This window comes from Aeromonas sp. 604282, from assembly GCF_049170575.1.
Lineage (GTDB): Bacteria > Pseudomonadota > Gammaproteobacteria > Enterobacterales > Aeromonadaceae > Aeromonas > Aeromonas veronii_A.
In genome coordinates this window covers 57,672-115,342 of record NZ_JAAKMV010000016.1, presented here as the reverse complement: position 1 = coordinate 115,342, position 57,671 = coordinate 57,672, and the positions used below count along the sequence as shown (strand labels likewise).

At 59.2% G+C, this 57,671-nt stretch carries 53 protein-coding genes, 2 tRNA genes and 1 pseudogene (2 of these 56 cut by a window edge); 14 read left to right on the top strand and 42 right to left on the bottom strand.

The annotated features are described in order from the left end of the window. Positions 1-1,429, top strand: the 3' portion of a protein-coding gene (locus G5367_RS17505; protein WP_201944365.1) for a carboxypeptidase M32. It extends 50 nt beyond the left edge of the window; 1,429 of the gene's 1,479 nt are visible here — the last part of the coding sequence; its start codon lies beyond the left edge, outside the window; its stop codon occupies positions 1,427-1,429. 118 nt (positions 1,430-1,547) lie between these two features. On the opposite strand, the gene G5367_RS17500 is transcribed toward G5367_RS17505, so the two are convergent. The 6 genes from G5367_RS17500 to G5367_RS17475 form a co-directional block, all read right to left on the bottom strand. Next, entirely contained in the window at positions 1,548-1,949 is a 402-nt protein-coding gene (locus tag G5367_RS17500) for a VOC family protein (RefSeq protein WP_159143128.1), read from the bottom strand. Between the two features lie 94 nt (positions 1,950-2,043). Further along, a complete protein-coding gene (locus tag G5367_RS17495; RefSeq protein WP_421244648.1) occupies positions 2,044-3,675 on the bottom strand; it encodes a DUF7305 domain-containing protein in 1,632 nt (543 codons plus the stop codon). Then, positions 3,672-4,220 (bottom strand): PilW family protein, encoded by a 549-nt coding sequence (locus G5367_RS17490; RefSeq protein WP_421244649.1) that lies wholly within the window; start codon positions 4,218-4,220, stop codon positions 3,672-3,674. Before G5367_RS17490 ends, G5367_RS17495 begins: the two co-directional genes overlap by 4 nt. Further along, positions 4,214-4,606 (bottom strand): type IV pilus modification PilV family protein, encoded by a 393-nt coding sequence (locus G5367_RS17485; RefSeq protein WP_159143122.1) that lies wholly within the window; start codon positions 4,604-4,606, stop codon positions 4,214-4,216. The genes G5367_RS17490 and G5367_RS17485 overlap by 7 nt, the downstream gene beginning before the upstream one ends. Beyond that, positions 4,603-5,022, bottom strand: coding sequence for a GspH/FimT family pseudopilin (locus G5367_RS17480; RefSeq protein WP_421244650.1), 420 nt, complete (start codon positions 5,020-5,022; stop codon positions 4,603-4,605). The genes G5367_RS17485 and G5367_RS17480 overlap by 4 nt, the downstream gene beginning before the upstream one ends. 1 nt (position 5,023) lies before the next feature. Further along, positions 5,024-5,413, bottom strand: coding sequence for a type IV pilin protein (locus G5367_RS17475; RefSeq protein ID WP_005343572.1), 390 nt, complete (start codon positions 5,411-5,413; stop codon positions 5,024-5,026). A gap of 408 nt (positions 5,414-5,821) precedes the next feature. On the opposite strand from G5367_RS17475, the gene G5367_RS17470 reads away from it, so the two are divergent. Beyond that, on the top strand, positions 5,822-7,366 hold the full coding sequence (locus G5367_RS17470) for an AlkA N-terminal domain-containing protein (RefSeq protein ID WP_421244689.1): 1,545 nt from the start codon (positions 5,822-5,824) through the stop codon (positions 7,364-7,366). Beyond that, positions 7,363-7,836 carry a methylated-DNA--[protein]-cysteine S-methyltransferase gene (locus tag G5367_RS17465; protein ID WP_227341259.1) on the top strand — a complete coding sequence of 158 codons (474 nt, stop codon included), beginning with the start codon at positions 7,363-7,365 and terminating at the stop codon, positions 7,834-7,836. The genes G5367_RS17470 and G5367_RS17465 overlap by 4 nt, the downstream gene beginning before the upstream one ends. 67 nt (positions 7,837-7,903) lie before the next feature. On the opposite strand, the gene G5367_RS17460 is transcribed toward G5367_RS17465, so the two are convergent. The 3 genes from G5367_RS17460 to G5367_RS17450 all read right to left on the bottom strand — a co-directional run bounded on the left by G5367_RS17460 (position 7,904) and on the right by G5367_RS17450 (position 11,538). Continuing rightward, the gene (locus G5367_RS17460; RefSeq protein WP_421244651.1) at positions 7,904-9,763 is read right to left on the bottom strand and encodes a peptidase U32 family protein; all 1,860 of its coding nucleotides are present in this window, start codon (positions 9,761-9,763) and stop codon (positions 7,904-7,906) included. A gap of 97 nt (positions 9,764-9,860) precedes the next feature. Next, the gene (locus G5367_RS17455) at positions 9,861-10,469 is read right to left on the bottom strand and encodes a LysE family translocator (protein WP_058057313.1); all 609 of its coding nucleotides are present in this window, start codon (positions 10,467-10,469) and stop codon (positions 9,861-9,863) included. Between the two features lie 127 nt (positions 10,470-10,596). Next, on the bottom strand, positions 10,597-11,538 hold the full coding sequence (locus tag G5367_RS17450; protein WP_421244652.1) for a LysR family transcriptional regulator: 942 nt from the start codon (positions 11,536-11,538) through the stop codon (positions 10,597-10,599). A gap of 225 nt (positions 11,539-11,763) precedes the next feature. On the opposite strand from G5367_RS17450, the gene G5367_RS17445 reads away from it, so the two are divergent. Continuing rightward, the gene (locus G5367_RS17445; RefSeq protein ID WP_421244653.1) at positions 11,764-12,852 is read left to right on the top strand and encodes a ketoacyl-ACP synthase III; all 1,089 of its coding nucleotides are present in this window, start codon (positions 11,764-11,766) and stop codon (positions 12,850-12,852) included. Positions 12,853-13,078: 226 nt separating this feature from the next. On the opposite strand, the gene pnp is transcribed toward G5367_RS17445, so the two are convergent. The 15 genes from pnp to rlmE form a co-directional block, all read right to left on the bottom strand. Beyond that, positions 13,079-15,220, bottom strand: coding sequence for a polyribonucleotide nucleotidyltransferase (pnp, locus tag G5367_RS17440; protein WP_337073533.1), 2,142 nt, complete (start codon positions 15,218-15,220; stop codon positions 13,079-13,081). 167 nt (positions 15,221-15,387) lie between these two features. Continuing rightward, complete coding sequence (gene rpsO / locus G5367_RS17435; protein WP_005338797.1) at positions 15,388-15,657, bottom strand: 30S ribosomal protein S15; 270 nt, start codon at positions 15,655-15,657, stop codon at positions 15,388-15,390. A 144-nt stretch (positions 15,658-15,801) separates the two neighbouring features. Next, positions 15,802-16,752 (bottom strand): tRNA pseudouridine(55) synthase TruB, encoded by a 951-nt coding sequence (gene truB / locus G5367_RS17430; RefSeq protein ID WP_005338798.1) that lies wholly within the window; start codon positions 16,750-16,752, stop codon positions 15,802-15,804. A 1-nt stretch (position 16,753) separates the two neighbouring features. Further along, the gene (gene rbfA, locus G5367_RS17425; protein ID WP_005338799.1) at positions 16,754-17,191 is read right to left on the bottom strand and encodes a 30S ribosome-binding factor RbfA; all 438 of its coding nucleotides are present in this window, start codon (positions 17,189-17,191) and stop codon (positions 16,754-16,756) included. A 55-nt stretch (positions 17,192-17,246) separates the two neighbouring features. Then, a complete protein-coding gene (gene infB, locus G5367_RS17420) occupies positions 17,247-19,952 on the bottom strand; it encodes a translation initiation factor IF-2 (protein ID WP_005343549.1) in 2,706 nt (901 codons plus the stop codon). 24 nt (positions 19,953-19,976) lie between these two features. Beyond that, positions 19,977-21,476 (bottom strand): transcription termination factor NusA, encoded by a 1,500-nt coding sequence (gene nusA / locus G5367_RS17415; protein ID WP_005343546.1) that lies wholly within the window; start codon positions 21,474-21,476, stop codon positions 19,977-19,979. Between the two features lie 14 nt (positions 21,477-21,490). After that, positions 21,491-21,949 carry a ribosome maturation factor RimP gene (gene rimP / locus G5367_RS17410; RefSeq protein WP_005343544.1) on the bottom strand — a complete coding sequence of 153 codons (459 nt, stop codon included), beginning with the start codon at positions 21,947-21,949 and terminating at the stop codon, positions 21,491-21,493. A gap of 166 nt (positions 21,950-22,115) precedes the next feature. Then, positions 22,116-22,192: transfer RNA gene (locus tag G5367_RS17405), tRNA-Met, on the bottom strand. Between the two features lie 91 nt (positions 22,193-22,283). Further along, positions 22,284-22,368, bottom strand: a tRNA-Leu gene (locus G5367_RS17400). 7 nt (positions 22,369-22,375) lie between these two features. Continuing rightward, positions 22,376-22,702, bottom strand: coding sequence for a preprotein translocase subunit SecG (gene secG, locus G5367_RS17395; RefSeq protein WP_421244654.1), 327 nt, complete (start codon positions 22,700-22,702; stop codon positions 22,376-22,378). After that, entirely contained in the window at positions 22,703-23,467 is a 765-nt protein-coding gene (gene tpiA / locus G5367_RS17390) for a triose-phosphate isomerase (RefSeq protein ID WP_421294762.1), read from the bottom strand. A 131-nt stretch (positions 23,468-23,598) separates the two neighbouring features. Next, positions 23,599-24,933, bottom strand: coding sequence for a phosphoglucosamine mutase (gene glmM, locus G5367_RS17385; RefSeq protein ID WP_005338823.1), 1,335 nt, complete (start codon positions 24,931-24,933; stop codon positions 23,599-23,601). Between the two features lie 15 nt (positions 24,934-24,948). Continuing rightward, positions 24,949-25,794 (bottom strand): dihydropteroate synthase, encoded by an 846-nt coding sequence (folP, locus tag G5367_RS17380; RefSeq protein WP_421244656.1) that lies wholly within the window; start codon positions 25,792-25,794, stop codon positions 24,949-24,951. A 59-nt stretch (positions 25,795-25,853) separates the two neighbouring features. Then, a complete protein-coding gene (gene ftsH, locus G5367_RS17375) occupies positions 25,854-27,800 on the bottom strand; it encodes an ATP-dependent zinc metalloprotease FtsH (RefSeq protein WP_216959076.1) in 1,947 nt (648 codons plus the stop codon). A gap of 45 nt (positions 27,801-27,845) precedes the next feature. Further along, positions 27,846-28,475, bottom strand: coding sequence for a 23S rRNA (uridine(2552)-2'-O)-methyltransferase RlmE (rlmE, locus tag G5367_RS17370; protein ID WP_005338828.1), 630 nt, complete (start codon positions 28,473-28,475; stop codon positions 27,846-27,848). 97 nt (positions 28,476-28,572) lie between these two features. Here rlmE and yhbY point away from each other — a divergent pair, with 97 nt between their 5' ends. Both yhbY and G5367_RS17360 read left to right on the top strand, forming a co-directional pair. Then, entirely contained in the window at positions 28,573-28,869 is a 297-nt protein-coding gene (gene yhbY, locus G5367_RS17365) for a ribosome assembly RNA-binding protein YhbY (RefSeq protein WP_033114153.1), read from the top strand. A gap of 103 nt (positions 28,870-28,972) precedes the next feature. Continuing rightward, positions 28,973-29,554 (top strand): PilZ domain-containing protein, encoded by a 582-nt coding sequence (locus G5367_RS17360; protein ID WP_216979376.1) that lies wholly within the window; start codon positions 28,973-28,975, stop codon positions 29,552-29,554. 76 nt (positions 29,555-29,630) lie between these two features. Here the strand turns inward: G5367_RS17360 and greA are convergent, their stop codons facing one another. From greA to pomA, 3 genes are all read right to left on the bottom strand, one after another. Then, positions 29,631-30,107, bottom strand: a complete 477-nt coding sequence (gene greA / locus G5367_RS17355) for a transcription elongation factor GreA (RefSeq protein WP_005343528.1) — start codon at positions 30,105-30,107, stop codon at positions 29,631-29,633. Positions 30,108-30,263: 156 nt separating this feature from the next. Further along, positions 30,264-31,157, bottom strand: coding sequence for a flagellar motor protein MotB (locus G5367_RS17350; RefSeq protein ID WP_421244657.1), 894 nt, complete (start codon positions 31,155-31,157; stop codon positions 30,264-30,266). Positions 31,158-31,165: 8 nt separating this feature from the next. After that, on the bottom strand, positions 31,166-31,924 hold the full coding sequence (pomA, locus tag G5367_RS17345) for a flagellar motor protein PomA (protein WP_005358490.1): 759 nt from the start codon (positions 31,922-31,924) through the stop codon (positions 31,166-31,168). 211 nt (positions 31,925-32,135) lie between these two features. Here pomA and xseB point away from each other — a divergent pair, with 211 nt between their 5' ends. Genes xseB through dxs form a run of 3 tightly spaced genes read left to right on the top strand, consistent with a single transcriptional unit; the run spans position 32,136 to position 35,168 of the window. Further along, on the top strand, positions 32,136-32,387 hold the full coding sequence (xseB, locus tag G5367_RS17340; protein ID WP_421244658.1) for an exodeoxyribonuclease VII small subunit: 252 nt from the start codon (positions 32,136-32,138) through the stop codon (positions 32,385-32,387). Beyond that, positions 32,388-33,278 (top strand): (2E,6E)-farnesyl diphosphate synthase, encoded by an 891-nt coding sequence (gene ispA / locus G5367_RS17335; protein ID WP_005343523.1) that lies wholly within the window; start codon positions 32,388-32,390, stop codon positions 33,276-33,278. A 21-nt stretch (positions 33,279-33,299) separates the two neighbouring features. After that, the gene (gene dxs, locus G5367_RS17330) at positions 33,300-35,168 is read left to right on the top strand and encodes a 1-deoxy-D-xylulose-5-phosphate synthase (RefSeq protein ID WP_421244659.1); all 1,869 of its coding nucleotides are present in this window, start codon (positions 33,300-33,302) and stop codon (positions 35,166-35,168) included. A gap of 73 nt (positions 35,169-35,241) precedes the next feature. Here dxs and G5367_RS17325 read toward each other — a convergent pair whose 3' ends face one another. The 13 genes from G5367_RS17325 to glyA all read right to left on the bottom strand — a co-directional run bounded on the left by G5367_RS17325 (position 35,242) and on the right by glyA (position 48,744). Continuing rightward, positions 35,242-36,183: an ABC transporter permease gene (locus tag G5367_RS17325; RefSeq protein ID WP_019445927.1), complete on the bottom strand. Its 942-nt coding sequence runs from the start codon at positions 36,181-36,183 to the stop codon at positions 35,242-35,244. Between the two features lie 3 nt (positions 36,184-36,186). After that, positions 36,187-37,161: an ABC transporter permease gene (locus tag G5367_RS17320; RefSeq protein ID WP_005343520.1), complete on the bottom strand. Its 975-nt coding sequence runs from the start codon at positions 37,159-37,161 to the stop codon at positions 36,187-36,189. Positions 37,162-37,260: 99 nt separating this feature from the next. Then, the gene (locus G5367_RS17315) at positions 37,261-38,817 is read right to left on the bottom strand and encodes an ABC transporter substrate-binding protein (RefSeq protein WP_216949579.1); all 1,557 of its coding nucleotides are present in this window, start codon (positions 38,815-38,817) and stop codon (positions 37,261-37,263) included. Between the two features lie 70 nt (positions 38,818-38,887). Then, complete coding sequence (locus G5367_RS17310) at positions 38,888-40,612, bottom strand: dipeptide ABC transporter ATP-binding protein (RefSeq protein WP_421244660.1); 1,725 nt, start codon at positions 40,610-40,612, stop codon at positions 38,888-38,890. 487 nt (positions 40,613-41,099) lie between these two features. Beyond that, the gene (locus tag G5367_RS17305) at positions 41,100-41,594 is read right to left on the bottom strand and encodes a phosphatidylglycerophosphatase A (RefSeq protein ID WP_021230380.1); all 495 of its coding nucleotides are present in this window, start codon (positions 41,592-41,594) and stop codon (positions 41,100-41,102) included. Then, a complete protein-coding gene (gene thiL / locus G5367_RS17300; protein ID WP_323914540.1) occupies positions 41,591-42,550 on the bottom strand; it encodes a thiamine-phosphate kinase in 960 nt (319 codons plus the stop codon). The genes G5367_RS17305 and thiL overlap by 4 nt, the downstream gene beginning before the upstream one ends. Positions 42,551-42,607: 57 nt before the next feature. Then, complete coding sequence (gene nusB, locus G5367_RS17295) at positions 42,608-43,021, bottom strand: transcription antitermination factor NusB (protein WP_005343514.1); 414 nt, start codon at positions 43,019-43,021, stop codon at positions 42,608-42,610. A 14-nt stretch (positions 43,022-43,035) separates the two neighbouring features. Further along, positions 43,036-43,506, bottom strand: a complete 471-nt coding sequence (gene ribE, locus G5367_RS17290) for a 6,7-dimethyl-8-ribityllumazine synthase (protein WP_005338866.1) — start codon at positions 43,504-43,506, stop codon at positions 43,036-43,038. A 203-nt stretch (positions 43,507-43,709) separates the two neighbouring features. After that, the gene (gene ribBA / locus G5367_RS17285; RefSeq protein WP_101531049.1) at positions 43,710-44,819 is read right to left on the bottom strand and encodes a bifunctional 3,4-dihydroxy-2-butanone-4-phosphate synthase/GTP cyclohydrolase II; all 1,110 of its coding nucleotides are present in this window, start codon (positions 44,817-44,819) and stop codon (positions 43,710-43,712) included. Positions 44,820-44,966: 147 nt separating this feature from the next. Next, the gene (locus tag G5367_RS17280; RefSeq protein ID WP_203977377.1) at positions 44,967-45,620 is read right to left on the bottom strand and encodes a riboflavin synthase; all 654 of its coding nucleotides are present in this window, start codon (positions 45,618-45,620) and stop codon (positions 44,967-44,969) included. A 55-nt stretch (positions 45,621-45,675) separates the two neighbouring features. After that, complete coding sequence (gene ribD, locus G5367_RS17275) at positions 45,676-46,785, bottom strand: bifunctional diaminohydroxyphosphoribosylaminopyrimidine deaminase/5-amino-6-(5-phosphoribosylamino)uracil reductase RibD (RefSeq protein WP_421244661.1); 1,110 nt, start codon at positions 46,783-46,785, stop codon at positions 45,676-45,678. A gap of 105 nt (positions 46,786-46,890) precedes the next feature. Then, positions 46,891-47,340, bottom strand: a complete 450-nt coding sequence (gene nrdR, locus G5367_RS17270; RefSeq protein WP_005338880.1) for a transcriptional regulator NrdR — start codon at positions 47,338-47,340, stop codon at positions 46,891-46,893. A gap of 150 nt (positions 47,341-47,490) precedes the next feature. Continuing rightward, positions 47,491-48,744: a serine hydroxymethyltransferase gene (glyA, locus tag G5367_RS17265; RefSeq protein WP_005338884.1), complete on the bottom strand. Its 1,254-nt coding sequence runs from the start codon at positions 48,742-48,744 to the stop codon at positions 47,491-47,493. Positions 48,745-49,068: 324 nt separating this feature from the next. Here glyA and G5367_RS17260 point away from each other — a divergent pair, with 324 nt between their 5' ends. Further along, positions 49,069-49,353: a hypothetical protein gene (locus G5367_RS17260; RefSeq protein ID WP_118854254.1), complete on the top strand. Its 285-nt coding sequence runs from the start codon at positions 49,069-49,071 to the stop codon at positions 49,351-49,353. Between the two features lie 48 nt (positions 49,354-49,401). Here the strand turns inward: G5367_RS17260 and torS are convergent, their stop codons facing one another. Next, the gene (gene torS / locus G5367_RS17255) at positions 49,402-52,227 is read right to left on the bottom strand and encodes a TMAO reductase system sensor histidine kinase/response regulator TorS (RefSeq protein ID WP_421244662.1); all 2,826 of its coding nucleotides are present in this window, start codon (positions 52,225-52,227) and stop codon (positions 49,402-49,404) included. 70 nt (positions 52,228-52,297) lie between these two features. On the opposite strand from torS, the gene torT reads away from it, so the two are divergent. Together torT and G5367_RS17245 are read left to right on the top strand one after the other, a co-directional pair. Beyond that, positions 52,298-53,344, top strand: coding sequence for a TMAO reductase system periplasmic protein TorT (gene torT / locus G5367_RS17250; RefSeq protein WP_421244663.1), 1,047 nt, complete (start codon positions 52,298-52,300; stop codon positions 53,342-53,344). Between the two features lie 37 nt (positions 53,345-53,381). After that, a pseudogene (locus G5367_RS17245) lies at positions 53,382-53,787 on the top strand (GFA family protein). 39 nt (positions 53,788-53,826) lie between these two features. On the opposite strand, the gene torR reads toward G5367_RS17245, so the two are convergent. Further along, the gene (gene torR / locus G5367_RS17240) at positions 53,827-54,540 is read right to left on the bottom strand and encodes a two-component system response regulator TorR (RefSeq protein ID WP_421213170.1); all 714 of its coding nucleotides are present in this window, start codon (positions 54,538-54,540) and stop codon (positions 53,827-53,829) included. 145 nt (positions 54,541-54,685) lie between these two features. Between torR and torC the strand changes: the two genes are divergently transcribed. Beyond that, a complete protein-coding gene (gene torC, locus G5367_RS17235; RefSeq protein ID WP_267516931.1) occupies positions 54,686-55,852 on the top strand; it encodes a pentaheme c-type cytochrome TorC in 1,167 nt (388 codons plus the stop codon). Between the two features lie 27 nt (positions 55,853-55,879). After that, on the top strand, positions 55,880-57,671 hold the 5' portion of the coding sequence (torA, locus tag G5367_RS17230) for a trimethylamine-N-oxide reductase TorA (RefSeq protein ID WP_421244664.1). The gene runs 701 nt beyond the window's last position; only the first 1,792 of its 2,493 coding nucleotides appear in the window; it begins with the start codon at positions 55,880-55,882; its stop codon lies off the right edge, out of view.

Genomic DNA, 57,671 nt, shown 5'->3' with positions numbered 1-57,671 from the left:
CCACCTCGCCGCCATCTGCGGCTGGGATCAGGCGGCCATGATGCCGGAAGGGGGCAACGATGCCCGCGCCGAAGCGATGGCCGAACTCGGTCTGCTGATCCACCAGAAGCGCACCGCTCCCGAGCTGGGCGACTGGATTGCCAAGGCCGAGAGTGAGCCGCTCGATGAAGTGCAACGTGCCAACCTCGGCGAGATCAAGCGCCAGTGGCAAGATGCCAGCCTGCTGCCCGGTGAGCTGGTCGAAGCGCTGTCGCTCGCCGGCAGCAAGTGCGAGCACGCCTGGCGCAGCCAGCGCAAGAACAACGACTGGGCCGGTTTTGCTCCCAATCTCGAGGAGGTGGTGAAACTCTCCCGTGAAGTAGCGCAGCTGCGGGCCGATGCGCTTGGCGTGCGCCCCTACGACGCCATGCTGGCCCTCTATGAGCCGGGCATGACCAGCACACGACTTGATCAAATCTTCGGCGATCTCGCCAGCTGGTTGCCGGATCTTATCCTGACCGTGAGTGAACAACAAAAGGGCGATGCCTTGTTGCTGCCGCAAGGCCCCTTCCCCATCCCGACCCAGCAAGCGCTCGGTCAGGAGGTGATGGGACTGCTCGGCTTTGATTTCGCCCACGGCCGGCTCGATGTGAGCAGTCACCCCTTCTGTGGCGGCGTGCCGACCGACGTGCGGATCACCACCCGCTATAACGAGCAGGAGTTTGTCTCCAGCCTGATGGGCATAGTGCACGAGACCGGTCACGCCCGTTACGAGCAGGGGCTGCCGCGCCATCTGCTGGGTCAGCCGGTGGCCGAAGCGCGCTCCATGGCGATCCACGAGAGCCAGAGCCTGTTTTGCGAGATGCAGCTGGGGCATCATCCGGCCTTCCTCGCGCTGCTGGCACCACGCATTCGTCACCACTTCGGCGAGCAGGCGGCGTTTGCGCCGGACAATCTGGCAAAGCTCTACAGCCGGGTCGAGCCGGGCTTTATCCGGGTCGATGCGGACGAGGTGACCTATCCGGCCCACGTTATCCTGCGCTACGAGCTGGAGCGCGATCTGGTGGAAGGGAAGATCGAGGTGGCTGACATCCCCGAGCTGTGGGACGCCAAGATGCAGCAGTGGCTGGGGCTCTCCACCAAGGGCAACTACCGCAATGGCTGCATGCAGGATATTCACTGGACCGACGGCTCGTTCGGCTACTTCCCGAGCTACACCCTGGGCGCCATGTATGCCGCCCAGCTGCGTTTTGCCCTCGAAAAAGAGCTGGGCAGCATGGGGGAGGTGATCGCGGCGGGTCGCTTGCCGGAGATCTTCGGCTGGCTCGGGCGCCAGATCTGGTCACAGGGGAGCCTGCACAGCACCGACGAGCTGGTGCGCCGCGCCACCGGTGAAGCGCTCAACCCGCACTGGCTGCGCCAGCATCTGGAACAGCGTTATCTGAAGTGATGCTTGCTACACGGGTAACAAAAGACGGGGCCCTTTTAGTTGACCACTACAGGGCCCCGTTTTTATGGCGGTGCATGGCACAGCACGCCGCCACAACCATGCTGTAAAAAGAGAAAATTCAGAGAGGATCAGGGGAACCCAGCAACTCGCGCAGTTGCAGGATATTGCCCTCAGGGTCGAAGGCGTTGCGCACCACAAAGCCGGGCCCCGTCCACTGCTGTGGCAGCAGGCCGCCGCCGAGATCCGCCGCCTTCGCTTCTGCCCAAGCGAGGCTGGAGACGGTGAAGAACAGCTTGATGGCCCCCTCTTCCCGCAATTCCGGCGGCCGCTTGATAACAACTTGCCCGGTATAAGGCTCGGGAATGGCGTGGATCAGCAGCTGGATATCGCTGTTTTCCAGCACCACCAACTGCTCATCCTGACTGCAGACAACCATCTGCAGCAATGTACGGTAAAAGTGGGTCAGCAGGCCCGGATCCTTGGCATAGATCAGGGCACCGGCACGAGCTGGGCCTGGCATGGAGCACTCCTCAACAGTGAACGACTGGGTGGACAGATCTCCACCTTCTCACAGTTGCGCGCCCCATTCGATCCTTTTTAGCGGCTCGCCAGCCTCACTGCACAAAGTGCCACTGCCGCAGTGCCAACGTCGGAGGCGGCCCCTGATCGTCCCCCAGATCTGCCATGCCCAGCGCCTCGTCATAGTGCACACCGCCCGCACCGCTCTCGGTCAGGTGCTTGGCACGCACCGCCCCGTACAGACCGCCACTTCCGCTGATCTTCATCTCGGTGAGCGGGGCATAGAGAGCGGCATAGAGCGGCGTATTGCCCGACAGCTTGACCCCATCCTTGCCGCTATACGCGGAATAGATGGAGATAGCGGGCGTACCGCCAGCGGTCAGCCCCTGTTTGGCTGCCGTCACCTCGGCACCGGCCCCAAGATCGACCTTGCCGCTGACGATCAGGGTCAGGCTGCTCCCCTCGCTCACCGTCAACTTGTTGCTGCCTGTCATGGTGAAATCCTTGTCGATCAGCAGCACCACATCCCCCTTGATGGTGAGCTTGGCATCGGCCCCCATATTGAGGCTGTCGAGCTTGTAAATAGTCTGTTCCTTGCCAAACAGCTCCCCTTTGCCGGGGAACGGTAGCCCGGGCTTGTGCTGGTTGCTGCTGGTTACCGAGCCGGTGGAGGGATCCGTGGTCAGCACCATCTGCTGGGTGGCCCCGAGCGTCAGCGGGCCATTGATGGGCAATGTTGCAGGGGGGAACGATTTGGGCAACGCTGCCACATTGAGCGGGTCACACACCTGCCCGGCCACAGGCGGTAGCTTGGGATGAGCGCGATATTGGGGATCCAGATACTTCTGATGCTTGGCATCAAGGAATGCCCCGTTCCCACCATAGTTCAACTTGTCGCCAGCAATGCTGGTGCCATGACCCATAGAAACATCACCATTGATCGCAACAGCTCCGGCAATATGCCCCCCTTGCAAGGCAAAATTTCCACTCCCGTTTACGCTGCCCTCCACCCTGACGACTCCATCAGAGGGAGAAATGGTGATGTCGCCGCCAGCAAGTACATTACCCGCAACAGGTGAAGATCCGTTCAAGGTCACCGAGCCGGTCGCCCGCACATCACCCCAGATGGGGGAGTGCCCGGCGAGCACTACATTGGCCTTGTCGCTGACGGTCGCCACCTTGGCGTTCTGCCCCTGATTAAGGGTCCCGGAAACAGACTCCTTGTACGCTCCCTTGCGCGAGTCATAACTATCGATAAAACCGCTACCGGAGAGGCTTAGCCCTTCGCATGCCACTACCGAATCCTGAAAGATGAGATTGCCGGGCTCGCGCTTGAGGGCAAACAGCGCGTTGAGACTGGCATTGCCCTCCAGATAACGGCCATGGCTCTGCAACGCCAGTTTGCTGCCTGTAGAAGCATCCAGCTGATCGATGCGAAAGCGGCTGCCCGCCATGGCCCCTTCCCCCTTGCCTGGCACCTTCTGCACCAGTTGATCCCACTCTATCCGTGGTTCGGAGCCGAGCGCCTGATGCAGGGCGCGATAACTGTCGTTCATCCCCTGCTCGGCACTGAGCTGTGCATTGATCTTCTTGTGAAAATTGCCGCTCAGGCGGGTTTGCAGCTGGTTCTCCTGAATGCTGGTAAACACCAGCAGGCTCGACAGCAGGCTCACCACCAGCACCATCAGCAATACGGCTCCTCGCTGCCCCTGCAATCCCTTGTTCATCCTGCTCCCCCTGCACCGGATGTGGCCAGTGCTGCCGCCCAGACCGCCTTGCGGCGTGCCACCTGCACCTCTACCCCAGGCGCCAGATAGCTCGGCAGCCCTTCGGGCAAGATGCGGATATTGACCAGCGCCCCCTGCTGGCCGAATTCAAGATCCTGAAGATGGGCCAGCAACAGGCGCGGGCCATCCCCGTCATCGCAACTGAGTACCGGCGGCGTGAAGCGGTACTGCTCGGTAAAATCGGCGGTTTTCTGGTTGCCAAGGCAGGAGAGCACCGGACTGCTCCCCTCTACCTTGAAAGCCAGCGTCAGGCGATCAGGGGTGACCGCTATCAGCTGATCCGCCTGCTTGACGCTGTTGGTAAAGGTGAGAGTGGCAAAGCGCAGCACTTCGTTCGCCTGCTCCAGCGCCTTGCTCTGCTCAACCGTGCTCTTGATAGGCACGTAACCGGCAAAAATAGCCAGCATCAGCATCAGACCGAGCACCATGGAGATCATCAGCTCGACGAGACTGACACCTCGCTGTCGGAAGGGAACGTTCAGCATAGTGGCGGAAATCCTGCGTTCAGCTCAACCCGCCTGGCACCGGAGATCCGCGCATCACGCCACTCGATGGCGACCACAAAGTGGTCGCTGTAGCGACTAGGCAGCACCAGCTGGTGGCCCTCGTGCAGGGTGAAGCGGGCAAGAAAATCGCCCTGGGTGAACCGCTCCGGCTTGCGCTGTACTTCACACAGCGAACCCCAGATCTGCTCCACACTGTTGCTCGCCTCAATCGTGGCCAACGTACTCTGCAGGCTATAGTGCGCCTGCTGCAACGAGACCACCTGCCCCTTGGCGAGACCGAGAAATACCATCACCGCCAACACCATGGAGACCATGATCTCCACCAGATTGAAACCCTGCTGGCGAGCAGGCGCGGTGTGTCTCATGAGCAGCTCCCGTGCAGCAGCTGGCCGCTCGGCGCCACACAGAGCACGCGCTGATCTCCGAGGCGATTGGCCAGAGTGATCTCGGCGTGGCTACTGCTGCCGGTTGGCGCGATCCGGATCGGCTCAAACGGTTTGATCACCACGCCGCCAGCAGGTGCTGCCGCCTGACGCAGCAACTTGCTGTCAGCCATCACCTCCCAGCCACCGTTCTCGGTGCCCTGCAGTACCACCGGCAGGGTCAGCTTGACCGCTTCGCTGCGGGCAAAGCGGTAGGCGGAAGCGAGTTCGGTCGCACTGCGAGAGAGCCGCTCGGCCGCAAGCCGCTGACTCATGGAGGGCACTGCAACCAGCAGCAAGATGGCGGCAATGCCGACCGTGATCATCAACTCAATCAGGGTAAATCCGCGCTCGTTCATCTTATGATCCCCAGCAGTCATGACGATTGGCCGCGCGATAACCGGTCTGATCGAGCGTCAGAGTGCCGCACTCATCCTGTTGTCGCGTCGTTGGAATGGCTTTGAGCAGATAGTCGCCAGCATCTTGCTGGCTGTAGCTGAACTGGTAAAAATCCGTGTTGGAAGGGGTGGCAAACGTGTCGGGATAACGGCCCTGTTGGGTATAGATACGTTCGAGGGCGAGCGCCTGCTCCAGCAATTGCTGCTGTGCTTCGTAACGACGTCCCTGTTGCAGATAACCCTGATACGCTGGCAACGCGATGGCCGCGAGAATGCTGACAACCGTCATGGCAATCAACAACTCGATCAGACTAAACCCCCGGCAATGGGGCCATGCCTTACAGTCGTTCACTTATCATCCTTGGCAAGTGTTGTTATTGGTCGGCCTTGGGCCGCAGATGTGATGACTTAATAATCACAAAAAATTAACTGACTCAATTGAACAACACAAAATCACCACATTCAATGTAAAAAAGATAATTATGTGATCTGTTATTAATTTATAAGCAGTTTTCGCCGCCACTAATCTCGCTAAGCAAATAAAGCTAGGCCAATCGAGCCTCCGACCCCATCCGTTATGAGCTCTTCTGCCGAGCCTTGCCAAATGGACAACAACGGAGCGAAGAGTGAAACCCAACCGTGCAACGAAAGAGTAAAAAAACTTCGGCCAATTTTTGCTATCCCTGTCCGTTTCTGGCTAGTCATGGCCCCCGAGCCCCCTTACTCTCTTGCCATCTATTCCAGCAACGCCGCCAACACCATGAATGCAAAGCCAAGCCCTGAGTCGTCACCGGATGAGGTGATCAACACCCTCAGCCGCGAACAGTGTCACGCCGCACGGCTCGCCCGCGATGCTCGCTTCGATGGCCGCTTCTTTACCGGCGTGCTCTCGACCGGCATCTACTGCCGGCCTGTCTGCCCGGCACGGCCACCGCACGAGCACAATGTGCGCTACTTCCAAAGCGCCGCGGCCGCCGAGCAGTATGGGCTGCGACCCTGCCTGCGCTGCCGCCCTGAGCTGGCCCCCGCCGCCCGTGGCGATCTGCCGGTTGAACTGGCACGTCTGCTGGCACGCATCGATCGCGGAGAGCTGGCGGAGGGCACGCTCGCCAAACTGGCCACTGAGGCAGGGATCAGCGAACGCACCCTGCGCCGCCAGTTCGAGCAACATCTCGGCGCCTCACCAAAACAGGTGGAGCAGACGCGCCGCCTGCTGCTCGCGAAACGGCTGCTGACCGAAACAGGGCTGCCCATTACCGACATCGCGTTTGCCGCCGGCTTTGCCAGCATCCGCCGCTTCAATGATGCTTGGCTCAACGCCTACGGACTGGCCCCGCGCTCCCTGCGCCAGCAGGAGCAGCACGGTGACGCGCCAGAGCACATAGGCTCGGAGCCGCGCGGCGCAACGCTGACGCTGCAGTTGCCCTACCGCCCCCCATATGATGTGGCGGCCATGCTGGCGTTCTACCGGCTGCGTGCGATCCCCGGGCTGGAGCGGGTAGATGGCGAGGTGTATGAGCGGCGCTACCAGGTCGGTAATCAGGTCGCGCTGGTGCGCATCGCGCAGGGCAAGGGGCACAGCCTGCAACTCACCGTTCATAATCTGCCGCTCGCGGCGCTGCCCGATCTGCTCTATCGGGTGCGCAGGATGTGGGATCTCGATGCCGATATGCAGCGGATCGGCGATCTGCTCGCTCAGGATCCTCTGCTCTCCCGCTTGCTGGCGCGCTGGCCCGGCGTACGGCTGCCGGGTGGCTGGGACGAGTATGAGGTGATGCTGCGCGCCATCGTCGGCCAGCAGGTCTCGGTCAAGGGGGCCATCACCATACTCGGGCGGCTGGTGGCTCGCACCGAGGCGCAATTCGGGATGGCGCAACTGCCGACCCCCGCCCAGTTGTGCGAACTCGATCTCGACGGTATCGGCATGCCCGGCAGCCGCATTCGTACCCTGCGCGGCGTGGCACAGGCGCTGGCCAGCGGCGAGCTGACCCTCACGACAGCCAGTGACGAGCAGTTGCTGGCGCTGCCGGGCATAGGCCCGTGGACGGTCTCTTACTGGCGGCAGCGCTGCGGGCTGGATACCGATGCCTTCCCCGCTTCCGATCTGGTGCTGCAAAAGGCACTCGGCGGCGGCACCAAGCTGCCGGTAAAAGAGGTGTTGGCGCAAAGCGCAGCATGGCAGCCGTGGCGCAGCTATGCGGCCAGCTGGCTGTGGCATGCCATGAGTGAAGCGCCCGATTTGCTACTCCGTGCCACTGGCAACAAAAACCAGCAGGATAGCCAACAACAGGAGATAACCCCATGATCCGCTACGATATCCTGCCGACCCGCTGCAGCGATCTGCTGGTCGCCATCAATGAATCTGGTCTGGTGCACGTGGACTTTGTGGCGGGCCTGCGGGCACTGCCCGATATGAGTGGCTGGCAGCAAGATCACGAAGAGCTGGCTCCCTTCCTCGCCGAATTTGACGCCTATTTTGCCGGTCGCTTGCAGCGCTTCTCCCTGTCCCTTGCCGCCCGTGGCACCGCCTTTCAGCAGGCGGTGTGGCAAGCGCTGTGCGACATCCCCTATGGCGAGACCCGCAGCTACAGCGATATTGCCCGCGCCATCGGCAAGCCAGAGGCGGTGCGGGCTGTGGGCGCGGCGAATGGCCGCAATCCGCTCTCGATCATCGTCCCCTGCCATCGGGTGATCGGCCAAAACGGCAGCCTGACCGGCTATGCGGGGGGGTTGGAGATCAAAAAAGCACTGCTGGCGCTGGAGAGGGGCAATTAAAGGAGGGTAGGCAGAGAACCTGCGATAAAAAACTGCCCCTTTCCGGACGGAGAAAGGGGCTCATTGCTCAGCGTTTCAGGCTGCCCATCACATGCATTTCGCAGCGGTTGCAGTCAAAACGCAGGCGGAAGGTGTCTTTACCCATCTTGAGTTCCAGCGGCTCGGCCTTGAGACCGGGCACCTCGTTCGGGCAGAGGTTCTGGCTGTAGCGGATGCAATGCTTGGTGATCATCAGCACCACTTCCCGCTCCTCCTTGTTCGCCTCATAGGCGGGAGCGATGCGCTCCACCCCGTGTTCGCGGAAGAACTGCTCGGCGGCGCTGTTCAGCACGTTGCCAAGGTAGGAGAGACGGTGCTGGGGATAGTTGATATCCCGCAGGGCGATCCGTCGCTCGGGGCGCTGGTAGCTGGCCACCCGCGCCGCCTCTAGCGCGGCGATGCCATCCCGGCGCAAACCGTTGAGCTGTGATGCAGCGATAAACAGCGGCCTCGTTACTGCCAACTCAATCTTGCGCGCCACAAACAGGGTATTGCCGAGTTTACCAAGCTGATCCCGCGCCTGTTGCAGCGCCCGCTCCGGGTTGTCGGCAGGCTGTTTGTCACAGGGAAGTGTCACCGCGGCGCTGATGCCTTGTTCGTCGGTGAGCGTGAGGCTCACGCCCTCATCGCATTCTGCCAGCACCATATCGACCCGGATGCGGCGATCCGCGCTCGCCTTCTCCAGCATCTTGCTGAACGCCTGATCGTGGTTGCGGTAGATTTCGGTCCCCACCTTTAGCCCCGGCATGCGTTCTGACAGGAGTAACTGCTTACCTTCGACCTTGTTGAGGCGCATCCCCACCAGCTCGTTGTTCGGCTTGAAGAAGCCCAAACCGTCGCCGTTGTTGAGGGTGACCTGTTTGCCATCAATCTCGATACCGTCACGGGTCACCCTGGTAACCCGCCCCAGCGGTTCGCCCACATATTTCGGGCTCTTGGTGGAGTCGATCCCCTGCTGGCGACCATGGAGGAAGTAGTCGGTGCTGCCGCGGTTGAAGCTCTTTTTGGGGTCAGGCGTGAAGCTGTAGCTGCAACGCCCAGCAGAGGCGGCCACCAGATCGGAGCGACTATCCAGAATGGCGTCCAGCTTCTGCCGATACCAGGCGGTAACGTTCTTGACGTAGTCGAGCCCCTTGAGTCGCCCTTCAATCTTGAAGGAGCGGATCCCCGCCTCGATCAAGGCCTCCAGGTTGTCGGTCTGATCCATATCCTTGAGTGACAGCAGGTGGCTGTCGGCCACCAGCACTTCGCCATCCGGCTTTTGCAGCGAGCAGGGCAGACGGCAGAGCTGGGCACACTCGCCACGGTTGGCGCTGCGGCCGGTACGGGCATGGCTGATGTTGCACTGGCCGCTGTAGGAGACACAGAGCGCGCCGTGGATAAAGAACTCCAGCTGCACATTGGTCGCCGCGCTGATCTCGCGGATCTGCGCAAGGGACAGTTCGCGCGCCAGCACCACCTGAGAGAAACCCACATCCTGCAGAAACTTCACCTTCTCCGGCGTGCGGTTGTCGGTCTGGGTACTGGCATGGAGCGCAATAGGTGGCAAATCCAGCGCCAGCAGCCCCATATCCTGCACAATCAGCGCATCGGCACCGGCTTCGTAGATCTGGTGGGTCAGCCGCCGGGCCTGCTCCAGCTCGTGATCGTGCAGCAAAGTATTGAAGGCGACAAAGACCTGGGCACCGAAACGGTGGGCGTGGCGCGCCAGCGCCTCGATATCCTCGATGGAGTTGCCCGCCGCACTGCGGGCGCCGAAGGCAGGGCCACCCATGTAGACGGCATCGGCACCATGGTTGATGGCTTCTATGCCGTAGGCGAGGTTCTTGGCCGGAGCCAGCAGCTCCAACCGGTTATTGTGGCTTAAAGGGTGCTTGTTCTGGTGCATGGTCTCGGGATCAGGGCGGACAGCAAATGGGCGCTACTCTAGCCCATTCGCCACCCGCGTGCCTTGATCCCGCTTAAGGTATCCGCAAAATGCAGGATTAGATAACCACCTTGAGTGCCAGCCCGAGCAGCACCAGGCCGCTCACCTTATCGATCACAAAGGATTTGGCTTTAAGCCACGCCAGCACAGGCCCGCGGGAGAGCACCAGCGCCACCAGCACGTACCAGACGGCATCGATCCCGCCCGCGGTGAGCATCATGATGCCCCCTTCGCTCCAGCCGGTATCGGCCCGCACAAACTGGCTGAACAGGGCGATGAAGAAAACCGCCAGCTGGGGGTTAAGGAAGGCAACCATAAAACCTTCAAAGGCCCCTTGCCGACCGCGCAACTGATGTACCTCTTCATTCCCTTCGTCACTGGCTGGTTTTGCCAGCAGGGCTTTCACCCCGAGCCAGGCAAGAAACGCGGCGCCGCCGTAGCGGATCAGATCAAACAGGATCGGTGTCTGGGTGATCAAAATGGAAAGGCCGAGCGCCGTGACCAGCGCATAGATACCAACCCCGAGGCCGTGGCCAAGCGCAGTAGCGACGCCATGCCCCTGCCCGCCCTGCACCGTGTTGCGGATGATCAGCGCCAGACTCGGCCCCGGGCTGATGGCCCCCATCACGCAGATTGCGGCCAGTGCCAGCCAACTCGTCAGTTCCATGCTTTTCCTCTTTTGTGCTCGATATGATGACCTGCACTCAGGGTACGGGCTGAGCCATTATGCCAGTAGTGAAAGTTATGAATAGATTCCATAACCCATGGCTATAACGCCACACAACTGACCGGGGCTAACCGCCGGGACCGAGCAGCTTGCGACTCTCGCCAACGGTGCGTTGCAGATGATCCCGCAGGAAGGGGTAGGCCAGCTCGCGAAACCAGCGGTGGGCCGGATCCTGATGGTGGCGCTGATGCCACAGCAGATGATACTGCTGGTCACAGGTAGCAAAGGGCAAGTCGACAAAGGTGAGCTCATGGCCGCAGGAGAGCTGCCAGGCGATATGGGCCGGGGTGGTCATCAGGCAATCGGTGCGCAGCAACACCTCCACTGCCGCCTGAAAAAAGGGAACTCTGGCAAACCAGCGCCGACTCAGTCCCTGCGGCGCCAACACCAGCTCCACCGGGCTGTCCTTGTCGCCACCGCCACTCACCTGCAGGTGAGGCCAGGCGAGATAGTCATCGAGACTCAGCGCCTTGCCCGCCAGCGGATGGTGGCTTCCCATCAGCACCGCCAGTCTATCCTCCCCCTGATGCAGACCACGGATCTGCTCCGGTACCAGCTCGGTGATGGTGGAGACCAGATCGAGCTCGGACTGCCACAACTGCGGCAGCTGACGCTTGTCCCACAGGCTGAACTCCAGCGCCGCCAACGGCGCCTCTTTGGCAAGCGCGGCACAGATATCGGGCAGGATATGCTGGGCCACATAATCAGAAGAGGCGAGCCGAAATACCCGCTCGCAGCGGCTCGGGTCAAATCCGGGCGCCTCGTAGAGCCGCTCCAGCGCACCGAGAGAATCCGCCAGCTGGGCGGCCAACAGTTCGGCCCGTGGCGTCAGCAGCCAGCGTTGCCCCTCCCGCACCAGCAACTCGTCATCAAACTCGCTGCGCAACTGGGCAAGCTGCTTGCTGATGGAGGGCTGACTCAGGTGCAACAGCTCGGCGGCGCGGCTGATATTGCGGGTCTCCAGCAGCACCTTGAGGGTCGGCAACAAGTTGAGATTGGCTCTGAGCAAGGAGATACCCTCATCGGTGGTGAAACGCCTATCTTAGGGCATATGAGTCCCGCGTTTTAAGCAAAATTTCCAGCCATATTCCGCACGTTGCAGCCCTTTGCGACCAGATGGCACAGCTGAGCCCCCTGCACATAACCATGACCACAAGATGACAGTGGTTGTCTCGTACGGCATAATTGCACGATTTTCCGCCCGCGGGCGATCCACTTGAGAAGCGGTAACAAGATGAAATACGCCAATATCACCGGCTGGGGCAAATGCCTGCCTCCCTCCGTGCTGACCAACGACGACCTCAGCACCATCATGGATACATCAGACGAGTGGATCTATCCGCGCACCGGCATCAAGGCCCGCCGGATCTCCCATGTCAGCACCTCGGATCTCGCCACCCTGGCCGGTCGCCGCGCACTGGCCTGCGCCGGTCTGGAAGCCAGCGATCTCGATGGCATCATCCTGGCCACCGCCACCCCGGACAACCTGCTGCCAAGCGCCGCCTCTGCGGTGCAAAAGAAGCTGGGCGCCGTCAACGCCGCCGTGTTTGACCTCAACGCGGCCTGCACCGGTTTCGTCTACTCCCTCTCCGTCGCTACCTCGCTGGTGCAGACTGGCATGATGAAGAAGGTGCTGGTGATTGGCGCCGAGCGCCTCACCTACCTGCTGGACTGGGCACGCCGCGATACCGCCGTACTGTTTGGCGATGGTGCCGGTGCCGTGGTGATAGAGGCAAGCGAGCAGGAGTGTGGCCTGATCGCCAACAAGCTGGGTTGCGACAGCGAAGCGCGGGAGATCCTGCATGTACCGAACTTCGGTACCGACCGGGTGCGTTTTGCCGATATCGATGGCCTGTTCACCTTCAACTTCGAAGGGCCGGAGATCTTCAAACGTGCTGTGCGCGGCATGGGTGAGGCCACCAGCACTGTGCTGGCGCAGGCCGGTATTGCGCCGGAGCAGGTCGACCTGATCGTGCCGCACCAGGCCAATATCCGCATCATCGAGACCCTCGCCAAACGGATGAATGCGCCGATGGATAAGGTGATGGTCAACATCGAAAACTACGGCAACACCTCCGCAGCCACCGTACCTATCGCCCTGTGCGAAGCGCTGGAGCAGGGGCGCGTCAAGCCGAATTCCTATCTGCTGACTGCCGCCTTCGGTGCCGGCCTGACCTGGGGCGCAACCATCATCAAGTGGGGTGATCGTGTTACCCCTATCAACAAGTGCGAGGCCGAGCTGCCACCGTGCGACCAGAGCGCACTGGAACTGATTGCTCACGCCGTCGAAGGGTGTCAGAAGGCCCACGCCAACGAGGCCTAATCCTTATCAGGAGCCTGAATCCTCAGGCTCCTTTCTCCCACACCGCTCTCCCTCCCCCTTCGCGACACTTTTCTAACCTGACCTCTTGAGGCTCCGGCAATGCCCACCACATCCTGAGCAGAGAGCCAACTTCGGCGTGATGAGTCTGAGCGCATAAAAAAGTCCGGCGCCCCAAAGGGCGCCGGACTTTTTACTGCAACCGGAGAATCCGGTTCAGGAGGACAGATTACTCTGCGGCAGGCGCTTCGGCAGCAACCGGAGCATCAGCAGCCGGGGCTGCATCAGTCGGAGCGTTCGCTTCCTTGATGGAGAGACGTACGCGGCCCTGACGGTCCACTTCCAGTACCTTCACCTTGACCACGTCACCGATGGTCAGATGGTCAGCCACGTTCTGCACGCGAGCGTCGGTGATCTGGGAGATGTGTACCAGACCATCTTTGCCCGGCAGAATGTTGACGAATGCACCGAAATCGGCCAGACGAACAACTTTACCTTCATAGATGCGGTTCACTTCGATCTCGGCAGTGATGGCCTCGATGCGACGGATCGCTTCCATGGCGGCTTCGTTGGCCACGGCGGAGATACGTACAGTGCCGTCATCATCCAGCTCGATGTTGGTGCCGGTCTCTTCGGTCAGCGCACGGATCACGGAACCACCCTTACCGATCACGTCCTTGATCTTCTCAGGATTGATCTTGATGGTGTGGATACGCGGTGCGAAATCAGAGATCTGGGCACGGGGAGCCTGGATTGCTTCATCCATCACTTTGAGGATGTGCAGACGGGCGCCACGAGCTTGCTTCAGGGCAATCTCCATGATCTCTTTGGTGATGCCTTCGATCTTGATGTCCATCTGCAGCGCGGTCACACCTTCGGTGGTACCGGCTACTTTGAAGTCCATGTCGCCCAGGTGATCTTCGTCACCCAGAATGTCGGACAGCACGACGAAACCTTCTTCTTCCTTCACCAGACCCATGGCGATACCGGCAACGGAGGCCTTGATCGGCACACCGGCATCCATCAGCGCCAGAGAAGAACCACAGACAGACGCCATGGAGGAGGAGCCGTTGGATTCGGTGATTTCAGAGACCACGCGCACCACGTACGGGAACTCGGCGGCGCTCGGCATCACGGCAGCAACGCCGCGCTTGGCCAGACGGCCGTGACCGATTTCACGACGCTTCGGGCTACCCATCATGCCGGTCTCACCGACACAGTATGGCGGGAAGTTGTAGTGCAGCATGAAACGATCGGCACGGTTGCCGGTCAGCTCGTCGATGTTCTGGGCGTCACGCTCGGTACCCAGGGTCGCAACGACCATAGCCTGGGTTTCACCACGAGTGAACAGGGCAGAACCGTGAGCACGGGGCAATACGCCGGTAGCGACAGACAGGGCACGGATCATTTCCGGATCGCGACCGTCGATACGCGGCTCACCACGTACGACACGACCACGAACGATGCGGCTTTCCAGGCTGTGGAACTCTTCGCCAATCTTCTTGGCATCTTCTTCCACGCCTGACGCGATAACTTGCTCAACCACACGGCCCTTGATGGCAGCGATGGTTTCGTAACGAACAGCCTTCTCGGTGATGCGGTAGGCTTCACCCAGCTCGGCGCTCGCCAGCTCGGCAACCTTGGCTTTCAGCGCTTCGTTGACGGCAGGCGGAGTCCAGTCCCACGGCTTGGTGCCGACGGCAGCGGCAAACTCGTTGATCGCATTGATCACGGTCTGCATCTGCTCGTGACCGTATACCACGGCGCCCAGCATCACTTCTTCGGAGAGGATGGCCGCTTCGGACTCAACCATCAGCACGGCATTGGCAGTACCGGCAACCACCAGATCCAGATCGCTCTGCGGCAGTTCGGTAGTGGTCGGGTTCAGCACATACTGACCGTTCATGTAACCCACGCGAGCAGCACCGATCGGGCCGCCAAACGGGATACCGGAGATGGCCAGTGCAGCAGAGGCACCGATCATGGCAACGATGTCGGGGGATACGGCCGGATTCACGGACATGACGGTCGCAACGACCTGAACCTCATTGAGGAAGCCTTCCGGGAACAGCGGACGAATAGGACGGTCGATCAGACGGGAGATAAGAGTCTCGCCTTCGCTCGGACGGCCTTCACGACGGAAGAAACCACCCGGGATACGACCAGCAGCATAGGTACGCTCCTGGTAGTTGACGGTCAGCGGGAAGAAATCACGGCCATGATCGGCCTCTTTCTTGCCGACTACGGTCACAAATACGCAGGTATCGTCCATGCTGACCATAACGGCCGCAGTGGCTTGACGGGCCATCACACCGGTTTCCAGTGTGACGGTGTGTTGACCGTACTGGAATGACTTTACAATAGGATTCACGTGAATTTCCTTTTTACAATTTGGCTCTTTAAATTCGCGCACAAGTATACTTGATTCGATGCAAAAGGTAAGCGGCGACGCGAATTCTGTGAGGCAGGCAACGGCTTGAAGAGCAATAAAAAAGGGGAACCTGACGGTTCCCCTTTTTCGCGAAATCTGATGGTCGATTAACGACGCAGACCCAGCTTGGCGATCAGAGCAGCATAACGCTCGGAATCTTTACGCTTCAGGTAGTCCAGCAGCTTACGACGCTGGGAAACCATGCGCAGCAGACCGCGACGACCGTGGTGGTCCTTGGAGTGCTCTTTGAAGTGACCTTGCAGATGGTTGATCTGGGCAGTCAGCAGGGCAACTTGCACTTCGGGGGAACCGGTGTCGTTGGCGCAACGAGCGTTGTCAGCAACGATTTGAGCTTTGATCTCAGCATTTAGAGACATGAGTTTACTCCAGTAGAGTGTTTAAAGGTTCACAGCCAATCTCTAATTCAGCCGTGAAATGAGGGCGGTATCATAATCGTCCCCGCCCCTTTTCGCAACGATAAAGAGGCGAAACGGGAAAGACGTTCTGATACCGCCTGAGGATCACTCCTCGTCGTGATAACGCACCAGTCGCTTGGGAGCGACGCGGCCATCATCATCAATCTCGCCAACCCCGATGAACTCGCGCTCCGGGCCGACCGTCATGCGAACCTGACCGCTTTGCGGCGCACCCGCCACCTGCACGGCCTGGCCCTGATTCACATAGGCAGCCACAACCGCCAGCATGTTCACCTCGGGCAAGCTTGCTACGGCGGTGTCCATCGGCAGCAACAGCGGATCCAGCTGCTCGCGCGGCGGGATGCTCTCGGCCTTGGCCTGCTCGAAGATGCACTCGAGTTGCTCCAGCGTCAGCATCCGCTCGTACGGATAGCTGGCCACCTGGGTACGACGCAACTGGGTCACGTGGGCGCCACAACCCAGCACTTCACCCAGATCATCCACCAGAGAGCGGATGTAGGTGCCTTTGCTGCAGTGCACTTCAAGGCGCACTTCATCACCTTCGAAGCTCAGCAGTTTGAGCTCGAATACGGTGATGGGACGGGCTTCACGCTCAATCTCGATGCCTTCGCGGGCATATTCGTAGAGCGGACGGCCGTTGTGCTTGAGCGCAGAGTACATGGAGGGCACCTGCATGATGGGGCCGCGGAACTGGTCCAGCGCCTCAATCAGGGTACCGACAGCCACGTTCACTGGACGGGTGGAGACCACCTCACCATCAGAGTCGCTGGTGTTGGTGCGCTCGCCCAGTTTGGCGGTCACCTCATAGCGCTTGTCCGCTTCCAGCAAATACTGGGAGAACTTGGTGGCCTCGCCGAGGCAGATCGGCAGCATGCCGGTCGCCAGCGGATCCAGTGCGCCGGTGTGACCGGCCTTGGCGGCGTTGTAGATGCGCTTGACCTTCTGCAACACATCGTTGGAGGTCAGGCCGGTCGGCTTGTCCAGCAGCAGAATGCCGTGCACATCACGGCCCTTGAAACGACGTCTTCGGGTCATCTCAGGCTTTATCCTCAGTCGTGTCATCCGGTGCGGATTCAGCTTCTTCATCACGGCCGGATTCGGCCATGCGACGCTTGTCTTCACGCACAGTGTTGGTCACCAGGTTGGAGAGACGCATCCCCTCGACCAGGGTCTGGTCGTAGTAGAAACGCAGCTCGGGCACCACGCGCAGACGCATGGCACTGCCCAGCAGACTACGGATATATCCGGCTGCTTCGGTCAGACCCTGCAAGCCTTCCTTGATGCGCTCGGCATCATTTTCCAGCTGCAAGAAGGTGACGTAAATCTTGGCATAGTTGAGGTCACGGGACACTTCCACATCGGAAACAGTCACCATGCCGATGCGCGGGTCTTTCACCTCGCGCTGCAGGATCAGCGCGATTTCACGCTGGATCTGCTGTCCGACCCGACGGGTCCGGCTGAATTCTCTGGCCATATTCTATCCTGCGATAAAAGGGGGCCGCGGCCCCCTATTTTGTCTAACTCTCGGCTTACAGAGTCCGTTGGATTTCAACAGTCTCGTAAACTTCGATCTGGTCGCCTTCACGCACGTCGTTGTAGTTCTTGACCGCGATACCACACTCGTAGCCGTTGCGAACTTCGTTGACGTCATCCTTGAAGCGGCGCAGGGATTCCAGCTCGCCTTCATAGATAACCACGTTGTCACGCAGAACGCGGATACGGTTGGAACGCTTGACCACACCTTCGGTAACCATACAACCGGCAACTGCGCCGAACTTCGGAGACTTGAAGACGCTACGCACTTCGGCCAGACCGATGATCTCCTGACGATACTCAGGGGCCAGCTTGCCGCTCATGGCCTGCTTCACTTCGTCGATCAGGTCATAGATGACGGAGTAGTAACGCAGATCCAGGCTCTCGGATTCGATGACCTTGCGCGCAGACGCGTCGGCACGGACGTTGAAACCAACCAGGATGGCGCTGGAAGCAGCAGCCAGGGTCGCGTCGGTTTCGGTGATACCACCTACGCCGGAACCCACGATCTTCACCTTCACTTCGTCGGTGGAGAGTTTGACCAGCGCATCGCAGATCGCTTCCACAGAACCTTGTACGTCGGCCTTGATCACCACGTTTACTTCGGACACTTCGCCCTCGGTCATGTTGGCGAACATGTTTTCCAGCTTGGCCTTCTGCTGGCGAGCCAGCTTGACTTCGCGGAACTTGCCCTGACGATAGAGCGCCACTTCACGGGCTTTCTTCTCGTCACGGACAACAGTGGCTTCGTCACCGGCAGAGGGAACGCCGGAGAGACCCAGGATTTCCACCGGCAGGGACGGACCCGCTTCCTTGATCTCGCGACCAAGTTCGTCACGCATGGCGCGAACACGGCCGTACTCGAGACCACACAGAACGATGTCGCCCTGACGCAGAGTACCTTCTTGTACCAGTACGGTAGCAACCGGACCACGACCTTTATCCAGGAAGGATTCGATCACGACGCCGTTGGCCATACCGTCAACCACCGCTTTCAGCTCCAGTACTTCAGCCTGGATCAGGATGGCTTCCAGCAGATCGTCGATACCCTGACCGGACTTGGCAGATACGTGCACGAACTGGCAGTCTCCACCCCAATCTTCGGACATGACGTTGTAACGGGCCAGCTCGGTCTTGACGCGATCCGGATCCGCTTCAGGCTTGTCGATCTTGTTGACCGCAACAACCAGCGGCACACCGGCCGCCTTGGCGTGCTGGATTGCTTCGATGGTTTGCGGCATCACGCCGTCGTCAGCTGCAACAACCAGGACCACGATGTCGGTCGCCTTGGCACCACGAGCACGCATGGAGGTAAACGCCGCGTGACCCGGGGTATCCAGGAAGGTGATCATGCCACTGTCGGTCTGGACGTGGTAAGCACCGATATGCTGGGTAATACCACCGGCTTCGCCTGCAGCAACCTTGGCTTTACGAATGTAGTCGAGCAGCGAGGTCTTACCGTGGTCAACGTGACCCATGATGGTAACGACAGGTGCGCGCGGCTTGGCTTCGGAGGTCTCGTCACGATCGGACAGTACCGCCTCTTCCAGCTCATTCTCACGACGCAGCACAACCTTGTGACCCATCTCCTCGGCGACCAGCTGAGCGGTCTCCTGGTCGATCACTTGGTTGATGGTGGCCATGGCCCCCATCTTCATCATCGCCTTGATGACTTCAACGCCCTTGACGGCCATCTTGTTGGCTAGCTCGGCCACGGTGATGGTCTCACCGATGACAACGTCGCGGTTCACCACGGCAGCCGGCTTGTTGAAGCCATGCTTCATGGCGTTCGGGGTAGCGACCTTGCCACGTTTGCCTTTACGGGCACGCGGATCACGGGAGTTGCGATCATTGCGATCATCATCGCGACGACCCGCCTTTTTCGGTGCCTTGACCGCGGCAGCGGCAGTACGACGGCTGGTCTCTTCTTTGCGATCCAGCTCGTCTTCTGCAGCTTGCGCATGCTTGTTGGTTGTCAGGTGATAATCGCTGCTCTCTTTGGCACGAGCAGCTTCTTCTTCAGCCCAGCGGGCTGCGTTCTGTTCCGCCATGATGCGAGCCTCTTCGGCTTTCTTCGCGGCGAGTTCTTCAGCTTTTTTCAAAGCTGTCTGTTCCTGTTGGCGCTTCAGTTCTTCTGCTTCGCGCTTGGCCATCTTTTCTGCCTCTTGCTGAGCTGTGCTACTGGCTGCTTTGGCGGGCTGTTGAGCCTGTCGAGCCTTTTGTTGTGCCTCGATCCGCGCCTTTTCCTCAGCTTCACGACGAGCCTGCTCAGCCTCACGGCGAGCCTTCTCTTCAGCTTCGAGGCGAGCCTTCTCTTCGGCTTCGCGACGAGCTTTTTCTTCTGCTTCCAAACGCGCTTTTTCCTCGGCTTCCGCCTGACGCTGTTCTTCTTCCAGCGCCGAGCGTCTTACATAGGTGCGAGATTTGCGAACTTCCACCTGCACTTCTTTGTTCTTGCCGCCGGTTCCCTGAACACTGATGGTGCTCTTGGTCTTGCGCTGCAAAGTCATGCGGGCAGGAGCGGCGACCTCGTCACCTCCATGCTGTTTCTTCAGGTGTGCCAGCAGAGTCTGCTTTTCAGACTCGCTGACCATGTCGTCGGCCTTGCTCTTGCTGATACCGGCATCGACAAACTGCTGGAGAAGACGATCAACCGGTGTGTCGATGTCAGTGGCAAGTTGTTTGACTGATACTTCTGCCATTCATTTTCCTCCGTTTGATCTTACTTAAGACTGCTCTTCTCCGAACCAACAGATATTGCGAGCAGCCATAATGAGCTCACCCGCCTTCTCGGCAGTCAGCCCTTCAATACCAGCAAGGTCATCGATACCTTGCTCAGCCAAATCTTCCAGGGTACCCACGCCGCGGCCCGCCAGAGCGTATGCCAGTTCACGACTCAGACCGTTCAGATTGAGCAGCTCTTCGGACGGCTCGACGCCATCAAAAGACTCCTCTTTGGCCAGCGCCTGGGTAGTCAGGGCATCTTTGGCACGCTTGCGCAGCTCTTCGACCATGTCTTCATCCAGACCGTCGATAGCCAGCAACTCGTTAACTGGCACGAAGGCGATCTCTTCCAGAGTCGAGAAGCCCTCTTCCATCAGCAGACCGGCAAAATCGTCATCGATATCCAGGGTGCTGGTGAACAAGTTCATGATGCGGTCGTTCTCGGCCTGGTGCTTGGCACGCATGTCCTCGACGGTCATCACGTTCAGCTCCCAACCGGTCAACTGGGAGGCCAGACGCACGTTCTGACCATTGCGGCCGATAGCCTGGGCCAGGTTGGCAGCTTCCACGGCGATATCCATGGTGTGGTTGTCTTCATCAACGATGATGGAGGCCACATCGGCTGGTGCCATGGCATTGATCACATACTGGGCCGGGTTGTCATCGTACAGCACGATGTCGGCGCGCTCACCACTCAGCTCGGCGGAGACAGCTTGCACACGGGCACCACGCATACCGATACAGGCACCAATCGGGTCGATACGACGATCGTTGGTCTTCACCGCGATCTTGGCGCGGGAACCCGGATCACGGGCTGCGCCCATGATTTCGATCATCTCTTCACCGATCTCCGGTACTTCGATACGGAACAGCTCTTTCAGGAAGTCCGGGCTGGAACGGCTGACAAACAGCTGAGAACCACGGGCTTCTGGACGTACTGCGTAGAGTAGGCCACGAACGCGGTCACCCGGGCGGAAGGTTTCACGCGGCAGCATGTCATCACGGAAGATCACGGCTTCAGCATTGCTGCCCAGATCCAGAATGACGTTGTCGCGGTTGCTCTTCTTGACGACACCACTGATGATGGTGCCTTCTTTATCTTTAAACTGATCAACTACTTGTGAACGCTCCGCTTCGCGCACTTTCTGCACGATAACCTGCTTGGCGGTCTGGGTAGTGATACGGTCGAAGGTCACAGAGTCGATCTGGTCTTCAACATACTCGCCGATCTGGATTTCTGGCTGATCAATCTGCGCCGCTTCCAGGGTAATTTCAGCATAGGGGTTTTCCATCGCGGCTTGATCTGCGATTACCAGCCAGCGACGATAGGTGTCGTAGTCACCGGTCTTGCGATCGATCTCGACCCGAACTTCAATCTCGCCTTCATATTTCTTTTTGGTCGCAGTCGCCAGCGCAGTCTCCAGAGCCTGGAAAATCTTCTCGCGGGGTACCGCCTTCTCGTTGGACACAGCGTCAACGACCAGCAAAATCTCTTTATTCATATCCGATAGCCTCGTTAACCAAAGTTCGGCACTATGTTCGCTTTTTGGATATTGGTGAAAGCCAACACTTCGTCCTTACCATCTACCGTCAGGGTGATCATGTCGCCCTGAACAGCTTTGATTACGCCTTTGAACTTGCGGCGGTTGTTTGTTGCCATCCGAAGCGTTACCGCCGCCTCTTGGCCAACGTATTTTTCGAACTGGGCAACCTTGAACAACGGACGATCCAGACCTGGGGAAGATACCTCGAGGTAGTACTCCTCGGTGATGGGATCCTCAACGTCCATGATGGCGCCAACCTGATGGCTGACTTCAGCACAGTTTTCAACGGTCACACCCTGCTCACCGTCGATATAGACGCGCAAGGTGGAGTGTTTACCCGCACGGATAAACTCAATACCCCAAAGTTCAAAACCCAAGGCAACGACCGGAGCCTCGAGCAGATCGGTCAAACGTTGTTCCAACGTAGCCAAAGTCACCCTCCGAAAAACAAAAAAAGGGCATAAAGCCCAGATAGAGATCGATTCAGAGTAAATTGCACATAACAAAAAGCCCCGATGTCAAATCGGGGCTTGGCGCTTTACCCTGATTGTCGCCTCGCAGCGACCGCCTTCCTGAGCGTAGGAAATGCGTGAAATTTGGTTGCGGGGGCCGGATTTGAACCGACGACCTTCGGGTTATGAGCCCGACGAGCTACCATGCTGCTCCACCCCGCGTCCGAAATCGTGCGAGATTATAGCCACTTCACTCTCTCGATACAAGACTGACTGGCTATAATATACCCAGTCACCCGGGTCACTACTTAATTGGTGCCGTGGGCGGGACTCGAACCCGCACACCCTAGAGCACTACCCCCTCAAGATAGCGTGTCTACCAATTCCACCACCACGGCAAAACTCTTACTCGGGAACGTCAGTATCTTTCTTCACTGGCGCTTTGGTCTGCTCAACCTGTTGGGTTTGTTGCAGATTTTCCCATTCACTGCCCTGTTTGACCTTGTTGCTGGACATAGAGCCGAGCACCAGGCTGATTACGAAAAACAGAGTAGCCAAAACCGCTGTTGTTCTGGTCAGGAAACTGCCTGAACCACTGGAGCCGAATACTGTGTTCGATGCCCCTGCGCCGAAGGAGGCGCCCATATCAGCCCCTTTACCTTGCTGAATCATCACCAGACCAATCAGAGCTAGTGAAACCAGCAGATAAACGACCAAAAGAATTTCGTACATTTAACTTGCACCCTTTGCCGCTTCAACAATTCCTAAAAACGCATCGCTATCGAGACTCGCTCTGCCAATCAATCCGCCATCTACGTCTGACTGGGCAAACAAATCTTTCGCATTGGTCGGCGTCACGCTCCCACCATAGATGATTCTGATCTTCTCACCTATTACCGGAGTATCCTCCGCCAAGCGACCACGAATAAAGGAATGAACCTCTTGTGCCTGCTCGGGTGTGGCGCATTTACCTGTACCTACAGCCCAAATCGGCTCGTAGGCGATGATAGCATTATCGAAAGCCATCGCGCCATTTTTCTCTATGACGATATCCAGCTCTTCAGCGATCACCTCGAAGGCTCTTCTCGCCTGCCTCGCCGCGCCTGATTCACCTAAACAGAGGATGGGGATCAAGCCTGCCGCTCTGGCTGCCGCAAACTTCTCTGCGACGATAAAACTGGTCTCACCAAAGAGACGCCTGCGCTCGGAGTGCCCTACCAATACGTAACGACACCCTGCCTCAACCAGCATCTGACACGAGATTTCTCCGGTGTAAGCGCCAGCCGCGTGCTGACTCACATTCTGAGCCCCCAACTTTATTACCTTCTGCTCATTTAGCAGTGAAGCGCTAAAGTCGATATGCACATGGGAAGGACAGAGAACCACATCTACTTTTCCGTCAACGCCATTTAGGCACTGACTCGTAAACTGCTCTAACTGCGACCTACTACCGTGCAACTTCCAGTTGGCTGCTACAAACGGCTTGCGATGTCCCATCGGCAACTCCCTTGCGAAAGCGGGGCTGATAATATCCAGAGGATGCTCAGCTGACAAGTGCTATTTTTAAATTTTTGAATCGTTTGAACAAGATACAACCAGGGCGGCTAAAAAGCCGCCCTGATTGTTCATTAAAACGCCGATTCAACCTGCTTGGCGATGCGCTGAGCCATGTCACGCACCTGCTGTTCATGCTCCCCTTCGACCATGACCCGGATCAGCGGTTCGGTACCTGATTTGCGCAACAGTACGCGACCACGGCCAGCCAGCTCCTGTTCCACCTTGGCAACCTCAGCCATGACAGCATCCGCGGCCAGCGGATCCTTGCCTTCGGCAAAACGAACATTCACCAGCACCTGCGGGAACTTGCTCATGCCGGAGCGCAGCTTGGCCAGCGGCATCTCGGCACTGCGCATGGCGGTAAGCACCTGCAAGGCGGCTACGATGCCATCACCCGTAGTGGTCTGATCCAGACAGATAATGTGGCCGGAGTTCTCGCCACCGATGCGCCAGCCCTTCTCTTCCATCATCTCCAGCACATAGCGGTCACCCACCTTGGCACGGGCAAACGGAATACCAAGGGTTTGCAGCGCCAGTTCCAGACCCATGTTGGCCATCAGGGTGCCGACTACGCCCCCCTTGAGGCGACCATTGCGCAGGGCATCGCGCGCGATGATGTAGAGCACTTCATCACCGTCGATGAGATAGCCGGTATGGTCGACCATGATCAGACGGTCACCATCACCATCAAAGGCAACCCCCAGATCGGCCTTGCACTCCAGCACCTTGGCAACCAGTGCGTCAGGCGCAGTCGAACCAACACCATCGTTGATGTTGAGACCATCCGGGGCACAGCCCATGGTGATCACTTCAGCACCCAGCTCGCGGAAAACCGAAGGCGCAATGTGATAAGTCGCCCCGTGGCCACAGTCGACCACCATTTTCACCCCATCCAGATTCATGTGGGAGGGGAAGGTGCTCTTGCAGAATTCGATATAGCGACCGGCGGCATCATCAATGCGCACCGCTTTGCCAAGTTCGGCCGACTCGACACACTTGAGCTCGTGATCCAGCTCGGCTTCGATAGCCAGCTCGACATCATCGGGCAGCTTGGTGCCGTCGGCGGAGAAGAACTTGATGCCGTTGTCGTAGAAGGGATTGTGGGAAGCGCTGATGACGATGCCAGCTTCGGCGCGGAAAGTGCGAGTCAGGTAGGCAACCGCCGGTGTTGGCATGGGCCCCATCAGAATGGCCTTGAGGCCTGCCGCAGAGAGCCCCGCTTCCAGCGCGGATTCCAGCATGTAACCGGAGATGCGGGTATCTTTGCCAATCAGCACCTTTTTGGTGCCCTTCTTGGAGAGCACCTTGCCGGCAGCCCAACCTAATTTCATTACAAAATCAGGGGTGATCGGGTATTCGCCAACCTTGCCGCGCACACCATCGGTACCGAAATACTTTCTTGCCATTGTCTGTTCTCTTTATTATCTGGAAATAAAATCTTGTCCCGTCATTGCCAGCCAACCGACGCGCAATGCGTCCATGGTCTCCCGTACATCATGTACCCTGATGATGCGGGCCCCATGCTGCATGCCGATAAGGGCGCATGCCAGACTGCCCGCCAGACGCTCATCCACCGGACGGCCCAGCAGGTTGCCTATCATAGACTTTCGCGACATCCCCACCAATAGCGGCAAGCCATAATCAAGCAGTTCCTTTTGAGCCGCCAACAGCTGATAGTTGTGTGCAAGGGTTTTGCCAAAGCCATATCCCGGATCCAGCAACAGCTCTTCACGACGAATCCCGACCGCCAGACAAGCCGCAATACGCTCATCAAAGAAGGCGCGTACCTCCCCGATCAGGTCGTCATAGTGCGGCTCGACTTGCATGGTTCTCGGCTGCCCCTGCATATGCATCAGACAGACCGGAACCCGCGCTTCGGCCGCGGCCTGCAGCGCTCCAGGTTCTTGCAGTGCCCGCACATCGTTAATCAGATGGGCTCCCGCCTTGCAACCCTCCCGCATCACCGCCGCTTTGGAGGTATCGAGGGAGATCATCACATCCAGCTCACGGACCATCTGTTCCACGACAGGAATGACCCTGTCCAGCTCCTCCTGCTCGCTCACATCGGGCGCACCAGGGCGGGTTGACTCGCCACCGATGTCGATGAGGGTCGCACCGTCAGAGACCATCTGGCGCGCATGGGCCATTGCCCGTTCAAACTGGTTGAAATTACCGCCATCAGAGAAGGAGTCGGGCGTCACATTGAGGATCCCCATCACATGGGGACGATCGAGAGAGAGGCTGAGCCCCTTGCTGGTTAACTGCATTTTCACGTCCATCTGATAAAGAAAAACCCCGGGCAAGCCCGGGGTTTGGAGAGTCACAATTATTTGGCCGGAGCGTCGTTGGCTTTGTCGATAGTGACATCCGACACCGGTGCAGCCTCATCGGCAGGCTTGGTCTCGGCAGCCACAGTGGAACCGCCTTGCGGGGTATCACCGTGCTCGTCATGCCAGTTGCTCGGAGCACGAACCTCGCGACGAGCCATCAGATCATCGATCTGTTTGGCATCGATAGTCTCGTACTTCATCAGCGCATCTTTCATGCTGTGCAACACATCCATGTTATCCAGCAGGATCTGCTTGGCACGATCATAGTTACGATCAATCACCTGCTTCACTTCTGCATCAATGATACGAGCGGTATCGTCGGACATATGCTTGGCTTTGGCCATGCTGCGACCGAGGAATACCTCGCCATCTTCTTCCGCGTAGAGCATAGGGCCAAGACGCTCGGACATACCCCACTGGGTCACCATCTTGCGTGCAATCTCGGTCGCCCGCTCGATATCGTTGGACGCGCCGGTCGATACCTTCTCGGCACCGTAGATCAACTCTTCCGCCAGACGACCGCCATAAAGGCTGGAGATCATAGACTCCAGATGCTGCTTGGAGTGGCTCCAGCGATCCTGCTCCGGCAGATACATGGTCACACCCAGCGCACGACCGCGCGGAATGATAGAGACCTTGTAAACCGGGTCATGGTCAGGAACGAGACGACCAATGATGGCGTGACCGGCTTCATGATATGCAGTCATCTCTTTTTCGGACTCTTTCATCACCATGGAGCGACGTTCCGCACCCATCATGATCTTGTCCTTCGCCTTCTCGAACTCGGCCATGGAGACCACTCGGCGGCTCTCACGGGCAGAGAAGAGGGCAGCTTCGTTGACCAGGTTCGCCAAATCCGCACCGGAGAAACCGGGGGTGCCACGGGCAATCAGCGCCGGATTGACGTCATCCGCCAACGGAACTTTGCGCATGTGCACTTTCAGGATCTGCTCGCGACCACGGACATCCGGCAGACCGACCACAACCTGACGGTCGAAACGGCCCGGACGCAGCAGTGCCGGATCCAGTACGTCAGGACGGTTGGTGGCAGCGATGACGATAATGCCTTCATTGCCTTCAAAGCCATCCATCTCGACCAGCATCTGGTTAAGGGTCTGCTCACGTTCATCATGACCACCACCCAGACCGGCGCCACGCTGGCGACCGACCGCATCAATTTCATCGATGAAGATGATGCAGGGGGAGGATTTCTTGGCCTGTTCGAACATGTCACGCACCCGGGAGGCACCGACACCGACGAACATCTCCACGAAATCGGAACCTGAGATGGTGAAGAACGGCACCTTGGCCTCGCCCGCAATGGCCTTGGCCAGCAAGGTCTTACCGGTACCGGGAGGACCAACCAGCAGCACACCGGTCGGGATCTTGCCACCCAGTTTCTGGAATTTGCTCGGGTCACGCAGATAGTCGACCAGCTCCTTCACCTCTTCCTTTGCTTCATCGCAACCTGCAACGTCAGCAAAGGTGGTCTTGATCTGATCTTCGCTCATCAGGCGAGCCTTGCTCTTGCCGAACGACATGGCACCTTTGCCACCACCGCCCTGCATCTGACGCATGAAGAAGACCCAGACACCGATCAGCAGCAGCATCGGGAACCAGGAGATGAAGATAGAGGTCAACAGAGACGGCTCTTCCGGCTTCTCGCCCATCACTTTGACATTGTGATTGAGCATGTCGTTGAGCAGCTGGGGATCCGGCGCAGGGATGATGGTGGTGAATCGTTCACCAGTACGCTTGACGCCATTAATGACCTTACCGTCCATCCGCACTTCACGGATCTGCTCTTGGGTCACCTCTTTAACGAAGCTGGAATAGTCCAGCTGGCGACTGGTGGTATCGCTGGGGCTGAAGCTATTGAACACCGACATCAAAACGACGGCGATGACCAGCCACAGGATTAAGTTTTTCGCCATGTCACTCAAATCAGTAACCTCGCAGACTGACAGTTAACGATGAAGGTTAGGGTACTACAGTTTAAAACCGGTAGCCACAATGTAGACTTCCCGTGATCTGGCGCGGGATGAGTCTGGTTTACGAATTTTGACAGCGGAGAAAAGTTTACGAATTTCATTGAGATAGGCATCAAAGCCCTCTCCCTGAAACACCTTCACCACGAAACTGCCGTCACTACGCAATACCTGATTACACATGTCCAGCGCCAGCTCGACCAGATACATGGCGCGAGCCTGATCCACCTGCTGGGTACCGCTCATGTTGGGCGCCATATCAGACATCACGACATCGACCTTGTCGGGACCCACTCGTTCCAGCAAAGCGCCGAGTACAGTTTCCTCCCGAAAGTCCCCTTGCAGGAAATCGACACCGGCAATGGGATCCATCGGCAAAATGTCACATGCGATGACGCGACCCGAATCCCCAACCTGTTCAACCGCGAACTGGGACCAACCACCGGGGGCTGCACCCAAATCCACTACGGTCATGCCATGTTTCAGCAAGCGATCCTTGCCCTGGATCTCGTCAATCTTGAAAACAGCACGAGAACGCAGGCCCATTTTCTGGGCTTTTTTGACGTATTGATCGTCGAAATGTTCTTTTAACCAGCGAGTTGAACTGGGGGAACGTTTTTTCTGGGTCATGATAATCGACTTTAAAAAACCACAAGGGTTATTAGTATTAAGGGCTAAGTGGGGGTAGAATACGCCCCTTTCAACCCTGACTTATGAAGAAATTGCGATGATTCTCAACAACAAACAGAAACAGTACCTCAAGGGCCTTGCCCACAGCCTCAAACCTGTCGTCCTGCTGGGTCAGCATGGTCTGACCGAAGGCGTACTGGCCGAGATCGATCTGGCACTGAACCATCACGAGCTGATCAAGGTTAAGGTTGCCTCTGAAGATCGCGAGATGAAACAACTGGTTATGGATGCCATTGTCCGTGAGACCGGTTCAGTCAAAGTACAGAGCATGGGCCATGTGCTGACCATTTATCGTCAGGCCAACGAACCCAAGATCCAGCTGCCCCGCAAGTAAAAGGAAAGAGCATCGCTCTTTCCTTATTCCACTTCTTCCCGAGTCGCTTGCCAAAGTAGTCGCAAAGCCCTTAACCTGCGATGAATACTTCCGGACACGCATTATGGCTCACCATCCTATTCTGACCGACGATGAGCTGGCCATGCTGCGGGACTTGGGGAGCAATCAGGACGCCCATGTTCTGAGTGGTCACCTCGATGCCCCCATGCTTGGCTTGTTGCAAAAAGCCGACCACCTTGTACTCGAAGCTCGCTTTGCAGGCCATCAGCTGAGATTTCCCCTGACCTTTACCCAAGGGGAAGATGGCTTCGTCGAGCCCCGGTTATCTGCACCGGTCATCAGGGAGCTGGGGTTTGCGCAACCGCGCGCCTGGCGTCTTGCCCAAAAAGCCAAGCTTTGCAGCGAGTTCGGCCTGTTTCAGGTACTCAGCCTCTCCCTTAATGGACTCATAGTGGAAAATTTGCCAATCGACATGGTGGCCGATACCCCCATCAACGGCGAGCTCTGTATCGAGCAAGAGGCCCCTCTTCCACTGCAGGGACGACTGGTAAGGCGCATCAAAGCCAATGCCGACCATGCCACTTGGGCGCTGAGCTTTCAAATGAGCGAGAGCAACATCGAACGGCTGCGCCACTGGCTGTTCCAGCGCCATCAAGACGCCTTTACTGAGGCGTATCTGTCCTGATTTTTATCAACAATCATATAGATAAAGACAAACAGGGGAGCGCCAGCCCCCCTGTTTCATCGTATGTAGCATTCGCTTAGATATAAGCGACTTCCAGTACTTCGTATTCCACATCGCCAGCAGGGGTCTTGACGATTGCGACATCGTCCACTTCCTTGCCAATCAGGGCTCGGGCAATGGGGGAGTTGACAGAGATGAGGTTCTGTTTGATATCAGCCTCATCGTCACCCACGATGCGGTAAACCACCTCTTCCTCTGTCTCGCTCTTGAGCAGAGTCACCGTCGCGCCAAAAATAACGCGGCCGTTGTTGGTCATCTTGGTGACATCGATCACCTGCGCATTGGAGAGCTTGGCTTCAATCTCCTGAATGCGACCTTCACAGAACCCCTGCTGCTCGCGAGCGGCATGGTATTCGGCGTTTTCCTTCAGATCGCCGTGCTCACGGGCATCGGCAATCGCTTCGATAATCTGGGGACGAAGCTCGGTCTTGAGATAATCGAGCTCTTCGCGCAGCTTCTCAGCGCCGCGAACAGTCATCGGAGTATGATTCATAGTCGAAACCTGGGTTGCTTGAAAATAGAAACTGCGGCCATCTGCAAGGGGGCCGCAGCAATCGGTTCGGATGAGGCATCTTAATATGAAGCCAACACAAAATCCACGTCAGCCCCCTGATGCAGATCCCACTTGCATCATCGACATTCCCCTCGCTTACTTCCCTTCCGGTACGGAAATTGGCGCCGAAACGGTCGGCTTGCCCTGCATGATGGCGATCTCCACCCGCCGGTTCATCCGACGATTTTCCGGGGTGGTATTGGGCACCAATGGCTGGGAATCCGCCATCCCCTGCACCACCAATCGCCCCTGATCAAAACCGGGGACCTTCAGCATCTGGTGCGCCACCGCCACCGCCCGCTGCGATGACAACTCCCAGTTGGACTGGAACAGCTCATCTTCAGTCGCCACGTTGTCGGTGTGACCGGAGATGGTAATTTCACCCGGCACATCCTTGAGCAGGGTCGCGACCTTGCGAATGACCGGCCAGAACTGTGGCTGCAGAAATGCCGAACCGGCCGGGAACGAGGCTTTTTCCCTGATACGGATGATGATCTGCTGGCCCAACGCTTCAATTTCGATGGCGCCATCCTGAATCTGATCTTTCATCTGCTCTGCCAGCGCTTTTGCTAGAGTATTGGACTGTTCTTGCGCCTTCTTCGCATCCTGCGCGGTATCGCCCCCCGTCTGCTTACCATCACTCTTGTCCTGACCACCAGCCTGTTCGGCCTCACCGGGCAAAAAATCCAACTCAGTCTGGGTCAGATCGATGGTCTGCTGCATCACGGTATCAATCGGCGTGGGTTCCGGGCGACCGGGCCTGAACTCCTGGGCAATCACCGAGGTTCCCTTGGGAATATCTTTCACCTCAAGGATGTTCTGTACCCCGAATGCCTTGTCCATGGAACCGGCTATCTGTTTGAACTTCTGCACATCCATCTCGGCAAAGGAGAGCAGCAGCACGAAGAAGCACATCAGCAGCGACATCAGGTCGGCAAAGGTTCCCATATAACCAGGGAGACCTGGTGGCGGGCACTTGCAATCAGACATAGCGCCCCCTATTCGGTGCCAGTATTACGTTTGGACTGGTTCAGATAGTTTTGCAGCATGGACTGGATCACCCGCGGGTTCTGGCCATCCTGAATCCCCATAATGGCATCGAGGATCAGGGTACGACTGAGCTTTTCTTCTCCGCTGCGCAGCTCCAGCTTATCGGCAATCGGGATCGCCAACATATTGGCCTCTATCGCACCGTACAGAGTGGTAAGCAAGGCCACCGCCATCGCCGGGCCGATCGACTTGGGGTCACTCATGTTGGCCAGCATGGCCACCAACCCCACCAAGGTCCCAATCATCCCCATTGCAGGGCCCAGATCCCCAAGGGTACGGAAGACCTTGATGGCAATGACATGGCGCTCAGCTGTCAGGTCGATATCCTTTTCCATCACGGCACGCACCACATCGGCATCGTGGCCATCGACCAGCATGTCGATCCCTTTTTTCATAAATGCATTGGGGATCTCTGCGGCCTCCAGCGCCAAAAAGCCCCCTTTGCGAGCCGCGTCAGCCAGTTCAACGGCTTTGGTAATCAGGTCTTCAAGCTTGTCGCCCTTGTACATAAAGGCTTTGCCCGCCACCTTGAATGCCATCAGGAACTGGCCAAGGTTGAACTTCATCATGGCGATGAAGATTGAGCCCAATACAGTGATGTAGACCGATGGCATATCCACATACATGCTCATGGGGCCACCCAGCAGCATGCCGTACACCACCACCCCGAAACCCAGCACTATCCCTATCAGACTGCCTAGATCCACGTCCCTACTCCTGTCACCGGTTCTTATGTCTATTTATAGTCTGTTGAATTTTCTGCTATTGCGACCCATGCGGCAAGCATGCACCCACTGAGAATGATGACTCATTATCGGCCAGTTTAGCGAGAGTTTGAGGGGGCAGTGCTTTTCTGCCTCCCCCCTGTGGACGGTCGATGTTAATATAAGCCGTTTTTTTCAATCCCCGAGGATGGACATGGCCAGTAAAAAAATCGACCGCCTGAGTTTTGATGCCACTCTGGAAGAGCTGGAAACCATCGTTCATCAGCTGGAGCAAGGTTCCCTACCCCTGGAAGAGGCACTCAAGCAGTTCGAGCAAGGTATTCATCTGGTACGGGCCGGCCAGCAGAAGCTGGAACAGGCCGAACAGAAGATCCAGATCCTGCTGAACAAAGCCGATGGCAGTGACCAGCTTGCCCCCTTCCAGCCAGAACAAGGAGAAGAGTGAGTGGCGCTGGACCATTTTTCCCGTCTGCATCGTCAGCGTATTGACGACTGTCTGTCAGCACAACTTGAATCCTTGCCCGCCATGGCGCCGCGCCTGCGCGATGCCATGAGTTATGGCCTGCTGCTGGGCGGTAAGCGGGTTCGCCCGTTTCTGGTCTACGCGGTCGGCGAGATGCTGGGGGTCAAGAGCGAGCTGCTGGATGGCCCCGCGGCTGCCGTGGAGTGCATCCACGCCTACTCCCTGCTACACGATGACCTGCCCGCCATGGATAACGACGACCTGCGTCGCGGCCAGCCAACCGTTCACAAGGCGTTTGACGAAGGAACCGCGATTCTGGCCGGTGATGCGCTGCAGACCCTGGCATTCTCCATTCTGGCCGATCACCCCATGCCCGATACCTTGATGGCCAACCGGGTGCGGATGCTGAGTACCCTCGCCCGCGCCTCCGGCTATCTCGGTATGTGCGGCGGTCAGGCGCTGGATCTGCAGGCCGAAGGGCGCCAGATCTCGCTCGCCGAGCTGGAGCAGGTACACCGCCACAAAACCGGTGCGCTGATTGAGTGCGCCGTGGCGCTCGGCGCCCTGTGCAAAGCCGATGTCGATGACGCCACGCTGGCGGCCCTGCAAACCTACGCAGCAGCCATCGGGCTGGCCTTCCAGGTGCAGGATGACATCCTCGACATCACAGGTGATACCGCCACCCTGGGCAAGCCACAAGGTTCTGACTTGGCGCTGGAGAAAAGTACCTATCCGGCCCTGCTCGGACTCGAAAATGCCCGTGAGCTGGCTCGCGAACTGCACGGTAAAGCCTTAACAGCCCTGCAATCCTTGCCCTACAATACCGACATTCTGGAAGCGTTTGCCGATTACATCATCGAGCGAACCCACTAAACGCTGGATAACAGTAACAATATGAGCGTTGATATTAGCAATTTCCCCAACCTAGCTCTCGCGGACACCCCGATAGAGCTGCGTTCCTTGCCCAAAGATCGGCTGCCGGTGCTGTGCAACGAGCTGCGCGAATATCTGCTGCGCTCAGTCAGCCGCTCCAGCGGACACTTTGCCTCCGGTCTCGGTACTGTCGAACTGACCGTGGCCCTGCACTATGTCTACAACACCCCGTTCGATCGGCTGATCTGGGATGTGGGACATCAGGCCTATCCCCACAAGATCCTGACCGGGCGCCGAGATCAGATCCACACCATCCGTCAGAAGGATGGTCTGCACCCCTTCCCCTGGCGTGGCGAGAGCGAGTATGACGTGCTCTCCGTCGGCCACTCCAGCACCTCCATCGGTGCGGCGCTCGGCATGGCGGTCGCCGCCGAGAGCGAAGGGCTGGGTCGCAAGGTGGTGGCAGTGATCGGTGACGGTGCCATTACCGCAGGGATGGCCTTCGAAGCGCTCAACCACGCCGGCGATGTTCACAAGGACATGCTGGTGATCCTCAACGACAACGAGATGTCCATCTCCGAGAATGTCGGCGCGCTCAACAACCATCTGGCCCGGGTCATGTCCGGCAAGCTCTACACCACCATCCGCGAAGGCGGCAAGAAGGTGCTGGCGGGGCTGCCACCGGTCAAGGAGCTGGCCAAGCGGGCCGAAGAGCACCTCAAGGGGATGGTGGTGCCCGGCACCCTGTTCGAGGAGTTCGGCTTCAACTATATCGGCCCCATCGACGGTCACGATATCGAGGCGCTGGTCGAGACCCTGCGCAACATGCGCAACCTCAAGGGCCCGCAGCTGCTGCACGTCAAAACCAAGAAGGGCAAGGGCTACGAGCCGGCGGAGAAAGACCCCATCGGTTATCACGCTGTGCCCAAGTTCAATCCTGACGATTGCTCCCTGCCCAAGGCAAGTGGCGCCAAGCCCACCTTCTCCGCCATCTTCGGCCAGTGGCTGTGCGATATGGCAGCCAAAGACGAGAAGCTGGTCGGTATCACCCCCGCTATGCGTGAAGGCTCCGGGCTGGTGAAATTCAGCCAGCAATATCCGGATCGCTACTTCGACGTGGCTATTGCCGAGCAACACGCGGTCACCTTTGCCGCTGGTCTTGCCATCGCCGACAAGAAGCCGGTGGTCGCCATCTATTCGAGCTTCCTGCAGCGTGCCTACGATCAGGTGATCCACGATGTGGCGCTGCAAGATCTGCCGGTGCTGTTCGCCATCGACCGGGCCGGTCTGGTGGGCGCCGACGGCCCGACCCATCAGGGGGCGTTCGACATCAGCTTCCTGCGCACCGTGCCCAACATGGTGGTGATGACGCCATCTGATGAGAATGAGTGCCGTCAGATGCTCTATACCGGCTATCTCCATCAGGGCCCTGTCGCTGTGCGTTACCCACGCGGCAGCAGCCTGAGCGACGCCCCTATCTCGTCAGAAATGCAGGCACTGGCGCTTGGCAAGGGACGTATCCTGCGAGAGGGCAAAGGCACCGCTATTCTGGCCTTTGGTACCCTGCTGCACCACGCGAAAGCGGCCGCAGAGGCACTGGATGCCACCCTGGTGGACATGCGCTTCGTCAAACCGATAGATGAGGCGCTGGTGCTGTCGCTGGCAGCCAGCCACGATCAGTTTGTCACTCTGGAAGACAACGCCATCATGGGCGGCGCCGGTTCGGCTGTGAACGAACTGCTGATGCGCAGCAAGCAGTGCAAGCCGGTGCTCAACCTCGGCCTGCCGGATCGCTTCGTCGAACAGGGCACCCAGCAGGAGATCTATGCCCTGCTCGGTCTGGACGATGCAGGCATCCAGCGCAGCATCGAAAGCTGGCTGCAAGCCTGATAACGCTTAAAGCTATCAAGCAAAAGAAGGGCGCCTCACTGGCGCCCTTTTTATTTTGTGTTTCTGACCTAGATTACCCTTTGTAGATCTTGGGGTTAAACACATCCCGCAGCCAGTCGCCCAGCAGGTTGATGACCAGCACCAGCACCACCAGACAGATGCCCGGGAAGGCGGTGATCCACCAGGAGCCGGAGAAGATGTAGTTGAAGCCGACGCTGATAAGCGAACCGAGCGAGGGCTGATCAACCGGCATTCCCAGACCGAGGAAGGAGAGTGCCGCCTCGCTCATGATGGCGTTGGCCACCTGCACGGTGGAGATCACCAGAATGGGCGACAAACAGTTGGGCAGAATGTGGCGGAACATGATGCGCGGGGCGCGGAATCCCATCACCTTGGCTGCTTCCACATACTCCTTCTTCTTCTCCGCCAGCACAGAGGCGCGCACGGTACGGGCATACTGCGGCCACTCGGCGATACCGATGATCACCACCAGCATCATGATGGCGAACTTCGAGTAGAACTCGGAGCCAAAGGTTGCCTGAAAGATAGCGGAGATGATGATCGCCACCATCATGGTGGAGAACGACAGCTGCACATCAGCAAAGCGCATCAGCAGGTTGTCGATGCGGCCACCGAAATAACCGGCAATCAGACCAATGACGATACCGAGCACCAGTTGCAAGGCCACAGCAAACAGACCGATAGTGAGAGAGATACGGGCGCCATAGAGGATGGTGCTCCAGATATCCCGCCCCTGGTTGTCGGTACCGAGCCAGAAGCGCTCTTCGCCGCCTTCGAGCCAGGAGGGGGGCAACTCGGCATCCATCAGATCAAAACTGGTCTGGTCATAGACGTTGTGCGGGGCGAGCCAAGGCGCCAGCAGCGCCGCCAGCACGAACACCACAAACACCGCAAAGCTGAACATGGCTACCTTGTCCCGCAGGAAGTAGTAGACGATGTCAGAGTTCTTGAATCGTGCCCAACGGCTTGGGCTTGCAGTTACAGCATTAGTCATCTGTTACCCCTTGGCGGTCAGGTTAACGGTCGGGTTAATCAACCCGTAGAGCAGGTCGACCAGGGTATTGGTCACCACGAAGATCAGCCCCACGAAGATGACGTAGGCGGTGATCAGCGGGGTATCGACCCGGTGGATCGCCTCGAGGAACAGGAAGCCGGTGCCCGGCCACTGGAATACGCTCTCGGTCAGAATGGTGTAGGCCACCATGGTGCCGATCTGCACCCCGCCGACGGTAATGACCGGCAGCATGGTGTTCTTCAGAGCGTGCTGATAGTAGACCTTGTTGTTATCCAGCCCCTTGGCGCGGGCGAATTTGACGTACTCGGAGGAGAGCTGCTCCAGCATCTCGGAGCGCACCAAGCGGATAAACAGCGGCAACATGATGGAAGAGAGCGACACCGCCGGCAGGATCAGGTGCTTGATACCATCCCAGGTGAAGAAGCCCGACTCCCAGCCCAGCAGGTTACGGGTCTCGCCACGGCCATAGGCTGGCAGCCAGCCCAGCTGGATGGAGAAGAGGTACATCAGCATGATGGCGGTCAGGAACACAGGGATCGAGATACCGATACTGCTCCCCGCCATGATGATCTTGGTGGGTATGCTGCGCGGGCGGATCGCCGAATAGACACCGAGTGGAATGGAGACCACCACGATGATGAGCGCGGCGGCAAACACCAGCTCAAGGGTAGCCACCAGCTTGTCGAGGATCACCTCGAGAGCGGGTCGCTTGAAGAAATAGGAGGTGCCCAAATCCCCATGCACCGCATTTTTCAGAAAGCGGCTGTATTTGATGAGGAAGGGATCGTTAAGGCCCATCTTCTCGCGCAACTCGTGACGCTGGGCTTCAGAGACGGATTGTCCCACCAGCTCGCGCAACGGGTCACCCAGGTTGTCCTGGATAGAGAAGGCGACCAGGCTGATGACGAACATCACTATCACGGCCTGATAGAACCGTTTCAGCAGGAATGTAAACATGCTTGTCCTTCTACGTGGCCTGTGTCGTGGCACAGGCTTCTGTTAGTGGGCGGAGTGGCCAGCTGACCACCCCGCCCCGTCCTTCCTTGCGACGTTCTCTTACTTGCTGACCACCAGGTCACCCAGGTAAGGGAAGTTCATCACGTTGACCACCGGCTTGATGTCGACGTTCTTCTTGGCGCCATAGGCCAGATCTTCCCAGTGCAACGGCACGTAGGCAGCATCTTCGATCAGCATGGCTTCGACCTTCTTCAGCATCTCGGCACGCTTGGCCGGATCGGTCTCGGCGTTGGCATCCATCACCAGCTTGTCAGCTTCGGCGTTGGCATAACCGGCGCAGTTGTACTGACCCATACCGGTCTTGGCGTCCTTGGTGAAGGTCAGGAACTCGAAGAAGTTCGCGGTATCTTCGGTGTCGGAGTGCCAGCCGATCATCTGCATGTCTGCGGCGCACTTGTCAAACTCCGGCCAGTACTGGGCCACCGGCATGGTCTTCAGATCCACCTTGATGTTGATCTTGGCCAGCATGGCGGAAACAGCCTGGGCAATCTTGACGTCGTTGACGTAGCGGGCAGCCGGGGAGATGAAGGTCATCTTGAAGCCTTTCTCGTAACCGGCCTCTTTCATCAGCTCCTTGGCCTTGGCCAGATCATACTGGGGCACCAGCGCCTCGTTATGACCGGCATAGCCTTTCGGGCTCAGCTGACCAGCAGGGGTACCGAAGCCCTTGTTAATCTTCTCGACGATGCCCACCTGGTTGATGGCGTAGTTGATCGCCTGACGCACGCGCTTGTCTTTCAGCGCCGGGTTGGTGTTCTGGTTCAGCTCGATGATGATGGCACGGGTACCGGACAGGGTGACCAGCTGGGAGTCCTTGCCATTCTTCACACGCTCCAGATCGTTCGGCGCAACCGGATAGATCATGTCCACGTCGCCACCCAACAGGGCTGCAACACGGGTCGCATCTTCCTTGATCGGCACCACGGTCAGGTTCTCGACGTTACCCTTGGAAGCTTTATCCCAGTAGTTGGCGTTGCGGGCATAATCCAGCTTCACGCCCTGCTCGCGGAACTTGACGGTGAACGGGCCAGTACCGGAGACGTGGGTAGAGGCATAGGAGTCGCCGTTTTTGACAATCTCGGCCTTGTCTTTGCCCGCTTCGGTTTTGCCGGTGTAGAACTTGGAGTCCATCGGGAAGATGTAGGTGACGGTCTGCAGCACCAGCGGGAACGGCTTGGCGGTAATCAGATCGACGGTGTAGTCATCGACTTTCTTCACTTCGCTGATGGGATCGAAGATCGCCTTGAAGTCGACGGAGGATTTCAGGCGGTTGACGGTCCACACCACGTCGTCTGCGGTGAAGTCGTTACCGGAGTGGAACTTGACCCCTTTGCGCAGGTGGAAGCGGACGGTCTTGTCGTCAATACGCTCATACTTCTCGGCCAGACGGGGCTCGAACTGCAGGTCCTGGGTGTAACGCATCAGGGGATCGAATACCAGGTGCGACATCTCCAGGGTCTGACCGGAGAGCTGCTCCTGCGGATCCAGCGAAGTGGCGTCAGAAGCGACACCCACCTTGATATCGGCGGCTGAGACACTGAAGGCGAAACCGGCGGCAAACAGCGCCAGGGCAATCTTGGACAATCCTTTCTTCATCTTGTTCTCCATGCTTTTGGCTTTCTTATGACACTTTTTTTGACAAGCAGACCGGCGCACCGGCGCTCTCCTAGCTTGCGATTTCCAGCCCCTCGCGGGACATTCCCTTGAACTCCGGCATGAGGGTGATCAGCTTGCGGCTGTACTCATGCTCGGCATTGGTAAAGAGTTTCTCGGTCTCGGCCACTTCCACCAGATGACCGTGCTGCATCACCCCGATGCGGTCGCACATCTGGCGGATCACCGGCAGATCGTGGCTGATAAACAGCATGGTGAGCTTGAGCTCCTGCTGCAGATCCTTGAGCAGGTTGAGGATCTGGGCCTGCACCGACACATCCAGCGCCGAGGTCGGCTCGTCGCAGATAAGGAAGCGCGGGCGAGTGGCCAGGGCGCGGGCAATGGAGATGCGCTGGCGCTGACCGCCGGAGAACTCGTGGGGATACTTGAGGCCAGCACCACGACCGAGACCCACGTGATCCAGCAGATCGCCGACGATCCCCTCGATCTGGCTCTCGCTGCTCGCCAGCTGATGGAAGCGGATCGGCTCGGCAATGATGTCGCGCACCTTCATCCGCGGGTTCATCGAGGAATAGGGGTTCTGGAACACCATCTGCATCTGGCGACGCAGCGGGCGACGCTCGCGCTCGCTCTTGAGAGCGGTCAGATCGATCCCCTCGAAGAAAATCTTGCCGGTATCAGGCGGATAGAGACCGGTGATGGCGCGGGCAATGGTCGATTTGCCGGAGCCCGACTCCCCCACCAGACCGAAGGTTTCACCCTCGAAGATCTCGAAGCTGATGTTGTTGCAGGCACGCACATACTGGCGGCGGCTCGGGAAGATGGAGTCCTTGGTGACGAACTTCAGATCGACGTTCTCCACCCGCAGCAGCGCCCCTTCATAGGCACGCTCGTCCTGACTCTGGCCGAGCCAGTGGGTCTTGAGGTCGATATTGGTATCCGGCGCACTGGCATCCTCGATATAGGAGACCAGCGGGAAACGCACCAGCTTCACATCGGAGCGGGGCACCGCCGAGATGAGGCTGCGGGTATAGGGGTGATTGGGGCTGCCCAGTACCTGTTCGGTCAGGCCGAACTCCACCAGATCGCCGCGATACATCACCGCCACCTTGTCGGTAACGTTGGAGACCACCCCCATGTCGTGGGTCACCAGCATGCAGCCCACCTGACGCTCTTTGCAGAGGGCGCGGATAAGCTGGAGGATCTGATCCTGAATGGAGACGTCGAGCGCCGTAGTCGGTTCATCGGCGATGATCAGCTCCGGATCGCAGGAGAGCGCAATGGCGATAACCACCCGCTGACGCATGCCACCGGAAAACTGGTGCGGATACTGTTTGATGCGCAGCTCCGGCTGCGGAATACCCACCGCCCCCATCAGCTCCAATGCCTTGGCAAAAGCGGCTTCGCGAGAGAGGTCGGTATTGGCTAGAATGGTCTCCACCAGCTGATGCTCAACGGTGAACAGCGGGTTGAGGGAGGTCATGGGGTCCTGGAAGATGAACCCGATACGGGAGCCACGGATGGCCCGCATCTCGTTTTGGCTCTTGCCGGAGATGAGCTCGCCATTGAGATAGATATCGCCACGGGCGATGCGACCCGGCGGGCTCAGGAGATCGATAACGGCGTTGCCGATGGTGGACTTGCCGGCGCCGGATTCACCGACCACTCCGACAATCTCACCCTTTTCGATAGAGAAAGAGAGATCCTTCACCGCGGCCAGCACCCCGTAGCGGGAGGGGTACTCGATCCGCAAGTTCTTTACTTCGAGCAAGGACATGTTTACCTCTGCGGGGGACATCCGTCCCAAATAATTCGTCCGTAAATCAGCCGCAGATGCCGGTTGTTACCTTGGGCGATATTTGCTCAATCCATGAGGCAGCGAAACCAGCGATCCGGGCGGGTTTTTTGCATTTTTTTGGAATAACCCGCGAGTAACTTAGACGGTTTGACCACGGGTGTAAATGATTGAGTTATACAATTCCGCAATGTTTTGTGCAGATAACCACCAATTCGGCAGAGATAAATGATGATTTTCATCACACAAATGGCCGGTGCGTCCGTACTTCTATTGGTATCATTACTTTAATTTCAACAACAACGCAACAAGCAGCATTTATCACTATTTCCAAAACAATCACCAGCCCCGAATGAGTAGTGAATATTTATGTGAAATGGATGATAAACGGCAGCATATGCCGATGAATGAAAATTAAGCAGATATAAATCGGGGGATGCAAGAACAGTCATCCCCCGGAAGATGGCTCTCAACCGAGCCAGAATGCCAGTAATTGCATACAAAACAGGGCGAACAGGCCGGCGATCAGATCGTCCAGCATGATGCCCAGGCCACCGTGGATCCGGCGATCAAACCAGGAGATGGGCCAGGGCTTGAGCACATCAAACAACCGGAACAGCGCGAAGCCCGCCACCACCCACTCCCAGCCGGCTGGCGCGGCGATCATGGTGACGCCAAAACCGATCACCTCGTCCCAGACGATGGCGCCATGATCCGGCATGCCGATGGCATCGGTGGCGCTCTGGCAGATACGGATCCCCACAACAAAACCCACCGCCAGCAAGGCGATAAACCAATAGGTCGGCAGACCGCTCACCAGCAGGTAGAGCGGAATGGCCGCCAGGGTGCCCATGGTGCCTGGCGCCTTGGGGCTGAGACCGGAACCAAACCCCACCGCCAAAAAATGAAGCGGATTTTTCAGATCCAGTCGTGTCAGCTCGGGCTTTATCCTGAACAAACTCATGCGAAGTGATCCCACCCTTTCAGTTGCAGCTCGACCGCTTGGTCGCCACGCAGGTAGTCGATGCCCGGCTCGCCCGCCACGATGCGGCCGATGCGGCTGAACTTGACCCCGCTGTGGGCCAGCGCCGTATCGAGCGCGCCGCGGTGCTCCTCCGGTACGGTGAAGCAGAGCTCGTAGTCATCGCCACCGGCCAGCGCCAGTTGCCACGCCTCCTGCTCGCTCACCGCATCCTGCAGCACCGGCGAGAGCGGCAGCATATCGAGATCGATCTGGGCCCGCACACCGGACGCCTTGAGGATATGGCCGAGATCCGATGCCAGACCGTCGGAGAGATCCAGCGCACTACCCGCCAGCCCGCGCAGCGCCTGACCGGCCAGAATGCGGGGATGGGGGTGGTCGAGCCGTGGCAGCACGGCGGCCAGCTGGTTCTCGTTGAGGGTACGTTTGCCCAGCAGGTGGGAAAGCGCCAGCGCGGCATCTCCCAGAGTGCCGGTCACATAGATGCCGTCACCGGCTTTGGCACCGCTGCGCATCAGAGCGCGCCCGGCAGGCACCGATCCCTTCACCGAGATGGTGATGGAGAGCGGCCCGCGGGTCATGTCTCCGCCCACCAGCGCCACATTGTAGTACTCGGCCAGCTCCAGAAACCCTTCGGCAAAACCGGCGACCCAACCTTCGTTGATGGCAGGCAGGGTCAGCGCCAGCGAGACCCAGCGCGGCTCGGCCCCCATGGCGGCGAGATCGGAGAGATTGACCGCCAGCGCCTTGTAGCCGAGATCCACCGGATCCATGTCGGGAAAGAAGTGTACGCCGCTCACCAGAGTGTCGGTGCTCACCGCCAGCTGGGTATCGGGGGGCAGGGTCAGCAGGGCACAGTCATCTCCAGGGCCCATCACCACGTCCTTGCGGGCGTGGGGAACCTTGAAGTACTTATCAATCAGCTCAAATTCACCCATACAGTAAAAAGCCAGCAATAAGCTGGCTCCTCTCTTAGATGCTGACGGACAGCAGGATCAACGCTTGTTCAGCGACTTGATCACCTTGTCCAGTACACCGTTGACAAACTTGTGGCTGTCATCGGCAGCAAAAGCTTTGGCCAGCTCGATCGCTTCGTTGATGACCACGCGCGGCGGAACATCATCACGACGAGTCAGCTCGTAGGTCGCCAGACGCAGGATCGCCTTGTCCACCATGTCCACTTCTTCCAGCGGACGGGAGAGGAAAGGTGCAAACACCTTGTCCAGCTCGCTGCAGTGGAGGGCTACCCCGAACAGCAGATCGCGGAAATAGTTCAGGTCTACACCCTTGGTGTCCTGATCGATCTTGAACTGCTCTTCGATGTCACCCACGTTAGCTTTGGTCATCTGCCACTGGTAGATGGCCTGGGTGGCGCAATGGCGGGCTTTACGGCGCTCAGACGGTTTCAATGTACTTCTCCTCGTTACACGTCCAGTTCTTTCAGGACGTTGATCATTTCGAGCGCTGCCAGTGCAGCCTCTGCACCCTTGTTACCCGCCTTGGTACCTGCACGCTCGATGGCTTGTTCAATGTTTTCAGTGGTCAACACACCGAAGGCAACGGGAATTTCATATTCCATCATTACCTGGGCCATGCCCTTGCTGTTCTCGTTTGCCACCAAGTCGAAGTGATAGGTGCCGCCACGGATGACAGTACCGACCGCCACGATGGCATCGTATTGACCACTCTTGGCCAGCTTCTTGATGACCAATGGCATTTCAACCGCGCCCGGCACTTTTACCAGTGTCAGGTTGCTGTCCTGCACTTGACCTTGACGCTTCAGTACGTCCACCGCGCCGTTCACCAGACTGTCGTTGATGAAGCTGTTGAAACGGGCAACAACAATAGCAACACGCGCCTCAGGAGCGGCGATATTTCCTTCGATAACCTTCATTGGAAATCCTGTATCTGTGCAATCAAAAGGGCCGGAGTCAAAAGTGCGCACATTCTAGCACAACAGACCCACGACAAAAACCATGGCCGCAATAGACGGCCATGATCGCGATTTAACCAGTCCGGCGCGCTTACTCGCCGGTAAATTCCACGACTTCCAGACCGAAACCGCCCGGAAGGGGATGGTACTTCTCTGGTAGAACGTTACTCGCCGATGTACTCAACCACTTCCAGACCGAAACCACCGAGGGCATGGTACTTCTTCGGTGAGCTCAAAAGGCGCATCTTGCTCACGCCAAGGGCCTTGAGGATCTGGGAACCGACACCCACCCGGCGCGAGGTGCCCTGCCACTTGGCTCCTTCCGGCGCTAGCCCCTTGTCGGCGGCTTCAAAACCCTTGACCCGGGCCAGCAGCTCGGCGCCATGGGATTCCGCCCCCAAAATCACCAGCACGCCGCCTTCGTCAGCAATGCGGGCCATGGATTTGGGCAGCGGCCAGCTGCGGGCGGCGTGGCGATCGGTCAGCAACAGATCGCTCAGCACGTCGTGCAGATGGACGCGAACCAGGGTCGGCTGATCGGCCTGCACCTCACCCTTTTTCAGGGCAAAGTGCACCTGATTGTCGATGGTGTCGCGGAAGGTGATGAGGTCGAACTCGCCAAACTCGGTGGGCAGCTTGCACTCGGCCACCTTCTCGACCGTGGTCTCGTGCTGGTTGCGGTACTCGATAAGGTCGGCGATGGTGCCAAGCTTGATGCCGTGCTCCTCGGCGAACAGCTCCAGGTCAGGACGGCGCGCCATGGTGCCATCTTCGTTGAGGATCTCGACGATGACGGCGGCAGGCTCGAAACCGGCCAGACGGGCCAGATCGCAACCGGCTTCGGTGTGACCGGCGCGGGTCAGCACGCCGCCATCCTGCGCCATCAGCGGGAAGATATGGCCCGGCTGCACCAGATCGGCCGCCTTGGCGTTGGGCGCCACAGCCGCCTGCACGGTCACCGCGCGATCCGCGGCTGAGATACCCGTGGTCACCCCTTCTGCCGCCTCGATGGAGACGGTAAAGGCGGTGGAGAACTGGGCATTATTGCGATCCACCATCAGCGGCAGCGCCAATTGCTTGCAGCGATCCCGGGTCAGGGTCAGGCAGATGAGGCCACGGCCGTAGCGGGCCATGAAGTTGATATCCTCCGGACGGACACAGGAGGCGGCCATGATGAGGTCCCCTTCGTTCTCCCTGTCTTCGTCATCCATCAGGATCACCATCTTGCCAGCCTTGATGTCGGCAATGATTTCCTGGGTTGTGCTCAGCGCCATGGGCTACTCCATCTGTCTATTTGGGGATTGAGCCCGCAGGCTCAACGGGAATGCGAGATATGCTGCTCTAGATTGGGGCGCATGGCCCCATTTCAATCGGAGCGGGATCACAGAAAATCGTTTTGGTCGGGGCCAGCACCCCGACCATCAGAGAAAACCGGCCTTGGCCAGCTTGTCCAGAGTCAGGGTAGAGGCGCTGCTCTCCTGACTCTTGCCCATCATCAGCCGCTCCAGATAGCGGGCGATCTGATCGACCTCGAGGTTGACCTTGTGACCCGGCTTCCAGCTGGCGATGGTGGTCTCCTGGGCGGTGTGGGGCACGATCGTCAGGCGAAACAGGTCGCCCTGCACCGCGTTGACGGTGAGGCTGATACCATCCACCGCGATTGACCCCTTCTCGGCGATGTAGCGGGAGAGCTCCCCCGGCGCCTTGATCCAGTATTCAATGGCGCGGCCGCTGCTGGAGACGCTTTTCACTTCCCCTACCCCGTCTACGTGGCCGGAGACCAGATGGCCACCGAGGCGGGAGGTGGGCATCAGCGCCTTCTCGAGGTTGACCCGATCGCCCACTCTGGCGGCGGCAAAGCCGGTACGGGAGAGGGTTTCCAGCGACACATCGGCGGTATAGCTCTTGTCGCCCAGCGCCACCACGGTGAGGCAGACGCCGTTGGTAGCGATGGAGTCGCCCAGCTTGACGTCGCTAAAATCCAGGCTCGGGGCATGGACGGTAAGGGCCATGTCCTCCCCCTGACGACGCAGTTCGGCCAGGGTCCCCACCGCTTCGATAATTCCGGTAAACATGCAGATCACCTTGCTGATGACAGGGGCAGCTGCTGCCCCCTTGAACATTGAAAGATCAGGCTATTTTGGCGGTAATGCGAATATCCGGCCCCACCATGCGCACATCCTTGATGGCGAGCTTGGGCGCCTGGAACAGCCGGGTCAGGCCGGGCAGATGGAACAGGCCGCGCCCCTCGTCGCCCATCAGTTTGGGCGCCTGATAGAGCACCAGCTCATCCACCAGCCCTTTTTCCAGCAGAGCGCCGCAGAGCCGCGGGCCCGCTTCGACCAGTACCGAGTTGACGTTCTGCTTGGCCAGCAGCATGAAGAGGCTGACCAGATCCAGCTTACCATCCAGCAGCGGCAGCTCCAGCTGCTGCACCCACGAAGGCCACTCGCCAGCAGCCTTGTGGCGGGCCAGCAGCACCGGGCTCTCGCTCTGGAATAGCGGCAGATCTGGGGTAAGCCGGTTTTGCGAATCGACGATGACCCGCAGCGGCTGGCGCAGGGTCTCTTTGGGGTAGCTCGCCTTGACCGAGGGGGGCAGCTCGTCCCAGCGCACGGTCAGGGAAGCGCCATCGGCCAGCACGGTTTCAGCGCTGGAGAGCACCGCATCGTGGCGGGCCCGCAGTCGCTGCACGTCACGGCGCGCATCCGGGGAGGTGATCCACTGGCTCTCGCCGCTCGCCATGGCGGTGCGGCCATCGAGGCTGGCCCCCAGCTTGACGGTCACTCGCGGGAAGGCAGTACGCATCCGCTTGAAAAAGCCCGGGTTGAGCGCTTCGGCTTCACTCGCCAACAGGCCGAAATCGGTCTTGATCCCCGCTTCGGAGAGCATACGCAGGCCACGCCCACCCACCTGGGGATTGGGATCGACCATGGCCGCCACCACCCGCGCTACGCCAGCATTGATCAGCGCCTCGGCGCAGGGGGGAGTACGACCGTGATGGGAGCAGGGTTCGAGGGTCACATAGGCGGTGGCGCCACGGGCGTTGTCACCGGCGGCGCGCAGGGCGTAAACCTCGGCATGGGGTTCACCCGCCTTCTGATGCCACCCTTCGCCAACCACCACGCCATCTTTGACCAGCACGGCGCCGACGCAGGGGTTGGGGGCCGTGGTGTAGCGGCCGCGGCGGGCCAGTTCGAGGGCCCGACTCATCCATTGGTAATCATCTTGACTAAACATTCGGGCTCCTGTTTTCAACAACATCCAAGCCGTATCGCATCAGGTAACTGGCTGCGTTACCGCATCCGATGACGCTTCGCTAATCGAGCCAGCTTCCGGGAAGATTTATTTTTCCAGCTTGGCGATCTCTTCGCCGAACTCGCGAATATCTTCGAAGCTGCGATAGACGGAGGCAAAGCGGATATAGGCCACCTTGTCCAGACTCTTGAGCTCATCCATCACCAGATTGCCCACCAGCTCGGAGGCGACTTCGCGCTCGCCGGTGGCTCGCAGGCGGGATTTGATATGGTTGACCGCTTTTTCGATGGCCTCCATGCTCACTGGCCGCTTCTCCAGCGCCCGCAGGATGCCGGCGCGCAGCTTGTCTTCATTGAACGGCTCGCGGGAGCCGTTGGACTTGATGACGCGGGGCATCACCAGCTCGGCCATCTCGAAGGTGGTAAAACGCTCGTGACAGAGCAGACACTCACGACGGCGGCGCACCTGATGGCCTTCTGCCACCAGACGGGAATCGATCACCTTGGTATCAACCGCACTACAGAATGGGCAATGCATCGGACCTCCGGCGTTAATGGAACAGGGACCGGCCCGGCGGGCCAGGATCTAGGTCGGCCAGTGTAGCACGGCCATCCAAAACCGGTAAAAGCCAGAAAAAACAATGCCACCCGCAGGTGGCATTGGTCTCAAACCGAACGGTCTGGCTTATCAGCCATAAACCGGGAAGCGGCGGCAGATATCCAGCACCTTCTCGCGTACAGTGGCCAGCACGGCATCGTTGTCGTGATTGTCCAGTACGTCGCAGATCCAGTGGGTCAGCTCGATGGACTCGGCTTCCTTGAAACCGCGGCGGGTGATGGCCGGGGTACCGATGCGTACACCGGAGGTGACGAACGGGGAGCGCGGGTCGTTGGGCACGGAGTTCTTGTTGACGGTGATGTTGGCTTTGCCCAGCGCAGCGTCAGCATCCTTACCAGTCAGCTCGCGACCGATCAGATCAACCAGCATCAGGTGGTTGTCGGTTCCGCCGGAGACGATCTTGTAACCGCGCTCGATAAAGGTCGCAGCCATCGCCTTGGCGTTTTTCACGACCTGAGCCTGATAGGTCTTGAACTCCGGCTCCAGCGCCTCTTTGAAGGCAACGGCTTTACCGGCGATGACGTGCATCAGCGGGCCACCCTGACCACCCGGGAAGACGGCAGAGTTGAGCTTCTTGTAGAGCTCCTCGTCGTCAGCGGCGGAGAGGATCAGACCACCGCGCGGACCGGCCAGGGTCTTGTGGGTGGTGGAGGTGACCACGTGAGCGTGGGGCACCGGGTTCGGGTAGACGCCAGCGGCAATCAGACCAGCCACGTGGGCCATGTCGACGAACAGGTAGGCACCGACCTTGTCGGCGATTTCGCGCATGCGGGCCCAGTCAACGATGCCGGAGTAGGCAGAGAAGCCACCGATCATCATCTTCGGCTTGTGCTCGACAGCCTGACGTTCCATGTCGTCGTAATCGATCTTGCCGGACTCATCGATACCGTAAGGCACGATGTTGTACAGCTTGCCGGAGAAGTTGACCGGAGAGCCGTGGGTCAGGTGACCGCCGTGGGCCAGGTTCATGCCCAGTACGGTGTCGCCCGGCTGCAGCAGGGCCATGTAGACGGCGCTGTTGGCCTGGGAGCCGGAGTGCGGCTGCACGTTGGCGTAAGTGGCACCGAACAGCTCTTTGGCGCGCTCGATAGCCAGGGTTTCGACCACATCCACATACTCGCAACCACCGTAGTAACGCTTGGAGGGGTAACCTTCGGCGTACTTGTTGGTCAGCTGGGAGCCCTGGGCTTCCATGACACGGGGGCTGGTGTAGTTCTCAGACGCAATCAGCTCGATATGCTCTTCCTGACGACGGGTTTCGTCTGTGATGGCCTGCCACAATTGCGGATCATAATTGGCGATGGTCATGTCACGTTTCAACATCCGTTTCTCTCCTGAAAATCGTTTGCGCGTTAGGTGAAGTGGGCGCGGGCATTGTAACGTGAGCTGGATCAAAGAGACAGTCCAACCACCTAAAAAAATGTTGAATTTATGTTGTAAAAAACAAGATTCCCTCCCCGTTCAATACCCTGGCCGCTCCGCCAAACGACACATTTTTCATCCCGCTGCGGGCGGGCAAAACCCGAAGGGGATCACAACGCCCTCTTTATCCATCCTGTAACATATTCATTCGAAACAAATTTAATGATGATGGAGCTGATTGCAGCCATGCATCCGAGGGGCTGCACCTAACCGGAGGAGTTCAAGATGGACCATCTGCTGACATTCGTGATCCTGGCTGTCTTTTTTCTGTTCTACTGGGTCTACTACACCAGCCAACGCAAACATCTCCCCACCACCTCGTGGGAGCAGCTCCCCACCAAAGCCGAATATCTGGCGGCCCACCCTGAATCAGTCGATGGCGACATCATCTTCTGTTATCACTGCGGCCACCACGAGTTGCTGGAGGTAGGCATGGTGCACCTGACCGATTTTCGCCGGGAATGGGTCTGTGCCAAGTGCAAGCAGGTGCTGTTTCGCGAGAGCGAATAACGGCGCAGGGGCTGGCCCCCTCTGAACGTTGTGCATCGCCAGCAGGGATCAGAACGGCGAATCCCTGTTGGCCGCCAGCCACAGCTGCAACCCGCTCACCGCCGCTTCAAATTGCGCCCCGATTGTCGCAGGCTCACCGCCCCCCGCCTCAAGAGCCGCACAGTGGCTGGCAAATTCGGTCAACCCCAGCGCCAGCGCACTCCCCTTGAGCTTGTGCGCCAGCTGACGTTGCTCACTTCCCTCACCCTGAGCCAACTTATCCACCAACACCCGCCCTTGCGACTCAAACAGCGCGACCAGCTGGCGGATCCGCGCCATGCCGAGCAGGGGCAGATCGGCATCCAGCACCGGATTGGCCCACTCGGGCTGGTTAGTTGGGGGCACGGCTACTGATAACTGCACCTGCGGCTCGATAGAGGCCCCTTCTTGCCGAAATAGTTGATCTATGGCGTTCGCCAGCACCGCCAGCCGCACCGGCTTGCCGACAAAATCGACGAAGCCGGCGGCAAGGCAGTGGCGGATATCCTCCGGATACATCTGGGCCGAGATGGCGATGGCTGGCAGCGGCCGTTCATGCATCTCCTCACTGATGGCTGCCAGATCCTCGCGCAGGCTCATCCCGTCCATATCGGGCAGATTGATATCGAGCAGCGCCAGCTCGAAGGGACGCTCGGTCACCAGCGCCAGCGCGCTGCGACCATCCTCCGCCAGGGTGACGCGATGGCCGAGGCGGGTCAGCATGCCTTGCGCCACCAGCCGGTTGATCTCGTTATCCTCCACCAGCAGGATGTCACGGGACTGGCCAAGGTGCAGCGGTTGCGCCTCGGCAGGCAACTGGGCGCTCGAACGCTGCAACGGCAAACTGAAGCTGAATTCACACCCCTTGCCCGGTTCGCTGGCAAGGATAAGCTCGCCCCCCATGGCGGCCACCAGCTTGCGGCTGATCGCCAGACCCAGCCCGGTGCCGCCCTGATGGCCTATATCACGCTTGCGCTGGCGAAACGCCTCGAACACCGCCTCCTGCTCATCGGCCGGAATGCCGGGGCCGGTATCGCGCACCACGAAGCGGATACAGGGCTCGGCGCAAGGGCCGTGACAGACAAGGGGCGCCACCGTCAGGGTAATCTGGCCACGGGCGGTAAACTTGACTGCATTGCCGAGCAAGTTGCCGAGCACCTGGCGCAGTTTGCCCAGATCCCCCTCGACCACAGGCGCCAGCTCGGGCGCATATTCCAGCGCCAGGGTGACCCCCTTGGCCGCTGCCTTTGGCCGGAACAACGCGCTGAGCTCATCCATCAGCAGGAACAGGGGGAAGGGCTCGCGGCGCGCCTCCACATGGCCCGCCTCTATCTTGGAGTAGTCGAGAATGTCGTTGAGGATCTCCAGCAGGGATTCGCCACTGTGCTCGATGGCGGCCAGATAGCGCTGCTGGGTATCGCTGAGATGGGTATCTTCCAGCAGCGTCAGGCCCCCGAGAATGCCGTTCATGGGGGTGCGGATCTCGTGGCTCATGGTGGCGAGAAACACCGATTTGGCGCGGTTGGCCTGTTCTGCCTCGGCGCGGGCCTGCCGCTGCTTCTCCACCTCCTCATTGAGCCGCTCGTTGGCGTGGCTGAGCTGGCCGGTGCGCTCCTCGACCCGCGACTCCAGCTCTCGCTGATAGCGGCCCAGCTCTACCGCATTGTCACGAAACACCTGCAAGGCTCGGCCCAACTCCGCCAGCTCATCGCGCCCGGTACTGGCGATCGGCTCAAGGGGGGCCAGATCCCCGCGCGCCAACCGGCTCATCCCCGCCACCGCCCGTTGCAGCGGCCAGACGATCCGGCCATAGACCATGCGCCACATCAGCAGCATCAGCAGTAGCAGGGTGAGCAGGCCAATGGCCATCAACGCCTGCTCCAGCAGCCTGAGGCGCTGGCTTAGCGCCTGCTGGCTCTGCCCCAGCGAATCGCGGGCACGGCTGACCAGCTCACCGACCTGCTGATTGAGGCTGCTCATCAGGGCCTCATTGGCATTGGCCAGCACCCGCAGCGCCTCCCCCTTGCCGAGCCAGTCGCTGCGCAGTTGCACCAGCTTGTCACTCTGCGCCAGCACGGTCAGCGCCTGCTCCACCGCCTGACGACGTGCCGGATCGGTCACTGCCCCGGCCCGCAGTTGCAAGATAGCCAGCTCCCGCTGCCCCTCTTGCAATAGCGTTTGCAACTGTTCCTGCCGTTCGCTGCGCCACATCTCCTCGATGCGCTGCTGCTGCATCAGGGTACGATGACGCAGCTCGGTCATCTGCTCCAGCCAGTCGAGATCCTGCTCCAGCAGGCGGTCCAGCGTCCGGGTCGCCTGCGCGCCTTGCTGTTGGTAGAGGGAACCCAATCCCGCCACCATCACGGTTTCGGCGTTCTCCATCTGGCTGCGCGCCAGCTCGGCGATCTGTCCGGCCGCCGCCACCAGACGGGCCCGCTGCGCCTCCCCTTGCGCCATCAGGGTCAACCGTTCCCCCACCAGCCAGCCCTGCTGGCCCAGATTACCGATAATGCTCTGGCTGAGCTGATCGAGGCTTGTTGAACCCTGCCCACGACCAAGTTGCGCCAGCACCTGTTGCAGCTGTTGCCCCTGCAGGGTGAGCAAGCGTCCCTGATGCTCCCGCTCCTGCTCGCTGGTTGCTGTGGCCAGCAGCCGCGACGCGCTCTGGATCTCGCCGCTGAGGCGAGAGAGCGTGCGGGCCAGCTCCTGATCGGCCAACGTCTGCTGCACCCCTTGCTCCAGCTGGCGCAGATGGCTAAGCCCCACCCAGCCCAGCAGGGAGGCACTCAGGGTCAACAACGCCATCAGGGAGAAGGCCAGCAGCAACTTGCCACCCAGGCCGGAAAAGATTCTCACGGGAAGTCCCTTGGTTGTGGTCGGCTTTGACCGGATAATATGCCCCAACACTTTAACAAAACCCCTGGCCATGCGAAGCGTCTATCTCTCCCCGTTGTTGCTCATGTGGTTGCTCACGCTGCCTCGCGCCGCCCTCGCCTTTGCGGTCGATATCTGGCCCGGCGGCGAATTCAGCGGCCAGCCGGTGCGCCAGCAGTGGCCGGAACCCGCCGCCGCAACCAAACCGCTGACCCTCTGTGCCCTCTACCCCCATCTGCGCGACGCCTACTGGCTTTCGGTCAATCAGGGCATGGTGGACGAGGCCAAGCGGCTGGGAGTCAAGTTGCAGATCCACGAAGCGGGGGGCTATGGCGCCCTCGCCGAGCAGCGCCAGCAGTTGCTGCGCTGCGTGCAGGAAGGGAGCGATGCCATCTTGCTCGGCGCGGTGAGCTATCAGGGCTTGCGCGAGGCAATCAAGGTCACGCCGCTGCCGGTCTTTGGACTGGTCAACGATCTGCCCAGCGGTCTGGTGCAGGCGAAGGTGGGGGTCTCCTGGTACCAGATGGGCTGGCAGATTGGCCACTGGCTGGCGCAGCGCCACCCCGCCGGCAGCAAGCCGGTCTCGGTCGCCCTCTTCCCCGGCCCGCAGGCAAGCGGCGGCAACAACTTTGTCGAGCCGGGCTTTGCCGATGCCATCAAGGGGAGCGCCATCAAGCTGGTCACCACAGAGCGCGGCGACAACAGCCGGGAAATCCAGCGCACGCTGGTGCAGCAGACGCTGGCCCGCTATCCCGACCTCGACTATCTGGTGGGGGGCGCCATCGCCGCCGAAGTCGCGGTCAACGAGCTGGCGCAGCGCCATCTCGACAGGCCCCGGGTGCTGAGCACCTACTTCAGCCACGGGGTACAGCGGGGCCTGCGCCGGGGGAAGATCCTGGCAGCCAACAGCGATCAGATGCGGCTGCAGGGGCGCCTTGCGGTCGCTCAGGCGGTCTGCCTGCTGCAACACCCTGATGCCAGTGCCGAACAATGTCCGCGGGTGATGGGACCACCCATTTTGACGCTCTCTGCACCGCTGGCCGACCCCGCAGATTCCCTCTCGGATGGCGCTTTTCGTCCCGTCTATCGGGTCGAATAGCCGTTCCAAATCCGATTAACACACTCAAGGAGAAGAGATGAAAGAGTTACATGCCAGCTGCCTGTGCGGCGCCGTCGCCCTGACCCTGCCGGATCAGTTCAACTATATGGGGAACTGCCACTGCAGCGAATGCCGCAAGTTTTCAGGGGGGAGATTATGCCTCGGTCGGCGGACTGGATGGCAACAATGTCACCATAGTGAAGGGGGAAGAGGCCATCGGCCGCTACCGGAAATCGGCAGAGACCACCCTGGCCTTCTGTCGTCACTGCGGTTCCAGCCTGTTCAGCCAGAAGAGCAGCAGCGGCAAGATCAATCTGCGCCTCGGGGTGCTGGACGATGTGCCAAGCCAGCGGCCCGCATTTCACATCTTTGTCGGCTCCAAGGCGCCCTGGCACCAGATTGGCGACGACTGCCCGCAATTTGATACCCGCCCACCGCTCTGATCCTCGCGAGTTAGACAGACCAAGGCCATCACGCCGCAGTCAGGAGGCTATCTCGCCTGCAAACAGATAGCCTTCACCATGGACGGTAACAAACAGCTGGGGATCCCGCGGATCCGGCTCCATCTTGCCGCGCAGCCGCCGGATCAACACGTCGATGGTGCGATCGCTCGGGCCATCGCCGCGATGGCTGATAAGGGTCAGGATCCGCTCCCGGCTCAGCACCCGCCCGGCATGGGCGACAAAGGCCACCAGCACTTCATATTCGGCCTTGGTCAGGCGCACCGGCACCCCGTCCTTGCTGAGCTGGCGGCGGGGAATATCAAAACGCCAGGGGCCAAAGCGCACCGCATCGTCAGCGACCGCAGGCTCGCTCGGCGCGGCGGCCGCCAGCGAGATCCGCCACAGCAGATTCTTGACCCGCACCAGCAGTTCCCTGAGCTCGAACGGCTTGGTGACATAGTCATCGGCCCCCATCTCGAGGCCGACTATCCGGTCTACCGCATCACTGCGGCCGGTGACCAGAATGATCCCCACCGTGCTGCGCGCCCGCAGTTCACGGGTCAGCAGCAGACCATCTTCCCCCGGCAGGTTGATATCCAGCATCACCAGATCGACCGTTTGTACCGCCAGCACGGCGCGCATCTCCGGGCCGTTTTCGACCGCCGTCACCCGATAGCCCTCCCGCTCGAAATAGCCGGTCAGCTTCTCGCGGGTAACCGCATCATCTTCAACAACCAGAATGTGGTAGCTCATGGGCAGGGTTCACGATGGTCGACAAGGGAGGATTATTCTATTCACATTTTGTCATAAATACCCCTATTTCATTAATTTGTGGCGGCAGCCCTGTTCACAACGCCTCCCTATCATGGCTCCCATCAAAAAAGTGATGTGAGAGAGCATGATGAAAAAACTGTGGCACTTCCTGCGCACCCCCAGCCGTCGCTGGTCGGTACTGGCGCTGCTTCTGGTGGGCGTCGGCGTCACCCTCGCGGGCACCGTAGGCCTGCACTATGGCTTTGAGAAAACCAGCAGCCTCGAATTCTGTATCTCCTGCCACTCCATGAAAGACACCGTCTATCCGGAGTACAAGGAGTCCATCCACTTCAAGAATGCCTCAGGGGTACAGGCGGTCTGTACCGACTGTCACCAGCCGAAGGATTTTGTCGGCAAGGTGGCCCGCAAGATGGAGGCGGCCAACGACCTCTATCAGGAGTACATAGGCCACAGCATCGACACCCAGGAGAAGTTCGAAGACCGGCGCCTGCATCTGGCCGAGAAGGTGTGGGCGCGGATGAGCAGCCAGAACTCCAAGACCTGCAAGTCCTGCCACAGCTACGACAACATGGATCACGCCAAGCAGTCCCCGGCGGCAGCGCTGGCGATGAAAGATGCGGCGGCGAAGAACATGAACTGCATCGAGTGCCACAAGGGCATCGCCCACGAACTGCCCAACATGGCGGGCGGCTTCCGGGCCACTTACGCCACCCTGGTCAACGACGCGCAAGAGGCGCCAGCCGCCGAGACCCTCTACAACCTGGGTGAAAAAGATCTCTATGCCAGCGAACAGAGTACCGACCCGGTCGGCAAACTGCTGCCCGCCTCCCGCATCGACGTGGTGGACCGCAGCGGCGATCGCCTCAAGGTGACCATCGAAGGGTGGCGCGAGAGCGATGGCAAGGGCCGGGTGCTGAGCGAATACATGGGCAAGCGGGTCTTCGTCGCCACCATCCGTGACGAACTGAAAGCGAGCGAGAAAGTGCTCAAACAGGAGACCGACAGCACCACCCATATCAAGTGGGAGCAGGTTCAGGTGCAGGCCTGGGTCGATGGCAAGGGCTTTGAGTCCTCGCTCAAGCCGATCTGGGATTACGCCGGCGAGATGTACAAATCCACCTGCAACTCCTGCCACGGCGCGCCGGATCCCGCTCACTTCACTGCCAACGGCTGGATTTCGGGACTCAAGGCGATGTCTGCCTACTATCGCCTGAGCAAGGAAGAGGAACGCACCCTGCTCAAATACCTGCAAAACCATGCCGCCGATACCGGTGGTCAGGGCAGCCACTAAGTCCGGATTCGAAAGAGGAATAACAAGATGATCAATATTTCCCGTCGTGGTTTTCTGGGTGGCTTGCTGGCCAGCGGTGCCTCTGCCCTGATCGGCCCCTCCCTGCTCGGTCGCGCCGTGATGGCCGCCGAGTCCGGCGAAAAACTGGTGCAGTCCGGCTCCCACTGGGGCGCCTTCCGTGCCCGGGTGGTCGATGGCCGCTGGGTCGAGACCCTGCCGTTCGAGCACGACAAGCACCCCACCGACATGCTCAAGGCCTTGAGTGAAGTGGTCTACAACCCCTCCCGCATCCGCTACCCCATGGTGCGGCTGGACTGGCTGCGCAAGGGGCACCAGTCCAACACCAGCGAACGCGGCCAGAACCGCTTCGTGCGGGTCACCTGGTCTCAGGCGCTCGATTTTTTCTATCACGAGCTGGAGCGGGTGCAGAAAACCTATGGCCCGAGCGCCCTCTATGCCGGCCACTCCGGCTGGCAGTCAGTGGGCAAGCTGCACTCTGCTGGCGCCATGTTGGGGCGTGCCATGAACCTGCACGGCACCTATCTGGCCAAGGCCGGTGACTACTCCACCGGTGCCGCCCAGGTGATCCTGCCCCACGTGGCGGGCGCCATGGAGGTGTACGAGCAGCAGACCTCCTGGCCGCTGGTGCTGGAACACAGCAAGACCATCGTTATCTGGGGCTCAGATCCCATCAAGAACCTGCAGGTGGGCTGGCTGGTGCCGGATCACAGCGTCTACGACTACTGGGCGCAGCTGAAAGAGAAGGTGGCCAAGGGCGAGATCCGGGTGATCAGTGTCGATCCGGTCAAATCCAAGACCCAGAAGTACCTCAATTGCGATCAGGTGACCCTGAATCCGCAAACCGACGTGCCGCTAATGCTGGGTATCGCCCACACCCTCTACAGCGAGAAGCGCCACGACGAGAAGTTCCTGAAAGACTACACCACCGGTTTTGACAAGTTCCTGCCCTACCTGCTGGGCACCAGCGATGGTCAGGTGAAGGACGCAGAGTGGGCCGCCGCCATCTGTGGCGTACCAGCCGAAACCATCCGCGAGCTGGCCCGCACCATGAGCAGCGGCCGTACCCAGCTTATCGGCGGCTGGTGCGTGCAGCGTATGCACCACGGCGAACAGTACGCCTGGATGCTGGTGGTACTGGCCTCGATGATTGGCCAGATCGGCCTGCCGGGGGGCGGTTACGGCTTTGGCTGGCACTACAACGGGGCGGGCACCATCACCTCCAGCGGCCCTATCATGTCAGGTTTCAGCTCGGTCATTCCCGGCGTTAAACCACTCCATGACGGCGACTGGAAGGGCTACTCCAAATACATTCCGGTGGCCCGCTTCGTCGACTGCATCCTCAATCCGGGCAAGCAGATCGCCTTCAACGGCCAGACCATCACCTACCCCCACATGAAGATGGCGGTGTTCTGCGGCAACAACCCGTTCCACCACCAGCAGGATCGCAACAAGATGGTCGCCGCCTGGCGCAAGCTGGAAACCGTGGTCAGCATCGATCACCAGTGGACGGCCAGCTGCCGTTTCGCCGATATCGTGCTGCCCGCCACCACCACCTATGAGCGGGACGACATCGAGCAGTGGGGTTCTCACTCCAACGCGGGCATTCTGGCCATGTACAAGGTGGTGGAGCCGCTGTTCGAGGCGCGCGATGACTATGACATCTTCGCCGATCTCTGCCGTCGCTTCGGTCGCGAGGTCGAATTCACCGGCGGCAAGAGCAAGCTGGAGTGGATCCAGAGCATCTATGACGATGCCCGCCTGCAGGGCCGCGGCATCGGCATCCGTCTGCCCCGTTTCA

Coding starts and splice junctions, on each gene's coding strand:
- greA (WP_005343528.1), bottom strand. CDS start 30,107: ATGAATCATACTCCGATGACTGTTCGCGGCGCTGAGAAGCTGCGCGAA.
- G5367_RS17500 (WP_159143128.1), bottom strand. CDS start 1,949: ATGCCAGGCCCAGCTCGTGCCGGTGCCCTGATCTATGCCAAGGATCCG.
- tpiA (WP_421294762.1), bottom strand. CDS start 23,467: ATGGGACATCGCAAGCCGTTTGTAGCAGCCAACTGGAAGTTGCACGGT.
- glmM (WP_005338823.1), bottom strand. CDS start 24,933: ATGGCAAGAAAGTATTTCGGTACCGATGGTGTGCGCGGCAAGGTTGGC.
- torR (WP_421213170.1), bottom strand. CDS start 54,540: ATGAGCTACCACATTCTGGTTGTTGAAGATGATGCGGTTACCCGCGAG.
- G5367_RS17305 (WP_021230380.1), bottom strand. CDS start 41,594: ATGAGTTTGTTCAGGATAAAGCCCGAGCTGACACGACTGGATCTGAAA.
- rlmE (WP_005338828.1), bottom strand. CDS start 28,475: ATGACCCAGAAAAAACGTTCCCCCAGTTCAACTCGCTGGTTAAAAGAA.
- truB (WP_005338798.1), bottom strand. CDS start 16,752: ATGACCCGAAGACGTCGTTTCAAGGGCCGTGATGTGCACGGCATTCTG.
- dxs (WP_421244659.1), top strand. CDS start 33,300: ATGAGCGTTGATATTAGCAATTTCCCCAACCTAGCTCTCGCGGACACC.
- glyA (WP_005338884.1), bottom strand. CDS start 48,744: ATGTTGAAACGTGACATGACCATCGCCAATTATGATCCGCAATTGTGG.
- nusA (WP_005343546.1), bottom strand. CDS start 21,476: ATGAATAAAGAGATTTTGCTGGTCGTTGACGCTGTGTCCAACGAGAAG.
- thiL (WP_323914540.1), bottom strand. CDS start 42,550: ATGGGTGAATTTGAGCTGATTGATAAGTACTTCAAGGTTCCCCACGCC.
- ribE (WP_005338866.1), bottom strand. CDS start 43,506: ATGAAGGTTATCGAAGGAAATATCGCCGCTCCTGAGGCGCGTGTTGCT.
- yhbY (WP_033114153.1), top strand. CDS start 28,573: ATGATTCTCAACAACAAACAGAAACAGTACCTCAAGGGCCTTGCCCAC.
- ribD (WP_421244661.1), bottom strand. CDS start 46,785: ATGTTTAGTCAAGATGATTACCAATGGATGAGTCGGGCCCTCGAACTG.
- nrdR (WP_005338880.1), bottom strand. CDS start 47,340: ATGCATTGCCCATTCTGTAGTGCGGTTGATACCAAGGTGATCGATTCC.
- G5367_RS17310 (WP_421244660.1), bottom strand. CDS start 40,612: ATGTCCTTGCTCGAAGTAAAGAACTTGCGGATCGAGTACCCCTCCCGC.
- G5367_RS17350 (WP_421244657.1), bottom strand. CDS start 31,157: ATGTCTGATTGCAAGTGCCCGCCACCAGGTCTCCCTGGTTATATGGGA.
- G5367_RS17470 (WP_421244689.1), top strand. CDS start 5,822: ATGAATGCAAAGCCAAGCCCTGAGTCGTCACCGGATGAGGTGATCAAC.
- G5367_RS17455 (WP_058057313.1), bottom strand. CDS start 10,469: ATGGAACTGACGAGTTGGCTGGCACTGGCCGCAATCTGCGTGATGGGG.
- secG (WP_421244654.1), bottom strand. CDS start 22,702: ATGTACGAAATTCTTTTGGTCGTTTATCTGCTGGTTTCACTAGCTCTG.
- torC (WP_267516931.1), top strand. CDS start 54,686: ATGATGAAAAAACTGTGGCACTTCCTGCGCACCCCCAGCCGTCGCTGG.
- G5367_RS17465 (WP_227341259.1), top strand. CDS start 7,363: ATGATCCGCTACGATATCCTGCCGACCCGCTGCAGCGATCTGCTGGTC.
- G5367_RS17315 (WP_216949579.1), bottom strand. CDS start 38,817: ATGAAGAAAGGATTGTCCAAGATTGCCCTGGCGCTGTTTGCCGCCGGT.
- G5367_RS17490 (WP_421244649.1), bottom strand. CDS start 4,220: ATGCTGAACGTTCCCTTCCGACAGCGAGGTGTCAGTCTCGTCGAGCTG.
- G5367_RS17460 (WP_421244651.1), bottom strand. CDS start 9,763: ATGCACCAGAACAAGCACCCTTTAAGCCACAATAACCGGTTGGAGCTG.
- folP (WP_421244656.1), bottom strand. CDS start 25,794: ATGCAGTTAACCAGCAAGGGGCTCAGCCTCTCTCTCGATCGTCCCCAT.
- xseB (WP_421244658.1), top strand. CDS start 32,136: ATGGCCAGTAAAAAAATCGACCGCCTGAGTTTTGATGCCACTCTGGAA.
- G5367_RS17445 (WP_421244653.1), top strand. CDS start 11,764: ATGAAATACGCCAATATCACCGGCTGGGGCAAATGCCTGCCTCCCTCC.
- rpsO (WP_005338797.1), bottom strand. CDS start 15,657: ATGTCTCTAAATGCTGAGATCAAAGCTCAAATCGTTGCTGACAACGCT.
- rbfA (WP_005338799.1), bottom strand. CDS start 17,191: ATGGCCAGAGAATTCAGCCGGACCCGTCGGGTCGGACAGCAGATCCAG.
- G5367_RS17325 (WP_019445927.1), bottom strand. CDS start 36,183: ATGACTAATGCTGTAACTGCAAGCCCAAGCCGTTGGGCACGATTCAAG.
- G5367_RS17495 (WP_421244648.1), bottom strand. CDS start 3,675: ATGAACAAGGGATTGCAGGGGCAGCGAGGAGCCGTATTGCTGATGGTG.
- G5367_RS17260 (WP_118854254.1), top strand. CDS start 49,069: ATGGACCATCTGCTGACATTCGTGATCCTGGCTGTCTTTTTTCTGTTC.
- G5367_RS17480 (WP_421244650.1), bottom strand. CDS start 5,022: ATGAACGAGCGCGGATTTACCCTGATTGAGTTGATGATCACGGTCGGC.
- G5367_RS17485 (WP_159143122.1), bottom strand. CDS start 4,606: ATGAGACACACCGCGCCTGCTCGCCAGCAGGGTTTCAATCTGGTGGAG.
- G5367_RS17360 (WP_216979376.1), top strand. CDS start 28,973: ATGGCTCACCATCCTATTCTGACCGACGATGAGCTGGCCATGCTGCGG.
- G5367_RS17280 (WP_203977377.1), bottom strand. CDS start 45,620: ATGTTTACCGGAATTATCGAAGCGGTGGGGACCCTGGCCGAACTGCGT.
- torT (WP_421244663.1), top strand. CDS start 52,298: ATGCGAAGCGTCTATCTCTCCCCGTTGTTGCTCATGTGGTTGCTCACG.
- G5367_RS17320 (WP_005343520.1), bottom strand. CDS start 37,161: ATGTTTACATTCCTGCTGAAACGGTTCTATCAGGCCGTGATAGTGATG.
- infB (WP_005343549.1), bottom strand. CDS start 19,952: ATGGCAGAAGTATCAGTCAAACAACTTGCCACTGACATCGACACACCG.
- ribBA (WP_101531049.1), bottom strand. CDS start 44,819: ATGGCGCTGAGCACAACCCAGGAAATCATTGCCGACATCAAGGCTGGC.